The 56,261-nt window shown below is 58.1% G+C and carries 53 protein-coding genes and 1 tRNA gene (1 of these 54 cut by a window edge); 31 read left to right on the top strand and 23 right to left on the bottom strand.

Annotation, left to right across the window (positions count from 1 at the left end):
* The first annotated feature begins 32 nt into the window (after positions 1–32).
* From folE2 to ACRZ9U_RS12940, 4 genes are all read left to right on the top strand, one after another.
* Positions 33–1,136, top strand: a complete 1,104-nt coding sequence (gene folE2 / locus ACRZ9U_RS12955; RefSeq protein ID WP_170404973.1) for a GTP cyclohydrolase FolE2 — start codon at positions 33–35, stop codon at positions 1,134–1,136.
* Between the two features lie 281 nt (positions 1,137–1,417).
* On the top strand, positions 1,418–2,185 hold the full coding sequence (locus ACRZ9U_RS12950; protein WP_170404976.1) for a transcriptional regulator: 768 nt from the start codon (positions 1,418–1,420) through the stop codon (positions 2,183–2,185).
* Positions 2,186–2,236: 51 nt separating this feature from the next.
* On the top strand, positions 2,237–3,685 hold the full coding sequence (locus ACRZ9U_RS12945; protein WP_170393516.1) for a TrkH family potassium uptake protein: 1,449 nt from the start codon (positions 2,237–2,239) through the stop codon (positions 3,683–3,685).
* Positions 3,685–5,259, top strand: coding sequence for a thiamine pyrophosphate-binding protein (locus tag ACRZ9U_RS12940; protein WP_170404979.1), 1,575 nt, complete (start codon positions 3,685–3,687; stop codon positions 5,257–5,259). Before ACRZ9U_RS12945 ends, ACRZ9U_RS12940 begins: the two co-directional genes overlap by 1 nt.
* A gap of 56 nt (positions 5,260–5,315) precedes the next feature.
* On the opposite strand, the gene ACRZ9U_RS12935 is transcribed toward ACRZ9U_RS12940, so the two are convergent.
* A complete protein-coding gene (locus ACRZ9U_RS12935) occupies positions 5,316–7,055 on the bottom strand; it encodes a serine protease (RefSeq protein ID WP_170404982.1) in 1,740 nt (579 codons plus the stop codon).
* 205 nt (positions 7,056–7,260) lie between these two features.
* On the opposite strand from ACRZ9U_RS12935, the gene ACRZ9U_RS12930 reads away from it, so the two are divergent.
* On the top strand, positions 7,261–8,190 hold the full coding sequence (locus ACRZ9U_RS12930) for a glycine--tRNA ligase subunit alpha (RefSeq protein WP_170404985.1): 930 nt from the start codon (positions 7,261–7,263) through the stop codon (positions 8,188–8,190).
* Between the two features lie 8 nt (positions 8,191–8,198).
* On the opposite strand, the gene ACRZ9U_RS12925 is transcribed toward ACRZ9U_RS12930, so the two are convergent.
* Positions 8,199–8,831, bottom strand: a complete 633-nt coding sequence (locus ACRZ9U_RS12925) for a MarC family protein (protein WP_170404988.1) — start codon at positions 8,829–8,831, stop codon at positions 8,199–8,201.
* A gap of 78 nt (positions 8,832–8,909) precedes the next feature.
* Here ACRZ9U_RS12925 and ACRZ9U_RS12920 point away from each other — a divergent pair, with 78 nt between their 5' ends.
* The 9 genes from ACRZ9U_RS12920 to glmM all read left to right on the top strand — a co-directional run bounded on the left by ACRZ9U_RS12920 (position 8,910) and on the right by glmM (position 21,142).
* Positions 8,910–9,431 (top strand): DUF6446 family protein, encoded by a 522-nt coding sequence (locus tag ACRZ9U_RS12920; RefSeq protein WP_170393507.1) that lies wholly within the window; start codon positions 8,910–8,912, stop codon positions 9,429–9,431.
* A gap of 5 nt (positions 9,432–9,436) precedes the next feature.
* Positions 9,437–10,645, top strand: coding sequence for a sodium/glutamate symporter (gltS, locus tag ACRZ9U_RS12915; protein ID WP_170406398.1), 1,209 nt, complete (start codon positions 9,437–9,439; stop codon positions 10,643–10,645).
* 9 nt (positions 10,646–10,654) lie between these two features.
* Entirely contained in the window at positions 10,655–12,874 is a 2,220-nt protein-coding gene (gene glyS, locus ACRZ9U_RS12910; RefSeq protein ID WP_170404991.1) for a glycine--tRNA ligase subunit beta, read from the top strand.
* Between the two features lie 36 nt (positions 12,875–12,910).
* On the top strand, positions 12,911–15,472 hold the full coding sequence (locus ACRZ9U_RS12905) for a pyruvate, phosphate dikinase (protein ID WP_170404994.1): 2,562 nt from the start codon (positions 12,911–12,913) through the stop codon (positions 15,470–15,472).
* A gap of 186 nt (positions 15,473–15,658) precedes the next feature.
* A complete protein-coding gene (locus ACRZ9U_RS12900) occupies positions 15,659–16,297 on the top strand; it encodes a cell wall hydrolase (RefSeq protein WP_170404998.1) in 639 nt (212 codons plus the stop codon).
* A 73-nt stretch (positions 16,298–16,370) separates the two neighbouring features.
* On the top strand, positions 16,371–17,744 hold the full coding sequence (locus tag ACRZ9U_RS12895; RefSeq protein ID WP_170405001.1) for a multicopper oxidase family protein: 1,374 nt from the start codon (positions 16,371–16,373) through the stop codon (positions 17,742–17,744).
* Positions 17,745–17,849: 105 nt separating this feature from the next.
* Positions 17,850–18,770, top strand: a complete 921-nt coding sequence (locus ACRZ9U_RS12890) for a dihydroneopterin aldolase (protein WP_170393501.1) — start codon at positions 17,850–17,852, stop codon at positions 18,768–18,770.
* Positions 18,767–19,765 carry a dihydropteroate synthase gene (gene folP, locus ACRZ9U_RS12885; RefSeq protein ID WP_170405004.1) on the top strand — a complete coding sequence of 333 codons (999 nt, stop codon included), beginning with the start codon at positions 18,767–18,769 and terminating at the stop codon, positions 19,763–19,765. The genes ACRZ9U_RS12890 and folP overlap by 4 nt, the downstream gene beginning before the upstream one ends.
* 33 nt (positions 19,766–19,798) lie before the next feature.
* On the top strand, positions 19,799–21,142 hold the full coding sequence (glmM, locus tag ACRZ9U_RS12880) for a phosphoglucosamine mutase (RefSeq protein ID WP_170393497.1): 1,344 nt from the start codon (positions 19,799–19,801) through the stop codon (positions 21,140–21,142).
* Here the strand turns inward: glmM and ACRZ9U_RS12875 are convergent.
* Positions 21,139–22,041, bottom strand: coding sequence for a DMT family transporter (locus tag ACRZ9U_RS12875; RefSeq protein WP_170405007.1), 903 nt, complete (start codon positions 22,039–22,041; stop codon positions 21,139–21,141). The genes glmM and ACRZ9U_RS12875 overlap by 4 nt on opposite strands.
* A gap of 78 nt (positions 22,042–22,119) precedes the next feature.
* Here ACRZ9U_RS12875 and ACRZ9U_RS12870 point away from each other — a divergent pair, with 78 nt between their 5' ends.
* On the top strand, positions 22,120–22,428 hold the full coding sequence (locus tag ACRZ9U_RS12870; protein WP_170405010.1) for a metalloregulator ArsR/SmtB family transcription factor: 309 nt from the start codon (positions 22,120–22,122) through the stop codon (positions 22,426–22,428).
* Positions 22,425–22,880, top strand: coding sequence for an SRPBCC family protein (locus ACRZ9U_RS12865; RefSeq protein WP_170405013.1), 456 nt, complete (start codon positions 22,425–22,427; stop codon positions 22,878–22,880). Before ACRZ9U_RS12870 ends, ACRZ9U_RS12865 begins: the two co-directional genes overlap by 4 nt.
* A gap of 45 nt (positions 22,881–22,925) precedes the next feature.
* On the opposite strand, the gene ilvC is transcribed toward ACRZ9U_RS12865, so the two are convergent.
* Entirely contained in the window at positions 22,926–23,948 is a 1,023-nt protein-coding gene (gene ilvC / locus ACRZ9U_RS12860; RefSeq protein ID WP_170393489.1) for a ketol-acid reductoisomerase, read from the bottom strand.
* Between the two features lie 131 nt (positions 23,949–24,079).
* Between ilvC and ACRZ9U_RS12855 the strand changes: the two genes are divergently transcribed.
* Positions 24,080–24,535: an Lrp/AsnC family transcriptional regulator gene (locus ACRZ9U_RS12855; RefSeq protein ID WP_170393487.1), complete on the top strand. Its 456-nt coding sequence runs from the start codon at positions 24,080–24,082 to the stop codon at positions 24,533–24,535.
* Entirely contained in the window at positions 24,532–24,990 is a 459-nt protein-coding gene (locus tag ACRZ9U_RS12850; protein WP_170393485.1) for an Lrp/AsnC family transcriptional regulator, read from the top strand. Before ACRZ9U_RS12855 ends, ACRZ9U_RS12850 begins: the two co-directional genes overlap by 4 nt.
* Here the strand turns inward: ACRZ9U_RS12850 and ACRZ9U_RS12845 are convergent.
* The gene (locus ACRZ9U_RS12845; RefSeq protein WP_170393483.1) at positions 24,987–25,688 is read right to left on the bottom strand and encodes a GntR family transcriptional regulator; all 702 of its coding nucleotides are present in this window, start codon (positions 25,686–25,688) and stop codon (positions 24,987–24,989) included. The genes ACRZ9U_RS12850 and ACRZ9U_RS12845 overlap by 4 nt on opposite strands.
* 232 nt (positions 25,689–25,920) lie before the next feature.
* Between ACRZ9U_RS12845 and ACRZ9U_RS12840 the strand changes: the two genes are divergently transcribed.
* A complete protein-coding gene (locus tag ACRZ9U_RS12840) occupies positions 25,921–27,048 on the top strand; it encodes an aminotransferase class V-fold PLP-dependent enzyme (protein WP_170405016.1) in 1,128 nt (375 codons plus the stop codon).
* Between the two features lie 31 nt (positions 27,049–27,079).
* On the opposite strand, the gene ACRZ9U_RS12835 is transcribed toward ACRZ9U_RS12840, so the two are convergent.
* The 3 genes from ACRZ9U_RS12835 to ACRZ9U_RS12825 all read right to left on the bottom strand — a co-directional run bounded on the left by ACRZ9U_RS12835 (position 27,080) and on the right by ACRZ9U_RS12825 (position 29,329).
* Positions 27,080–28,276 carry a UbiH/UbiF family hydroxylase gene (locus tag ACRZ9U_RS12835; protein WP_170405019.1) on the bottom strand — a complete coding sequence of 399 codons (1,197 nt, stop codon included), beginning with the start codon at positions 28,274–28,276 and terminating at the stop codon, positions 27,080–27,082.
* Positions 28,277–28,348: 72 nt separating this feature from the next.
* Positions 28,349–28,597: a hypothetical protein gene (locus ACRZ9U_RS12830; RefSeq protein ID WP_170405023.1), complete on the bottom strand. Its 249-nt coding sequence runs from the start codon at positions 28,595–28,597 to the stop codon at positions 28,349–28,351.
* Positions 28,598–28,684: 87 nt separating this feature from the next.
* Positions 28,685–29,329 (bottom strand): pyrimidine 5'-nucleotidase, encoded by a 645-nt coding sequence (locus tag ACRZ9U_RS12825; protein ID WP_170405027.1) that lies wholly within the window; start codon positions 29,327–29,329, stop codon positions 28,685–28,687.
* A gap of 100 nt (positions 29,330–29,429) precedes the next feature.
* Here ACRZ9U_RS12825 and ACRZ9U_RS12820 point away from each other — a divergent pair, with 100 nt between their 5' ends.
* Positions 29,430–30,077 (top strand): GntR family transcriptional regulator, encoded by a 648-nt coding sequence (locus ACRZ9U_RS12820; RefSeq protein WP_170393473.1) that lies wholly within the window; start codon positions 29,430–29,432, stop codon positions 30,075–30,077.
* Here the strand turns inward: ACRZ9U_RS12820 and ACRZ9U_RS12815 are convergent.
* Positions 30,034–31,962: a glycosyltransferase family 2 protein gene (locus ACRZ9U_RS12815; protein ID WP_480902002.1), complete on the bottom strand. Its 1,929-nt coding sequence runs from the start codon at positions 31,960–31,962 to the stop codon at positions 30,034–30,036. The genes ACRZ9U_RS12820 and ACRZ9U_RS12815 overlap by 44 nt on opposite strands.
* 62 nt (positions 31,963–32,024) lie before the next feature.
* Positions 32,025–33,191: a glutamine-hydrolyzing carbamoyl-phosphate synthase small subunit gene (carA, locus tag ACRZ9U_RS12810; RefSeq protein ID WP_170405030.1), complete on the bottom strand. Its 1,167-nt coding sequence runs from the start codon at positions 33,189–33,191 to the stop codon at positions 32,025–32,027.
* A 182-nt stretch (positions 33,192–33,373) separates the two neighbouring features.
* Between carA and ACRZ9U_RS12805 the strand changes: the two genes are divergently transcribed.
* Entirely contained in the window at positions 33,374–33,856 is a 483-nt protein-coding gene (locus ACRZ9U_RS12805) for a GatB/YqeY domain-containing protein (protein WP_170393469.1), read from the top strand.
* On the opposite strand, the gene ACRZ9U_RS12800 is transcribed toward ACRZ9U_RS12805, so the two are convergent.
* From ACRZ9U_RS12800 to ctaD, 4 genes are all read right to left on the bottom strand, one after another.
* A complete protein-coding gene (locus ACRZ9U_RS12800) occupies positions 33,857–34,342 on the bottom strand; it encodes a DUF2244 domain-containing protein (protein WP_170405034.1) in 486 nt (161 codons plus the stop codon).
* Positions 34,343–34,388: 46 nt separating this feature from the next.
* Positions 34,389–34,988: a 2-hydroxychromene-2-carboxylate isomerase gene (locus tag ACRZ9U_RS12795; RefSeq protein ID WP_170393465.1), complete on the bottom strand. Its 600-nt coding sequence runs from the start codon at positions 34,986–34,988 to the stop codon at positions 34,389–34,391.
* A gap of 83 nt (positions 34,989–35,071) precedes the next feature.
* Complete coding sequence (locus ACRZ9U_RS12790; protein ID WP_480747106.1) at positions 35,072–36,031, bottom strand: bestrophin family protein; 960 nt, start codon at positions 36,029–36,031, stop codon at positions 35,072–35,074.
* A gap of 231 nt (positions 36,032–36,262) precedes the next feature.
* Positions 36,263–37,921 (bottom strand): cytochrome c oxidase subunit I, encoded by a 1,659-nt coding sequence (gene ctaD / locus ACRZ9U_RS12785; RefSeq protein ID WP_170393460.1) that lies wholly within the window; start codon positions 37,919–37,921, stop codon positions 36,263–36,265.
* A 278-nt stretch (positions 37,922–38,199) separates the two neighbouring features.
* Between ctaD and ACRZ9U_RS12780 the strand changes: the two genes are divergently transcribed.
* Positions 38,200–38,619 (top strand): HIT family protein, encoded by a 420-nt coding sequence (locus ACRZ9U_RS12780; protein WP_170393458.1) that lies wholly within the window; start codon positions 38,200–38,202, stop codon positions 38,617–38,619.
* Positions 38,620–39,105: 486 nt separating this feature from the next.
* Positions 39,106–40,041 (top strand): cation diffusion facilitator family transporter, encoded by a 936-nt coding sequence (locus ACRZ9U_RS12775; protein WP_170405039.1) that lies wholly within the window; start codon positions 39,106–39,108, stop codon positions 40,039–40,041.
* 314 nt (positions 40,042–40,355) lie between these two features.
* Here ACRZ9U_RS12775 and lipB read toward each other — a convergent pair whose 3' ends face one another.
* Together lipB and ACRZ9U_RS12765 are read right to left on the bottom strand one after the other, a co-directional pair.
* Positions 40,356–41,012 carry a lipoyl(octanoyl) transferase LipB gene (gene lipB, locus ACRZ9U_RS12770; protein ID WP_170393453.1) on the bottom strand — a complete coding sequence of 219 codons (657 nt, stop codon included), beginning with the start codon at positions 41,010–41,012 and terminating at the stop codon, positions 40,356–40,358.
* A 39-nt stretch (positions 41,013–41,051) separates the two neighbouring features.
* On the bottom strand, positions 41,052–41,711 hold the full coding sequence (locus ACRZ9U_RS12765) for a DsbA family oxidoreductase (RefSeq protein WP_170405042.1): 660 nt from the start codon (positions 41,709–41,711) through the stop codon (positions 41,052–41,054).
* A gap of 129 nt (positions 41,712–41,840) precedes the next feature.
* Here ACRZ9U_RS12765 and ACRZ9U_RS12760 point away from each other — a divergent pair.
* Positions 41,841–41,927: transfer RNA gene (locus ACRZ9U_RS12760), tRNA-Leu, on the top strand.
* A gap of 27 nt (positions 41,928–41,954) precedes the next feature.
* On the opposite strand, the gene ACRZ9U_RS12755 is transcribed toward ACRZ9U_RS12760, so the two are convergent.
* The 6 genes from ACRZ9U_RS12755 to ACRZ9U_RS12730 form a co-directional block, all read right to left on the bottom strand.
* The gene (locus ACRZ9U_RS12755; RefSeq protein WP_170405045.1) at positions 41,955–42,950 is read right to left on the bottom strand and encodes an ABC transporter ATP-binding protein; all 996 of its coding nucleotides are present in this window, start codon (positions 42,948–42,950) and stop codon (positions 41,955–41,957) included.
* Positions 42,947–43,981 carry a Gfo/Idh/MocA family protein gene (locus tag ACRZ9U_RS12750; protein ID WP_170393447.1) on the bottom strand — a complete coding sequence of 345 codons (1,035 nt, stop codon included), beginning with the start codon at positions 43,979–43,981 and terminating at the stop codon, positions 42,947–42,949. The genes ACRZ9U_RS12755 and ACRZ9U_RS12750 overlap by 4 nt, the downstream gene beginning before the upstream one ends.
* Entirely contained in the window at positions 43,978–44,817 is an 840-nt protein-coding gene (locus ACRZ9U_RS12745) for a carbohydrate ABC transporter permease (RefSeq protein WP_170393445.1), read from the bottom strand. Before ACRZ9U_RS12745 ends, ACRZ9U_RS12750 begins: the two co-directional genes overlap by 4 nt.
* A gap of 10 nt (positions 44,818–44,827) precedes the next feature.
* The gene (locus ACRZ9U_RS12740; protein WP_170393443.1) at positions 44,828–45,742 is read right to left on the bottom strand and encodes a carbohydrate ABC transporter permease; all 915 of its coding nucleotides are present in this window, start codon (positions 45,740–45,742) and stop codon (positions 44,828–44,830) included.
* Positions 45,743–45,808: 66 nt separating this feature from the next.
* Entirely contained in the window at positions 45,809–47,059 is a 1,251-nt protein-coding gene (locus ACRZ9U_RS12735; protein ID WP_170405048.1) for an ABC transporter substrate-binding protein, read from the bottom strand.
* A complete protein-coding gene (locus ACRZ9U_RS12730) occupies positions 47,056–47,979 on the bottom strand; it encodes an N-acetylmuramic acid 6-phosphate etherase (protein WP_170405051.1) in 924 nt (307 codons plus the stop codon). The genes ACRZ9U_RS12735 and ACRZ9U_RS12730 overlap by 4 nt, the downstream gene beginning before the upstream one ends.
* A gap of 160 nt (positions 47,980–48,139) precedes the next feature.
* Here ACRZ9U_RS12730 and ACRZ9U_RS12725 point away from each other — a divergent pair, with 160 nt between their 5' ends.
* From ACRZ9U_RS12725 to ACRZ9U_RS12705, 5 genes are all read left to right on the top strand, one after another.
* Complete coding sequence (locus tag ACRZ9U_RS12725) at positions 48,140–49,027, top strand: BadF/BadG/BcrA/BcrD ATPase family protein (RefSeq protein ID WP_170405055.1); 888 nt, start codon at positions 48,140–48,142, stop codon at positions 49,025–49,027.
* The gene (locus tag ACRZ9U_RS12720; protein ID WP_170393434.1) at positions 49,014–49,769 is read left to right on the top strand and encodes a GntR family transcriptional regulator; all 756 of its coding nucleotides are present in this window, start codon (positions 49,014–49,016) and stop codon (positions 49,767–49,769) included. Before ACRZ9U_RS12725 ends, ACRZ9U_RS12720 begins: the two co-directional genes overlap by 14 nt.
* A gap of 12 nt (positions 49,770–49,781) precedes the next feature.
* Complete coding sequence (locus tag ACRZ9U_RS12715) at positions 49,782–50,810, top strand: SIS domain-containing protein (RefSeq protein WP_170405058.1); 1,029 nt, start codon at positions 49,782–49,784, stop codon at positions 50,808–50,810.
* Complete coding sequence (gene nagA, locus ACRZ9U_RS12710) at positions 50,807–51,940, top strand: N-acetylglucosamine-6-phosphate deacetylase (RefSeq protein ID WP_170405061.1); 1,134 nt, start codon at positions 50,807–50,809, stop codon at positions 51,938–51,940. The genes ACRZ9U_RS12715 and nagA overlap by 4 nt, the downstream gene beginning before the upstream one ends.
* 155 nt (positions 51,941–52,095) lie before the next feature.
* Positions 52,096–54,096 (top strand): hypothetical protein, encoded by a 2,001-nt coding sequence (locus tag ACRZ9U_RS12705; protein WP_170405064.1) that lies wholly within the window; start codon positions 52,096–52,098, stop codon positions 54,094–54,096.
* 1 nt (position 54,097) lies between these two features.
* On the opposite strand, the gene ACRZ9U_RS12700 is transcribed toward ACRZ9U_RS12705, so the two are convergent.
* The gene (locus tag ACRZ9U_RS12700; protein WP_170405068.1) at positions 54,098–54,400 is read right to left on the bottom strand and encodes a DUF6476 family protein; all 303 of its coding nucleotides are present in this window, start codon (positions 54,398–54,400) and stop codon (positions 54,098–54,100) included.
* Between ACRZ9U_RS12700 and ACRZ9U_RS12695 the strand changes: the two genes are divergently transcribed.
* Together ACRZ9U_RS12695 and rpoH are read left to right on the top strand one after the other, a co-directional pair.
* Positions 54,399–55,433 (top strand): RluA family pseudouridine synthase, encoded by a 1,035-nt coding sequence (locus ACRZ9U_RS12695; protein ID WP_170405071.1) that lies wholly within the window; start codon positions 54,399–54,401, stop codon positions 55,431–55,433. The genes ACRZ9U_RS12700 and ACRZ9U_RS12695 overlap by 2 nt on opposite strands.
* Before the next feature lie 147 nt (positions 55,434–55,580).
* Positions 55,581–56,261, top strand: the 5' portion of a protein-coding gene (rpoH, locus tag ACRZ9U_RS12690; protein ID WP_170393423.1) for an RNA polymerase sigma factor RpoH. It continues 216 nt past the right edge of the window; only the first 681 of its 897 coding nucleotides appear in the window; it begins with the start codon at positions 55,581–55,583; its stop codon lies off the right edge, out of view.

The following is a 56,261-nucleotide window of genomic DNA, read 5'->3' as shown; positions in this document are numbered from 1 at the left end:
ATAACCGTCGGCCTAGCAAGGGATCCGTGCCAATGAACATTCATCCGCGCGACATCAACGAGACACCCGATCACGATCAGGCCGCAGCAGCGCTCAAGGTGCTGCGCGAATGGGCGAAATCAGCCTCGGCGGCCGAGATCAGTCAACTGGACCCGGCCATTGCGCAGCTTGTCCCGGGGCTGTTGCCGTCAAACTATCCAGCCCTGTCGCGCGAATATCCCCACGAGTTCGAGGCGGATGCAGCCTACAAGGCCACATTGCCGGATCTGCAAAACGGTCCATCCAGCCTGATCCGGGGTTCGAAGCAGCAAATCCAGCATGTCGGCATCTCGAATTTCCGCCTGCCGATCCGGTTCCATCGCAAAAGCGGTGCCGAGCTGACACTTGAGACCTCGGTCACCGGGTCTGTCAGCCTTGAGGCCGAGAAGAAGGGCATCAACATGTCTCGTATCATGCGGTCCTTCTACAAGCACGCCGAGCGCACCTTTAGTTTTGAGGTGATGGAGGCAGCGCTGAACGACTATCTGACTGATCTGGATAGTTTGGATGCGCGCATACAGATGCGGTTTTCCTATCCCGATCGGATTGAGAGCCTGCGTTCGGGCTTGTCCGGATACCAGTATTACGACATCGCGCTGGAACTGGTTGATCAAGGCGGAGAACGTCTGAAGATTATGCATCTGGACTATGTCTATTCGTCCACATGCCCCTGTTCATTGGAACTGAGCGAACACGCGCGCGCAACCCGCGGGCAGTTGGCGACGCCGCATTCCCAGCGCTCGGTGGCGCGGATTTCGGTGGTTATCGATTGCAACGCCGATTGTCTGTGGTTCGAAGATCTGATCGCGCTGTGCCGCCGCGCGGTGCCAACCGAAACTCAGGTGATGGTCAAGCGCGAAGATGAACAGGCCTTTGCCGAACTGAACGCTGCCAATCCCATATTCGTGGAAGATGCCGCGCGTCTTTTCTGCGCCGAGCTGCAGGCCGATCATCATGTCGGCGATTTCCGTGTGATCGCCAGCCATCAGGAAAGCCTGCACAGCCATGATGCGGTCTCGATTCTAACCGAAGGTCCAACCTTCGAAACCGCGAGCCTGGACCCGCGTTTGTTCACGACGCTGTTTCATGTGGGCTGATTGACCCTGCGGAAGCTGCTGGAAAAACAGTCAAAAATCCTGCATGGGCGCTTTTTTGCCGCATTGCAGCAAGAAATGCTGCATCTGCACCCTGAATTGCGCTAGATTGTCCCCGAGTGCAGCTGCTGCGCATCCGTAAAAACCGGGTCGCGCAGCCCGAAAGGAAACCGGGACGTGCAACGCCTTGGACCGCCAACCTGCAAATCCGCCCGGACGATTGGGGCGGGCGGGGTCCTTTACTCATCTACCCGCTGCCTCGGTTTTATCAGGAGAGACATGCAATGAATCCGATTACTCAACCGCTTGAGTTTCAGGCAGCGGCCATCCGGATGGCCGGTTACGCAATGGCCAGTCAGATTGAGATCATGCAGATCATGACCCGCGCGGCGTTTGATCTGCCGATGACACCTCTGCACGGATTGAAGACAGCCGAGGCACCCGCACCGGTTGCCCGCAAAGCGGCGACCCCAGCAACGCGAAAGCCAGCAAGACCGGCTGCAAAAGCCAAGGTTGCAGCAAAGCCTAAAGCCGCGCCGAAACCCAAAGCAGCACCAAAGCCGAAGGCGGCGGCTAAGCCTGTGGCGGCACCAGCGCCGAAAACGGCGGCTCCCAAGGTTGCGGCCGCTGCACCCAAGGCGGCCCCGGCCGCCAAAACGGCTGTGAAAGCAGCACCGGCGAAGGCCAACGTATCTGCGAAACCCACCTCGAAAGCGGCCAAGCCAGTATCAACGGCGGCCAAGCCGGTTGCGGAGTTCAAATCTTCAGCACAAGCCAAGGCGCAACCGGCAGCCGCAGCGCCGAAAGCATCAGCAAACACGGCAAAAGCGGCGCCCAAGGCACCTGCGGTAGCTAAGCCCGCCCCGGCCAAGCCCGCCCCGGCAAAAGCTGCGCCTCAGGCCAAAGCGGCTCCGAAACCTGCCGCTGCAAAACCTGCGACGAAGAAACCCGCAGCTGCGTCGGCTGAGCAGGCCAAACCGGCACCGCGTCGTGCACGCGCCCCGTCGAAGCCACCCGCGATGCCGGGCGTTGAGATAAAATCCGACAGTTAACACGGATCATCTGCTTGACACCGTCGAGCTGGCGCGCCAACGCTGCCCGTCATGATGGATCTTCGCCCGGTCGGATATGTGATTGGCCTGCTGGTCGCCATTCTAGGGGCGACCATGCTGCTGCCCATGCTTGTCGACATGATCGAGGGGCGGGGCGAGTGGCATGTTTTCTTTGAAAGCGCGGTCATCACACTGCTGACCGGCAGTGTTCTTGCGATGAGTTGTTCCAACGGGGTGGGCGAAGGTCTGACCATCCGTCAGACCTTTTTGCTGACCTCGGGTGTCTGGGTGGCGTTGCCGGTTTTTGGCGCAATTCCGTTTCTGTTCGGCGAAACTGAACTGCGTTTCGTCGATGCCTATTTCGAGGCGATGTCGGGGCTGACCACCACAGGTTCAACCGTGATCTCGGGGCTCGACGAATTGCCACAGGGCTTGTTGCTCTGGCGGGGCGTTTTGCAATGGTTGGGGGGCATCGGAATCATCGTCGTGGCGATGGTGTTCCTACCCGAGCTGCGCGTTGGTGGGATGCAGATCTTCCGCTCGGAAGGGTTTGAAACCATGGGGAAAATTCTGCCCCGCGCGCAAGAGATCGCAGGGCAGATTTCCTTGATCTACGTATTTCTGACGGTGGTCTGCGCATTGGTCTATGCCGGTTTCGGCATGAGCTTTTTTGACGCCGTCGTACATGCCATGACCACAATCGCGACGGGCGGGTTTTCAAACTATGACAGTTCTTTCGCCCGGTTTTCGGGACCTCTGGAATATGCCGCTGCCATCTTCATGATCCTCGCGGCGCTGCCATTTGTGCGGTATGTGCAATTGGCCAATGGTCACACAAGCTCGTTGTGGAAAGACAGCCAGATTCGGGCGTTTCTGGCAACCATCGTGGTTCTGGTTGTGATTATGTCGATCTTCCTGACTTCGGTCTTTCCGCACCATTGGGAGCAGGCGTTCCGCGAGTCGCTGTTCAACATCACATCGATCATTTCGGGCACCGGGTACGCGAGTGTCGACTATATGGGCTGGGGCAGTTTTCCGGTCATGTTGTTCTTCCTGATCGGATTGATTGGCGGTTGCGCGGGGTCCACCGCGTGTTCGATCAAGGTGTTCCGCTATCAATTGCTGTTTGCGTCGATTAAAACCCAGCTCAGCCGAATTCGTTCGCCGCATGGTGTGTTCGTGCCGCGCTATGATGGACGACCGATCAGTCGCGACGTGCTGACCTCGGTCATGAGTTTCTTCATGTTCTTTGCACTATCGATGGGGGTTCTGTCGTGGGCGCTGGCCCTGACTGGGTTGGACTTTATCACCTCGGTATCGGGGGCCGCGACGGCACTGGCTAATGTGGGGCCGGGACTGGGGGAACAGATCGGGCCAGCAGGCAACTTTGCGGGGCTGAATGACGGTGCCAAGTGGCTGCTGACGATTGGGATGCTGGTCGGACGCCTTGAACTGCTGGCTGTCTACGCAATCTTTACCGTTCAATTCTGGAGAGGCTAATGAAACGACCCCTTGGGGCGCAGATCTCGCACATGCTTAAGGATCGTGGCGTTGACGTGATCTTTGGCATACCAGGCGTGCATAATCAGGAGATGTATCGCGGTATCGAAGAGGCCGGGATCACGCATGTTCTGGCCCGGCACGAGCAGGGGGCCGGTTTCATGGCCGATGGATATGCCCGCGCGTCTGGCAAGCCGGGGGTGGCCTATGTGATCACCGGACCGGGCCTGTGCAACATCATGACGCCGATGGGGCAGGCTTATTCGGATTCGGTGCCGATGCTGGTGTTGTCTTCTTGCCTCGAAGAGACACAAGCACTGCGTGGCCAATTGCATCAGATGAAGGATCAACGCGCTGCGGCCGAGACAGTTACAGACTGGTCCTGTCAGGCGAACGATGCCAAGGCTGCCTATGGTCTGATCGAGCGCGCCTTCGAAGAGTTTGAGCTGTCGCGCCCGCGACCGAAACACATTCAGGTACCCATCGCGCAATTGGAGGCCGAGGCAGCGCCTGCACCTTTTCCAAACCAGCCTGCCTTGCGCAACCAGACTGTTCCACCGGATGTGGCACCGGTTCTGTCGCTGCTGAATATCGCGCAGCGGCCTTTGTTCATATTAGGCGGCGGGTGCCGGTCTAACCTTTGGCGACAGATCCTGACCCAGTTGGGGGCGGCGTGCTTCACGACCTATGCCGGTCGCGGGCTGGCCGGGTCCGATTATCCGCTGGATTTCGGATCGATGCTGCCACGACCGGGCAGCGCCAAAGTAATTGCCTCGGCTGATCTTGTCGTTGTTGTCGGTGCTGAACTGGGCGAGGTTGATCTGTGGCGCCATGATCTGGGCCACAACGCAACTATGGTGCGTGTTGATCTGGACCCGCAAGTGCTGTCAGACCACCATCGTGCGGCTGTCAAACTGCAGGCAGATGGTGAGAGTTTTGCGCATGCGCTGTGGGCAGTGTCCGATCAGGTAAAACCAGCCGCTGGTTGGTCTGCGGACGAGGTGCGCGAGGCGCGCGCGCGCTGGCGGGCCGAGGTGGACGCCGAGCGCCCGGGCATTGTCCCCGTGGTCGATGCACTCAGGGCGGCCATGCCCTTGGATACGATGATTTATTCGGACATGACTCAATTCGCGTATGTCGCGAAAGAAGTCTGGGACATGGGCTTTCCTTATCATTGGCACCACCCGACTGGATTTGGCACGCTGGGGTACGCCCTGCCAGCCGGGATCGGTGGTGCAGTAGCACGGCGGGGCAAACCCACAGCGGTCATCGCGGGTGACTATGGTTTTCACTACACAATGCAAGAGCTTGGGGTTGCTGTCGAACTCGGCCTGCCGCTACCCATCATTCTGTGGGATAATGGTAAACTCAAAGAGATTGAAGAGAGCATGGTGCGCGGACAGATCGCGCCTAATGCGGTGATCGCGCGAAACCCGGATTTCTGCAAACTGGCCGAGGCGTTCGGGGCGCTGTCAGCTGCACCGAAAACGCTGGATGAGATGCAGGCCGCAGTGCGCGCCGCCTTTCAGGCCGAGGTTCCCACATTGATACGGGTCACACCGGATATCCTGTAAACCAATGAAAAAAGGCGTGCACCTTCGTGCAGCGCCTTTTCCCTGAACCTGATTGTTCAGTCCCAGCAGTGCACCAGAACGGTCATTCCGTTGGCTCTGCGGCTCAGTTCGTTGGGTGAAATCTGGGCTGAGCCTTGCGCGGGCTGACCTGAGATGCCCGCCTTGGTCAGAACTTCGGTCAGACGTGCCACATTCGCCGCAAGGCTGACCGAGTCGGGCAGGGTACGCCCATCGGAAGGGGCAGGTAGCAACATGCCAACAACGCTGCCGCTATCGTCAAAGACAGGTCCTCCCGCGTCGCCGGGCTGGGCGGACAGTGCAAGGCGTTTGACGCCATCTTCTCCATTCAGGCCGCGGATATCAGCGATTTCGCCAAAGGTCAGAGTAGGGGCACCCAATGCGCCTTCGTAAGAAAAGCCCGAAACAGCGACCTGAGACTGAATACGCGGAACGCCCGCGCGGAACTCGGCAACACTGATCGGGGCTAGGGTCTTGCTAGGACGCAGCACAGCGACACCAAGGTCGGCATCCTGCCAAGCCAGCTGAACCTCTTGGTCACCGTCCAGCGTGATGCGGGTGCAGCTTTCAGCGGCCTCGGTGACCGTCAGAACCGTACCATCAGCGTCGGCGAAGAAGCCCGATCGCGATAGCCGCGGTTTGCGGATTTGCAGTCCTGACATCAAATCGATGCGCTGGTCAGCATCCGCTCCAGCACCGGCATCCAGTACGGCATCGGTCGTGGCAAAGCTTGCGCGCATCGCGGCCAGAACTCGGGCGCGGCGAGCCTCATCCCCGGCAGGCCAGACCAGCGTGAAACCTTTGATCTTGCCGTCTTTCAGAGCTGCTTGCGTGAACGAGGTCATGCCATTTCCGCGCCCTTCAATCGTGAAGCTGTTGCCGCGCCGGCTGCGCTCACCGTCCAGAGGAACGATTTCAAGCGACTGCATCACTTGATAGAGCGCCCGCAGGGTTGCGGCAGAGCCTTCCTGCGAGATCAGCAGCGCCTTGGCGTCCAGATCAGAAGTGGGGTTGAAATGGGCAAAGGGTGCCTCGTAACGTTCGAAGCCCAAGACGCCCATTGGCATATCCAGTTCGATCCCGGCTTGCGGGTCGGAATAGCGTGCCATCCCGACGCTGATCAGTGGAGCGTTGTAGTCATCCATCAGGGTTTTGCGCTGCAGCGTGGTCAGAACGCCAGTCGCGTCGAACCCGTTGGAACGTTGCCAATCGCCCATCGAGCGGCGGGTGCCCTGACCAAAGGCTCCGTCAATTGTTGAATTGTAGAACCCGGCTGCCTGCAACGCGGTTTGCAAGTCTCTGCGCTCTTGCGCGGTCAAAAGGCGTTCGCCCTGCAGAGCCTGCGAACGGGTTTCATCTGCGTCCTGCAGGGTAAGACCGGCCAAGGGCTGCTCTGGTTGCGGCTCGGGCTGGATCGGGGCGGTGACGACGCCGCGGTTCAGGATGTTGGCACCGATGGGCCAGAACTGTTGCCCCAGCGCGCTGGAGAATGCGATGAAACTGTCCGATGGGATCTGACGCTCGGCCCGGTAAACGCGCAGCACCTGTTCGGCGTCGTCGCGTAAATAGGGCCCGATAACAATGGCATACCAGCCGGAATTCAGCCGAAACCCGTTCACATCGGGCAGTGCGTTCGCATAGACCTGCGCCCGTTCCTGCGCCTCGCGCAGCGACGGCTGCGCCTCGATCTGAACAAAGACGCCCGCATCTTGCTGGGCAAAAGCGGCGCGCAGGCCGAAGAGGATAAAGAATGTAATAACCGTAAATTCGCGTGTCATTGTCTGCCCGTGTTCTGCAGTGTTTTCACTTTGGCGCAGATTACGCGGAATCGTGGTCCGATTGCCATGCCCGGAATACGGGGAATTCTGTGTGTGGCCGCTCAGCGACAGAGTGGCCGATTGGCCCGTTGACGCCCTTGGATGCCTTGCATAGGAAGGGCCGAACCCACCGGAACCGGGCGCTTGGGCGTCCAAGGGAATTGTCATGACCGAACCCAATAGCGCACCACGTTCATTTCAAGAGATTATCCTAAGGCTTCAGTCCTATTGGGCGTCGAAAGGCTGTGCGATCCTCCAGCCCTATGACATGGAGGTCGGCGCAGGTACGTTCCATCCAGCAACCACGTTGCGCGCTTTGGGGTCCAAGGCTTGGGCAGCGGCCTACGTTCAGCCCTCGCGTCGCCCGACAGACGGACGTTATGGCGAAAACCCGAACCGGTTGCAGCATTACTATCAATACCAGGTGCTGATCAAACCCAGTCCGCCTGATTTGCAGGAACTGTATCTGGGCAGCCTCGAGGCCATCGGCATCGACATGGATCTGCACGACATCCGCTTTGTCGAGGACGACTGGGAAAGCCCCACTCTGGGTGCGTGGGGTCTGGGATGGGAGGTCTGGTGTGACGGCATGGAAGTCAGCCAGTTCACCTATTTCCAACAGGTCGGCGGCCATGACTGTGCGCCGGTTTCGGGTGAGCTGACCTATGGTTTGGAACGTCTGGCCATGTATGTGCTGGGCATCGACCATGTGATGGACATGCCCTTCAACGATCCTCAGTCGCCCAGCCCGCTGACCTATGGCGACATCTTCAAGCAGACCGAAGAGGAATACGCCCGCTGGAACTTCGATATTGCCAATACCGAGGTCCTGCTGCGTCATTTCGAAGAGGCTGAAACCGAATGCGCGACCATTCTGGCGCAGGAACATGACGACCCGAAGACGGGCAAGCGCATCATCATGGCGCATCCCGCATATGATCAGTGCATCAAGGCCAGCCACATCTTCAACTTGCTGGACGCCCGCGGGGTGATTTCGGTTACCGAAAGACAGGCCTATATCGGCCGCGTTCGCGCATTGGCCAAGCAATGCGCCGATGCGTTCGTGCAGACCGAGGCTGCCGGGTTCGAAGTTTGATGCAGCGCCTAGGCCAGTCCGGGCAACAACGCCTTCAGGCCGTCTGCGATCATGCTGATTGCGATAGCCGCAAGAATCATGCCCATGAAGCGGCTCATTATCACGCGAGCATTGTCCGACAGCCGCTTAGCCAACGCCGATGCGTTCCAGAACGTGATCAAAAGCAAGGCCACCACGAACAGAAATACACCTGCATAGACAACGGCTTCGACCGGGGTTTTGATGTGGTGCGCATAAAGGATCAGTGTTGTGATTGTTCCGGGGCCGACCAGAATGGGAAAAGCCAAGGGATAGAACGCAACGGTCTCGGGCGCGGGATAGGATTTCTTTTCTCCGTCGGTTCCGTGATGCGAGCTGCTCTCGTTCCCGTTCAGCATGTTCAGGCCGATCATCAGTACAACGAGGCCACCGGCGACGCGCAGGTCATCGACGCTGATGCCAAAGAGCCCAAGCGCTTGACTGCCGATCGCAGCGAAGGCGCCACCGAGGATCGTGCAATAAAGCGCAGTCTTCACAGCCACTTTGCGTTGATCCGAAATGGGCAGGTCTTGCGTAACACTCAGGAACACAGGCAAGTTGGTAATCGGATTCATGATTGCAAAAAGCGCGCCAAAGAATCCGACGGCAAGAGTGGTTTCCATGCGAGTAGCCTCGTTTCTGACCGTACTGCTTGGGAACCTGTCTTATTTTCTATGAACTTGAAAGAGGTGGCGTAAACGATGACTGGAAAATTGGTTGCGCTAATCCTTTTGACGTCTGGCGTTCTGGCCGGTGCTGGCATGTATTACCTGCAGGTTTATGGGTTCTATTATGAGGTAGAACCGCGCCCGGGCCAGGATGTGGTCCTGCTGGCGCAAGGGGCGGAAGCGCCCGAAGCCATCGCCTATACTGGGTTTAAGGCCATTGACGCCGACAGTTCTCCGATCCGGTATCGGGCCTGTTTCGAAACCGAGTTGAGGCCGGATCAAATGGTGGATTTTACCCCTGTCGAGAACCCCGAGCCATTGACCGCGCCAGGGTGGTTTGACTGCTACGACGCAGTTGCGCTGGCCGACGTATTGAAATCGGGTCAAGCACAGGCTTTCTTGGGCACCAAGAACATCCATTACGGTGTCGACCGGATCGTTGCCATTACACAGGATGGCAAAGGCTACGTCTGGCATGCGCTGAACAATTGCGGTGAAAAAGCCTATGACGGCACGGTTGTGGGCGAGGAGTGCCCACCCAGGCCCGAGGGCTGATGCAGATGGGGATGGTCGTTGAGATACCGGAGTTCCTGACAGCAACGCTGGGCTTTGCGGTCTATCTGCTGGGGGCAGAGATCAACGCCCGTGTCGCACAATTGCGCAGCTTCAACATCCCCGAGCCGGTAACTGGGGGCCTTCTGGCCTCGCTCGTGGTATTGGCGCTGTATCTTGGTTTCGGCATTGAGCTATCCTTTGGCTTGACCGCGCGAGATTTCCTATTGGTTCTGTTCTTTGCCGGAATTGGTCTAAATGCCCGTCTGTCCGATTTGATCGCGGGCGGCAAGCCTTTGCTTTTGCTTCTGATTTTGACGCTTCTGACCATCGTTGCGCAAAACGTGATCGGCGCAGTGGGGGCCGCGATGTTCGGTTATCCGGCGCAAGCCGGGGTGCTGTTCGGGTCTGCTGCGCTGATCGGGGGGCACGGAACTGCGATCGCCTGGGCCCCCGAAGTTGCGGGCGCCACCGGTTTGAGTGGCGCAACCGAGTTGGGGGTGGCCGTGGCCACATTGGGTCTCGTGCTGGCCGCTTTGGTCGGGGGGCCGATTGCGCGGCTGCTGATCGAAGGACGCAAGCTCAGCCCCGAACGACCCGGGGAAGAGCATACGGTGGGTTTGCCCAATGAGGTCGACCAGAAATCCGAGATTGATCATCTGACAATCATGCGGGTGCTGCTGTACCTCAACCTCGCGATCATTTCAGGCGCGATCCTGAGCGAAGCAATCAGCGCCGCAGGGCTGAAACTGCCGTTGTTTGTGCCCTGCCTTATCATGGGGATCGTGATTGCCAATCTCCGCGCCATGTTCGCGCCGAATGCCAAGCCGGTCTCACGCACGCCCTCGCTGGCGCTGATCTCGGAATTCGCGCTTGGTGCATTTCTGGCGATGTCGCTGATGAGCCTGCAACTGTGGACCATTGCCGAACTTGGCCTTGCGATAGCAGTAATCATGACCGCCCAGACCCTCTTTGCCGTGGTGTTCGTGATCTGGGTTCTGTTTCCGTTGATGGGATCGAATTACCGCGCCGCCGTTCTGGCCGCCGGGTTCGGGGGGTTCGCTCTGGGTGCTACCCCCACAGCTATCGCAAATATGACCGCTGTAACCAAGCGATATGGCCCGTCGCCTATTGCCTTTATCGTACTGCCCCTTGTATCCGCATTCTTTGTGGACATCGCCAATGCCATCGTCATCCAGACGATTGTCAATTTCTAAGGACCGAAAATGCCCGACCTGCTGATCGAACTGTTTTCCGAGGAAATCCCCGCGCGCATGCAGACCCGCGCCGGTGAAGACCTGAAAAAGCGGATCACCGATGGTCTGGTCGAAGGCGGTCTGACCTATGCCTCTGCCGCTGCACTGACGACGCCGCGTCGCCTGACGCTGGCGGTTGAAGGCCTGCTGGCGGAAAGCCCGACAATCCGCGAAGAACGCAAAGGCCCAAAGGTCGGCGCGCCTGACAAAGCCATCGAAGGCTTTCTACGCGGCGCGGGACTGACCCGAGACCAGCTGGAAGAGCGCGACACGCCCAAAGGCGCAGTGTATTTCGCCACCATTGAAAAGGCGGGTCGTCCAGCAGCTGAAATCATCGCCGAGGTCTTAGAAGCTACCATTCGAAACTTCCCCTGGCCCAAATCCATGCGCTGGGGGGCTGGATCGATGCGGTGGGTACGGCCCTTGCACTCGATCCTGTGCATCCTGACCGATGAAGCAGGCGCGCAGGTCGTGCCGCTTGCGATCGAAGGGATCACGTCCGGTGATACGACTGAGGGCCATCGTTTCATGGCCCCGAACCGGTTTACGGTGACCTCGTTCGAGGATTATGCCGCCAAGCTGAAACGCGCATTCGTGGTGCTGTCGCCCGAAGAACGTGCCGAACATATCTGGAACGATGCCCAGAACATGGCCTTCGCCGCAGGTCTGGAAGTCGTCGACGACAAGGGGCTGCTGGCCGAGGTTGCCGGTCTGGTTGAATGGCCCGTTGTGCTGATGGGGCAGATCGACGAGGAGTTTCTTGAGCTGCCGCCCGAGGTACTGCAGACCTCGATGAAAGAGCATCAGAAGTTCTTTTCTGTGAAGAACCCCAAGACGGGGCGGATCGAGCGCTTCATTACCGTCGCCAATCGCGAGACCGCCGATAACGGCGCAACCATTCTGGCGGGGAACCAGAAGGTTTTGTCTGCCCGTCTGGCCGATGCGAAATTCTTCTGGGAGAACGACCTGCGCGTTGCCAAGTCGGACATCGCCCAATGGACCCGCGCGTTGGAGAATGTGACTTTCCACAACAAGCTGGGCACTCAGGCGGAACGCATCGACCGCATTGCCGCGCTGGCCCGAGAACTTGCCCCGGTGGTCGGGGCGGATGCGGATCAGGCCGAGAAAGCCGCGCGTTTGGCCAAGGCTGATCTGAACTCCGAAATGGTCTATGAATTCCCTGAACTTCAAGGGCTTATGGGGCGGTATTACATCGAAGCGGCAGGCGAGGATGCCGCAGTGGCCGCCGTTGCGCAGGAACATTACTCGCCGTTGGGGCCGTCGGATGATGTTCCGACCGCACCGTTGTCTGTGACAGTGGCGCTAGCCGACAAGCTGGACACGCTGACCGGGTTCTGGGCGATAGATGAGAAACCCACGGGTTCGAAGGACCCGTTTGCTCTGCGTCGTGCGGCGTTAGGGGTAATTCGACTAATCGTGAATAATGATCTGCGTCTTCGGTTGGACCGTTTTTTCGATAGTCAACTGGTTCGATCAGAACGCGCTATCAATGAGGCTTTACCCGAAGCGAATATCCGCGATCTCCTGGAAGAAATCGCAAAACATGGTGTCTTTGGTGCTTCATTCCAGACTGTCAAAGAAAAGCTTGAAGGATCGCCCGCAGCAGCATTTCTTGAGCTTGAGAAAAAGGTTCCTGACGCGTCTGACGATCTTCTTTCTTTCTTCCACGACCGCCTCAAAGTCTTCCTCCGAGACGAAGGCATCCGCCATGATGTCATCGACGCTTGTATCGCGATGGAGGGGAATGACGACCTCAACCTGCTGGTCAAACGCGCCCGCGCTCTGAATGCGGTGATTGCGACCGAGGATGGAGAGAACCTCGTGCAGGGGTTCAAGCGTGCGAACAACATCCTGTCTCAGGCGGAAGAGAAGGATGGAGTCGAATACTCTTACGGCGCGGATGTGAAGTTTGCTGAAACTGACAGCGAAAAGGCACTGTTTGCAGCGCTTGACGCGGCAGAGGCCAAGATCGATCCTGCGCTGAAGGCCGAGGATTTCCCGACAGCGATGGCGGCAATGGCCGCACTGCGCGGGCCGGTGGATGCGTTCTTTGAGGACGTGCAGGTCAATACCGATAATGACATTCTGCGCCGCAACCGTCTGAACCTGCTGAGCCAGATCCGCAAGGTCTGCTCTAGCGTTGCTGATCTGACCCGTATCGAGGGATAACGCCCTTGCGCCAAGGGCGCAGGGGCTTATGCTGCGGTGAAACCAAAAGGTGCCGCAGTGCAGAATAATCCGCATACCACGCTTATCACTCCAAAAGCGCCCGTTGCCGCCAATACCCATGGTGGCCGGGCAAAGTGCCTGCAACGACTGGTCCGGCTGGACATGCCGGTGCCGCGGACCGTGGCCCTTTCTTTTGACGCGGTGCAGCGAATTGCCAAGGGCGACATTCCCGACATCGCGGCCATTCTGGAACAGTTCGACGCCGAGTCATTGCTGTGTGTACGGCCCAGTTCGGAAGATCCTGACTGGGGTGGACCGGGGGCGGTGCTGAATATCGGCATGAACGATGCCCGGTATCTGGACCGGTCTGCGGAAATGGGGGCGGATGCGGCGGCGGCGCTATATCTGCGGTTTGTGCAGAGCTATGCGCTCCATATTGCGCGTCTGGACCCAGATGTATTCGATACCATCGATGCGGATGGGCGCGAAGGGCTGAGCTTGTCCCTGCGAGCGTATGAAGATGAAACCGACGAGGCCTTCCCGCAAGATCGAGGAGAGCAACTGATTGGTGTTCTGCGCTCGATGGCGCGTGCCTGGGATGGCACGTCGGCCCGGCTGCTGCGGCAGGCCAAGGGCGCACCTGCGGATGCCGGTTTGGGGCTGGTGATTCAAGAGATGATCCCGGGCGTCGGGCAGGGCGAATGTGGCTCGGGCGTATTGCAACTGATTGACCCTGCGACAGGCATGCCCCAGATCACGGGCCGGTATCTGAGCCAAAGCCAGGGGCGCGATGCGCTGGGAGAAGGTGTCGCTGCGTTATATCTGGAAAAGGATGAGCGCGGCCAATCGCTGGAGGATGTGGCGCCCGAGGCGTTCGCCGATCTCAAGACCCACGCCGCGCTGATGCGTGAGAAGTTGCGCGAAGAGATGCAGGTCGAATTCGTGGTGCAGAACGGCAAGGTGCATATTCTGGACGGCGTGCGGGTTCCGCGCGGGTCGCGGGCCGGGATGCGGATCGCGGTGCGCTTGGCCGAAGACGGGATCATTCCGCCGCAAGAGGCCGTGATGCGGATCGACCCGCATTCGCTGAATGAACTTCTGCACCGGCAGGTCCATCCTGAGGCCGAGCGTGATGTGCTGACCACAGCCATCGCGGCCAGCCCCGGTGCAGCGACCGGTCGAATTGTCTTTACGGCTGCCGAAGCGCAGGCCAGCGCAGCGCGGGGGGAGCCCTGTATTCTTGTGCGCCGTGAAACCTCGCCCGAAGATGTGCGCGGAATGCATGCCGCAGTAGCTGTTTTGACCGAAAAGGGCGGGATCACCAGCCATGCGGCGGTGATTGGCCGAGGTCTGGGTCTGCCGTGTATTGTCGGCGCGTCCGAGATGCGGTTTCAGACCAAGAAAAAGCTGCTAAGCGCACCGGATGGGCGTTTGTTCAAGACAGGCGATATTCTGACCATCGATGGGACTTCGGGTCAGGTTCTGGCCGGACACCCTGAGATGCTTGAAGCGGCGCTGGATGATTGCTTTCAGACCCTGATGAGCTGGGCCGATGCCGAGAGGGACATCGCTATCCGCGCCAACGCCGATACACCCGCTGACGCGCAAACTGCGCGAAACTTCAAAGCAGAAGGGATCGGGTTGTGCCGAACGGAACACATGTTCTTCGATCCTGGCCGCCTGACCGTTATGCGCGAAATGATCTTTGCGCAGACCCCGTCTGGACGTGCCGCTGTGCTGGAACGGTTGCTGCCGATGCAACGGCAGGATTTTGTGCAGTTGTTCCGGATTATGGAGGGGCAGCCGGTCTGCATCCGCCTGTTCGATCCGCCCTTGCACGAGTTTCTGCCCACTACGCGCACTGGTCAGCGCGAGCTGGCTGAGGCGCTGGATTTGCCAATCTCGGATGTCGAACGTCGGGTCGAGGCGATGAGCGAATACAACCCGATGCTGGGATTGCGCGGGGTTCGTCTGGGTGTCACCGTGCCGGAAATCTACGACATGCAGGCACGCGCGATCTTCGAGGCGACGGTTGAGGCCAGCAAAGAAGGTGCCCCTGTCGTTCCCGAGGTCATGATCCCGCTGGTCTCGGCCAAGCGCGAGGTTGAACTGGTCAAAACACGCATTGATACTGTAGCGGCCGAGGTTGCCTCGGAGCAGGGGCAGGAGTTCGACTATCGATTGGGAGTGATGGTGGAAACGCCTCGGGCCTGTCTGCGCGCGAATGAGATTGCGCCGCATTCCGCTTTCCTAAGCTTTGGAACAAACGACCTGACCCAGATGACCTACGGATTGTCGCGCGATGACGCGGGGCGCTTCATGTCGGCATATGTCCGCCAAGGCGTGTTTGGCGAAGATCCATTTCACGTTCTGGATGCAGATGGGGTAGGTGAATTGCTGAAGCTGGGGGCCGAGCGCGGGCGCCAAGCCCAACCAGACGTTACGCTTTCTGTCTGTGGCGAACATGGTGGTAACCCCGAATCAATCGCAATCTGCCGGTCACTTGGATTCGACTATGTGTCCTGTTCTCCTTTCCGGGTTCCTGTCGCTCGGCTGTCTGCCGCTCAACTGGCGATTTCGTCCAAACTTGGGGGTTGACTAACTGTCTCCTACCTAGAAATAGTGGCGTAAGAAACGTTCCGCTGTCGATAATAATTGGCGGCGTGAGCGGTTTTTCTCTTGCATTTTTTTCAGAACTGGACGTCTCGCTTCGTCTGGGGTATTAGCCTCGTCGCGCCCGCCGGGGGAGGGTATGGCGCGTTTGTGCCTGTGCGAGGTTATCTGATGAGACGCTACATAGTGGCTGTTGCCGTGGGGGCCGCAGCCTTGCTACCGAGTTTGTCCTTTGCCGATAGGCAAGGCGATACAAAATCTGTTGAGTTGGTCACACGTAACGAGTTGCCAGCACAAAGCTTCCGCGATTACCTGAAACTGTTTAAGCCGCGTAAGGCGCCGGAAAAAGTCGAAATCTCCTACACCAAAGCCTGGCTGGACCGGCAGCCAAAGGCGACCGGAGATGAAAATTTCCGTTGTCTTGCCGAAGCGCTCTATTTCGAGGCCCGCGGTGAAAGCGTGCGTGGCCAGTTTGCTGTGGCCGAAGTTATCCTGAACCGTGTTGAAAGCGGTCGCTTTCCGGATTCACTGTGCGGTGTGATCAAGCAAGGAACGGGCAAGAAATATCAGTGCCAGTTCACCTACACCTGTGACGGGCAGAAAGAGATTATCAACGAAAAACGCGCTTATGATCGCGTTTCGAAAGTCGCCCGTGCCGCAATCGATGGTGTAGCTGAAGAGATGACCGCAGGTGCCACGCACTATCACACCAAGGCAGTGCGCCCGTCCTGGTCCCGCGTCTATAAAGAAACCGCGCGTATTGGCGTGCATATCTTCTACAAGCACAATTATCGCACGGCCAGCAACTGATTGACGCACCAGCGCTGGAAGGGTGCTGGCAACAGGCGTTTTACCAACTATGTTGCGAGCCAGGAGGCTTGCAATGACCATAACACGCCGACAGTTTCTGCAATCGACCCTGGCCTTGTCGATGATACCACGCGTGGCGATGGCATCTGCCACCGAACTGGTGGCACAGACTTCCCTCCAGCAGATCGCGCCCCAGGGATATCCGGAAACTCCGGTCTGGAGTTATGGCGGCGGTGTTCCGGGCGCGGAAATCCGTGTTCCGCAGGGTGCTCGGGTACGCCGCAAGCTTGTAAACATGCTGCCGCGACCAACGACCGTTCACTGGCATGGCATTCGGATCGACAATGCGATGGATGGAGTGCCCGGCCTGACGCAGGAAGTTGTGCAGCCAGATTCCAACTTTGAATATGATTTCGTGGTGCCGGATGCGGGAACTTATTGGTATCATGCGCACAACCAATCGATGGAGCAGGTCGCGCGTGGGCTTTATGGCCCTTTGATCGTCGAAGAAGCCAGCGGACCCGATGTTGATCAGGACCTGACCTTAATGCTGGACGATTGGCGCCTTGACACCGAGAGCGCAAAGATATCCAGCGATTTCGACAATGCTCATGATCTGAGCCATGCGGGTCGGCTGGGCAACATTGTAACGGTGAACGGAGAGTTTGACCCTACTTATCCGGTGCAGGCGTCTGAACGATTGCGATTGCGGGTGATCAATGCCGCGAATGCCCGGGTATTCGACGTAGCGCTCGACGGGCTTGCTGGCTGGATTGTTGCGCTTGACGGTATGCCGCTTGAGGTTCCATTGCGAGTTGAGAGCAGTTTTCCTTTGGCGCCTGCGCAGCGTGTTGACTTGATCGTTGATGTTTCAGCGGAATCCGGCCAGACGGCAAGTATTGTGAGTGTAGAACGGGATGGCGCTTACGGACTCGTCAAATTTGATGTGTTCGGAGTATCATCGCGTATTGCTAATGCAAAAGTTAGACCGTTGCCAGCAAACCGAATGCCCGAAATTGAACTGCAGAATACACCTCTGCATCGTATGACGATGCAGGGGGGTGCAATGCGCTGGCTGGAGAGCGCCAAATTGGGCGATTCCGAGCTGTCGGGGCGCGAGTTGGCTCAGCTTGGACGATTCTGGGCTTTGAACGGATATGCAGAGCGGCCAGATGATCCGTTTCTGGATGCGCGATTGGGATCAGTTCATCGGATTGAATTCGCAAATGAAACGGCGTTTCCACATGCGATGCATCTGCATGGGCACCATTTTCGCATTATCCTGCAGGACGGTACACTGGGGCCGTGGCGCGACACTGTTCTAGTCGAGCGAGGGCAGGTGCGGCAGGTAGCGTTGGTAGCTGACAATCCGGGCAACTGGCTGTCGCATTGTCACATGCTTGGCCATGCGGCATCGGGTATGATGAGCTGGTTCCGGGTCACGTAACGCCGCATTCCGTAGCTGGAAAGGCGTTTGCTGCGATGCTATACGCCCGCGAAACGCCTAAAGTGGGCTGATCATCAGTCCACCGAGCCCGAAAAGGTCCGCCGCATGAGCTCTGAAATCCGTCTTGCCTTTGCGCACCCGTCCGAACGGTCCGAGGCTACCGCCGCGCGCGGTGCGCTGGACCGCATTTCGCTGCGCGATCACATCGTTGAGGTCGAGATCGGGGCGTTTCAGGCCGAACGCGGTACCACGCAACGGATCTGCTTTAACATCGTGGTCGAGGTGCGTCCGCTGACAGACCCCATCGATGATGACGTGGATCGTATTCTGTCTTACGACCGTGTAACCGAAGCGATTGCGTTCGAGCTGGCTGCTGAGCGACTAAATTTGCTCGAGACACTGGCAGATCGCGTGGCGGAGCGCATTCTGCTTGAGCCTCAGGCTGTAAGAGCCTTTGTTCGCATTGAAAAACTGGATCGTGGACCTGGCGCGCTTGGCGTCGAGATCGTGCGCGGGAAGGATGCGGTACATCATGATGTGACCGAAGAAGAGCGGCCACATCCACGGTTGGTCTTTCTGTCGAATGCAGCGATTTCATCAGGTAATCTAACCGGCTGGATCGACCAGCTTGAGAATCGCCAGCGCCCGCTGATCCTGTGTGTTGGGGCGTCTGATCTGGATGTGCCGCAGACGGGTCACGCAATGACCCAACGCCGGATAGATTTGTTGGCAATTGAACAGAACGCCTGGGTTCTGGCTGCGCGCGATCACCGTTGCGTGGTCGTTTCAACGCGGACCGAGTTGGATTGGGCGATGAAAAACGGCCAGATTTGTGTTTGGGCACCCTCCAAAATTGTGCTGGATGCGGTCGATGGCCCCTCAGCCGCGCCGTCTGACGCGGTGGCGCTGGCTGCTTGGTTCGCAGCAACCTTTGAAGCCAGCGAGATGCTGGTTATTGGCGGAGACCTGCCCGAAGCCCCCAAAACGCCATTGCGCGCAGTTCCGGTGGAGCAGGCGCAACTGTGACCGTCTATTACCGCCCATTGGTCCAGCATGGGAGCACGCGCGTCGACGGGGCGGTGCCACTGGCAGGGCAGGTGCTGTGGTTCTCACAGGCCGAGCGGATTGAGCGCGGGCAAAGCACCCAGATCGTCGATGCCGTTGAAATCCCAAAGGAACAGCTGGATCGTCTGACCTGCGCGCGTCCAGCGATTGCCGGGCTTGATATGGCACGAACGCAGATCATGGGCATTCTGAATGCCACGCCGGATAGCTTCTCGGATGGGGGGCTGTATAACTCGGTCGAGGCCGCTCGGACCGCTGCCGCCGACATGGTAGCGTATGGTGCAAGTATTCTGGACATTGGCGGCGAATCCACGCGCCCGGGCGCTGATTTTGTGCCTGAGGACGAAGAGATTGCCCGCACACGCCCTTTGATTGAGGCAATTCGGGGCGAGACGGATGTGTTGATCTCGATCGATACTCGCAAGGCCGGTGTTGCCAAGGCGGCTCATCTGGCAGGTGCGGGACTGATCAACGATGTGTCGGGATTTACCTTCGATCCCAAACTTGCACCATTTTGCGCGCAGATTGAGGCTCCGGTTTGTGTGATGCATATGCAGGGTGATCCGACCACGATGCAGGATGACCCGCACTATGACAATGTTCTGCTGGATGTTTACGATTTCCTTGAGGGGCAAATCGCCCATCTTGAAGGACTGGGGCTCAGCCGCGATTTGATTGTCATCGATCCGGGCATCGGGTTTGGCAAGAATCTGGACCACAACCTGACCCTTCTGCGCAATCTCAGCCTGTTTCACGGGCTGGGCTGTCCAATCCTTCTGGGCGTTTCGCGCAAGGGATTTATTGGTCAGATCGGCAAAGAGCCGCGCAAGGATGCCCGCGCGCCGGGGTCAATCGCGGTTGCTCTGGCGGGAATATCACAGGGCGTGCAGATTGTACGGGTACATGACGTGGCCGAGACGGCTCAGGCCTTGCGTCTATGGGCCGCCGTCCGGTAATCCGGGCAAAAGGAATTTTCAGGAGACCGACTTATGCGCAAGCTGTTTGGAACCGACGGGGTGCGGGGCACCGCCAACACGCACCCTATGACGGCGGAAATGGCTTTGCGGATTGGCGCGGCTGTGGGGCGGTATTTCCGCCGCGATGCCTCAGGCGTACATCGCGTTGTCATTGGCAAGGATACGCGGCTGTCGGGCTATATGCTGGAAAATGCGCTGACGGCAGGTTTGACCTCGACCGGTATGAACGTGCTTCTGCTGGGGCCGGTGCCGACTCCTGCGGTAGGGTTGATGACGCGCTCGATGCGCGCGGATCTGGGCGTGATGATCTCGGCCAGTCACAATCCGGCGATCGACAATGGAATTAAATTCTTTGGGCCGGACGGGTTCAAGCTGTCCGATCAGGCCGAGATTGAGATCGAGCGGTTGATCGAAGAAGGTGTAAGCCCCGCACAGGCGCAGAATATTGGTCGTGCGCGTCGGGTTGACGATGCACGGTTCCGTTATGGCGAGCGTGTGAAATCATCGCTGCCGCGCAATCTGCGCTTGGATGGGCTGAAGGTCGTGATCGACTGCGCCAACGGTGCCGCGCACCGTACTGCGCCGGAAGTTCTTTGGGAGTTGGGAGCAGATGTGATCCCGGTCGGCATCGCGCCGAACGGCAAGAACATCAACCTCGGATGTGGCTCAACCCAGCCTCGTGTTGCGGCCGAAACCGTGGTTTCACATGGCGCCGATGTAGGTATCTGTCTGGATGGGGATGCCGACCGCGTCGTTGTGATCGACGAAACCGGCGCTGTTGCTGATGGGGATCAGTTGATGGCCCTGTTGGCGACCGCCTGGTCCCGCGCGGATCAGCTGAAAGGCGGCGCCTTGGTCGCCACTGTGATGTCGAACCTCGGGTTGGAGCGACACCTGGCCGGGCAGGGGCTGCGTCTGGAGCGGACCGCCGTTGGCGACCGCTATGTGGTTGAACGGATGCGCGAGGGTGGTTTCAATCTTGGTGGCGAACAGTCAGGTCACATCGTGATGAGCGATTATGCCACAACCGGCGACGGTCTGATGGCGGGGCTGCATTTTCTGGCAGAGATGGTGCAATCCGGCAAGAAAGCCTCGGACTTATCGCGCCAGTTTGAGACGGTGCCGCAATTGCTGAAGAATGTGCGCTTTAGCGCGGGGCAGGCCCCGCTGGAAGCGGCCAGCGTCAAAAGCGCGATTTCCGAGGCCGAGGCGCGTCTGAATGGGCAGGGGCGTTTGCTGATCCGCAAATCGGGCACGGAACCTCTGATCCGGGTGATGGCGGAATGCGAGGATGCCGCACTGCTGACCCAAGTGGTCGATGGGATCGTATCCGAGGTTGAGGCGGCGACAGGTTAACGCCCCAGTAGCATTTTCTGCAGAGTGAACCACTGGCTGATTGCCAGCCCGGTTAGGATCATGGCAAGCGCGATATAGAACCGCAGCGGCAGGGCTTCGGATAGAATCCAGGCCCCGAACACCATCGACCAAACGGGCACCTGATAGTTCACCAGCGTCAGAAAGACGGACCCGGCGCTGCGGGTGATGGATACTCGCAGCAGGGTGGCGAAGGCCGTGGGGACAAGGCCTAGAACGATCAGGGCCAGACTGGGGCGCGTTCCCTGCCACGAGGGAAGCCCCTCGGTTAGCAGCATGATAGGTATCAATAGTACTGCGCCAACCAGCAGCGTCAGGGCTGCCAGAGCCATCGGTTCAATCGGCGGGCAGCGGCGGGTCAGGATCGACGAGCTGGCGTAGCACAAGGCTGCCGTGACGCAGGCCATTTGCGCCAGTGGCTGCGTACCCTGACCCAATTGCGCCAGACCGGGCCCGATCAACACAAGCGCGCCAGAGAAGCCAAGGCAAACGCCGACCAGACGCCGTAGGTTCATAGGCTCATCCGAAAAGAAATGTGCCAGCGGCAGAACCATCAGCGGAATCGCCGCCATGGACAGACCCGCAAAGGCCGAAGGGACAAATTGTTGCCCCCAGCTTAACAGCATGAAGGGAACCGCCGTCGACAGAATGCCGATGAAGAAAATCGAACTCAGAAGGGCTGGTGTCAAACTCGGAATACGCCGTCCGGTAAGGCGCATCAGCACCAGCAGCATAACGGCACCCAATGTGGTGCGCGACGTCGCCACGGTGACCGGTCCATAGCCTTCCAGCGCCATGGCAACCACCATGAACGTCCCGCCCCAGATGAGGCCCAGCGTGAAAACACCGCTCCAATCCTGTTTTGTCGGTTGTTGAACCATTCCATCCACTTATCCCGCGAATCTGACGGTGTCACGCGCTGATATTGACATTAGGTAAGTCATTACTTACCGTAAGCTATGACTTACAAAGAAGTGCTTTCGGCTTTAGGGGATTCGACCCGTCGTCAGGTTTTTGAGGCGGTGGCCAAGCACCCCAGGGCGGTTGGTGATCTGGCAGCGGATTTGCCCGTAAGCCGCCCGGCGGTCTCGCAACATTTGAAGGTCTTGTCCGAAGCCGGGCTTGTCGTTTGCCGGGCCGAGGGAACGCGCCGCATCTATGCCGCCCGACCCGAGGGGCTGGCAGACCTGCGCGCCTGGCTCGAGCAATACTGGTCGGACGTGTTGGAGAATTTCGCCGCCGAGGTAAACGAAGGACGAGATGCATGATCGAACCAATCATCAAGACCATTGTTGTGAACGCAACGCCCGAGTGCGCCTTTGACATTTTTGTAAATCGCATCGCCAATTGGTGGCCATTGGATGGGCACGCTGTCTCAGCGGTGCAAGGCAAGCCTGCGCTGGCAGTTGTGATCGAACCTCATGTCGGCGGTGCGGTTTATGAAACCATGTTCGATGGCGCCCGCGCTGATTGGGGCAAGGTGTTGATCTTCGAACAGGAGGCTCGCCTGGCCTTCAGCTGGCACCCCGGCACCAACACCGACCGCCCCACGCGGGTTGAGGTCCGGTTCGCAGCCCACGGAGCCGGGCAGACCATGGTCACTCTGACCCATTCGGGCTGGGAAGTCTGGACATCTGAGGCGTCGGACAAACGCACCGGTTACGACAGTGGCTGGGATTATGTTCTGGGCGAATGCTACGCAAATGCTGTCACCAAATGAAAAGGGCGGCCACCGGGGCCGCCCTTTCGCTGACAATTGTCAGACTTAGTTCTTTTCTTTGTCGACCATTTTGCCAGCCGAGATCCAGGGCATCATGGCGCGCAGTTTTGCACCGGTTTCCTCGATCATGTGCTCATCGTTCGCACGGCGCGACGCTTTGATGGTCGGTTGGCCTACAGCGTTCTCCAGCATGAAGTCACGGACGAATTTACCCTGCTGGATGTCGTTCAGAACCTCTTTCATACGCGCTTTGGTCTCGTCGTATTTCAAAATACGCGGGCCGGTGACGTACTGGCCATATTCAGCCGTGTTCGAGATCGAATAATCCATGTTGGCGATGCCGCCTTCATAGATCAGGTCAACGATCAGCTTCACTTCGTGCAGACACTCGAAATATGCCATCTCGGGCGCGTAGCCGGCCTCAACCAGCGTTTCAAAGCCGCAGCGGATCAGTTCAACCAGACCGCCGCACAGAACAGCCTGCTCACCGAACAGGTCGGTTTCGCATTCCTCGCGGAAGTTGGTTTCGATGATGCCCGAACGGCCGCCACCGATGGCCGAGCAGTAAGACAGGCCGATTTCCAGCGCTTTGCCGGTCGCGTCGTTGTCGACCGCGACGAGGCAAGGAACGCCGCCGCCTTTGGTGTATTCGCCGCGCACGGTGTGACCGGGGCCTTTGGGGGCCATCATGATCACGTCAACGCCTTCTTTCGGCTCGATCAGGCCAAAATGGACGTTCAGGCCGTGGGCGAACGCGATGGCCGCACCTGGCTTGATGTTGTCGTGGACGTATTTCTTGTACGTCTCAGCCTGCAGTTCGTCAGGCATGGTGAACATAATAACGTCGCACCAGGCTGCGGCTTCGGCGATGCCCATCACCTGCAGGCCTTCCGCTTCGGCTTTCTTGGCCGAGGGGGAGCCTTCGCGCAGGGCGATGACCAGGTTCTTGGCGCCCGAGTCGCGCAGGTTCAGAGCGTGGGCGTGGCCTTGCGAGCCGTAGCCCAGAATCGCCACTTTTTTGTCTTTGATCAGGTTGATGTCGCAATCGCGATCGTAATAGACGCGCATTTCGCCGGTCCTTTCAGTTTCGATTGATGTGCTTCTATCTTGCGTGATTGCTATTGGCGATAGGGTTTGGTTTGGGTATTTGACAAATAGATGAAGAATAATTCTTCTATTGAACAAAATGTGAAAAAATCATGCTTGATGATGTTGATCGACGTATACTGCGCCACTTCCAGGCCGAGCCAAGCCTGACAACGGCAGAATTGGCTGAGCGATGCCGCATCACTTCGGGCGTCTGCTGGCGCCGGATCGAAAAGATGCAGGCGGCAGGAGTGATCGAGGGGCAGGAAGCCGTTATCGACTGGGCCGCCTTGGGCTATGCGGTCGAGGTCTCTTTGCGGATCACGCTGGACAAGACGCAGGCACGGGCGTTCGACGAATTCACGGCGGCGGCGCGGAACGTGGCCGAGGTGATCGAGATCCAGACCTTCCTTGGCCGGGTGGATGTGCGCCTATCGGTGTTGGCGCGAGATATGGCGCATTATCAACAGGTCTATCGCGATCGCATTCTGACCCTACCGCACATCGCCGATATCGAAGCCCTTATGCATATCGCCCGAGTCAAACGGGATGAGGTGCTGCCGGTATGATCGAACTGGATGAGATCGACCGCAGAATTCTGCGCGCGCTGGTGCAGGACGCGACCCAAAGCGCGGGGGCTCTGGGGCGCCGCTTTGGCTTATCGCAGCCTGCGACCTGGCGGCGTATTCGTCGACTGGAAGAAGCAGGCGTGATCAAGGGGCGGCGGCTGCGTCTGAATGCCGAGGCCCTGGGTTTTGGAGTGACCGTCTTTCTCGGCGTGAAACTTGCGCGAAAAGGGCAGGTCAGCCTTGAAGATTTCGAGCGCGCCGTCAGCGCCATTCCCGAGGTACAGACGGTTGAGCATGTGCTGGGTCTTTATGATTATCGCTTGCGCGTCGTGGCGCGGGATCTGGCAGACTTCGAACGGGTTCTGCGCCGAAGGGTGATGACCTTACCAGGGGCCGGAGAGGTCGAAGCCAATGTACTGCTGAGCGAAGAACGCCTGCCCGGGCCGATCGGTTAGTATTTAGTGCGGATGCGGAACCCCGGATGATGGGTCATGCGGGCGAAAGTCATCGGTTGCCCGTCCTTCCACGTGGTCCGTTCCAGCTGAATCATCGAAGTGCCAGTGGTCGTGCCCATGAAATCAGCTAGACGATTGTCCGCCGAGATCGCGCAAAAGGCGATTTCAGCTTCGGTGAACGGGGCAGCATTCAACAACCATTCGTGTGGGCCACTTTTGTTGAGGTCGGCTTGCTCGACCTCGGGCACGGCTTCGATATTGATCCAGCGTTCTTCAAGCTGGAAGGGGCGGTTGTCTGCATAGTGCATGCAGATCACGTGCAGAACGCGCGCGTCCGGTTCGACATTCAGTTGCGAGGTCAGCCAGCCGGGGCTGTAGACCACGTTCCGTTCCACCAGAGCATAGCGATAGGCTGAGTTTTGGTTCTCAACCGCTTGTCTCGCAAGTGAAATTTCAAGCTTGGCTTGTTTGCGTGGTTCTTTCTTGACCCGCGTTCCGCTTTTGCGCTTGCGCTCGACAAAGCCCTGTTCAGCGAGCTCCCTCAGCGCCCGGTTCACCGTGGCGCGGGCACAATTGAACTCTTCCGCTAATTGGGTTTCGGTGGGTAAAAGCGAGCCCTGAGGCCATATGCGGGATTCAATCCGCCGCTTTACCTCGTCTCGAACGACTTGAAAACTAATCCGCTTTTGCGCAGTCACGAGTAAAATTATCCGTTCTTGTTCAAAGTGTGTGTATCTGTTCAGAAACACGCTAGGGTGTAAAGGGGACCTGACTCTGGTTGGCGTCATTTCTGCTAATTGTGGCATGTAAAAACTCAAAATGAAATTTTTGGCTGTGGGTTACTTAGGGTCAACTTCAGGCCGCGTTTGACGCTTTACCGAGCGCGCAAGACAAGGCAGAACAAAAAGGACCCAATAGAAAGGATGCGTCATGCCGGCACTACTGAATACTGTTGACCCGGGCGGGCTGGAGGAGTTCTCGGTGGTTTTTACCGACCGTTCTCTGAACCATATGTCTGCAAGTTTTCAGCAAGTCATGCGCGATATTTCGGCAATGCTGCGTGAAGTTTACAATGCTGAAGGCGTTGCGGTCATTCCCGGCGGAGGCACCTACGGGATGGAAGCTGTCGCGCGACAGTTTGCGCGGGGTGCTGATGTGCTTGTCGTACGCAATGGGTGGTTTTCATATCGGTGGAGCCAGATCATCGAGTCAGGTGATCTGACATCGTCGACCACCGTTCTCAAAGCGCGCGAAACCGGCAATTCCAGCCCGTCACCTTTTGCTCCGGCCCCGATTGATGAAGTTGTGGCAACAATCCATGAGAAACGACCGGGTATTGTCTTCGCGCCGCATGTTGAGACCTCGGCCGGAGTGATTCTGCCTGATAATTATGTGACAGCGATGGCCGCTGCTGCGCATGAGGTGGGGGCGTTGATGGTGCTGGACTGCATCGCCTCGGGCTGTGCCTGGGTCGATATGAAGGCCACCGGAGTGGATGTGCTGATCTCGGCTCCGCAGAAGGGGTGGAGCGCAACGCCATGCGCCGGTCTTGTCATGCTATCCGAACGCGCCGAGGCACGACTGGCCGAGACCTCATCCGATAGCTTCGCGATAGATTTGAAGAAGTGGCGCCAGATCATGCAGGCCTACGAGAATGGCGGTCATGCCTATCACGCCACCATGCCGACGGATTCTCTGCTTTCCTTCCGCGACACAATGGCCGAGACGCGCGCGTACGGCTTCGAAAAGCTGCGCGCAGCGCAATGGGCGCTAGGTGATGGCGTCCGGGCCTATCTTAGGGACAAGGGCGTCATGTCGGTTGCTGCCGAAGGGTTCGGCGCGCCCGGTGTGGTGGTCAGCTATACAGCAGACCCCGAAGTGCAGAACGGCAAGAAGTTCGCGGCCCTGGGCATGCAGATCGCAGCCGGCGTACCGCTGCAATGTGACGAACCCGAAGGGTTCAGCACCTTCCGTCTCGGCCTGTTTGGCTTGGACAAGCTGTATGATGTTGACGACACGATTGCGCGCCTGAAACGGGTTCTGGATCAGGTGCTGTAATAGCGTGGCGGGCAGAAGTCCGCCCTGCGGTTCAGCGGACGCCGAGGCCCATTTGCATTAGCGTCTTGCGCACGGGTGGTAGGGAATAGAGCGCATTCAGCCCCATCGCTCGTGCGTCGCGCAGCGGACGCGCTTCGATCATCGAGGCGCGGTTCAGCAGGTCGATGCCTTTGACGCGCAGTTCGATCTCGGTATGGCGGGCCTTGTGATAGGAATCCAGCATCTGCGCATCGCCTAAGCCCTCGGGCCGGGCTTGCGTCAATTCCAGCAAGCAGCGCAGATCGCCCAACGACATGTTCAGCCCCTGCGCACCAATAGGTGGCACCACATGCGCGGCCTCGGCCATCAGCGCGATGCGTTCACCCGACAACCGTTCCGCCGACTGGCTGATGATCGGCCAGATCGTCCGGCGTGAGGCCAATTTCAGCGGTCCAAACAGCCCGCAAGAGCGTTCGGTCATGGCGGCTTCGAACGCGTCGGATTCAAGGTTTAGCAGTTCAACGGCACGTGGCCCACGCTCCATCCAGACAATCGCCGAGGACGGTTGGCCTTGCCAATCGGGCAGGGGGACCAATGTGAACGGCCCGCCCGAGCGGTGAATCTCGGTCGAGACATTGTCGTGCGGGATAGGATGTGTGACGGCGAAGGCGAGGGCCTTTTGGCCGTAGCGCGTGGTTTGAACATTGATCCCGGCAGCTTCGCGCATTGGTGAACTGCGCCCGTCAGCGGCGATTACCAGTTTGCAGCGGATGCGGGTGCCGTCGCTCAGGCCGACTCGTGCCTCATTGGTGCGGGTGAACAGGCTGACCGTACCGGTGCCGGGGCGGAAATCGACATTCGGCAGTTCGGCTAGTCGCGCCACCATCTCGCGGCGCAGCAGCCAGTTGGGCAGGTTCCATCCGAATGGCTGGTCCGAGATATCGGCGGCGTTGAAATCACGCACGACGCGCGGTTCGGGCACATCGCCACCCGCATCCACGATGCGCATGATCTGCAGGGGCGCGGCGTGGGCATCCAGCTTGGCCCAAAGCCCGCATTGTTCCAACAGACCGTGGGCAGGCTGCAAAAAAGCGGTGGTACGCAGATCCGATCCGTCCACGTCCCGCTCGGTGATCGGAGGGGTGGGATCGACGCAGACTACGTCGAACCCGGCAGCGCCAAAGGCGGCGGCGGCGGTCAATCCGGCGATTCCGCCGCCGGAAATCAGGATGTCACAGCTGTCAGTCATGAGTATGTCTCCGTTGCCGCAGACACTAGTGCTGTTGCGCGGTGGGCGCCAAGTGACATCCTGTCTCGTGCTTTATCCCCGAGAGATCAAAATCAGGACAAGGAACATCGTCGGCACCAGCATCAGGGCAGGAATATAAAGACCCGGCAGGCCGAACAGAAGGATGGAGCAGCCCCACATGCTGACCAGCGCCGCGGCTGTATAATAAAGGTCTTCAGCTTCGGCATTGGCCGCGTCCCGGGCCATCCAGCCAAACACGGGAATTGCAAACAAAAGGCGCTGCCAAAGAGGCAGGCGCTGAGGCATCTCAAGCGCGGTCATTGGGGTCTCCGATTCTGTTCGTCGCTGAGCTGCATATGGGGTCAATTCTGCACCTGCGAAACGAACAGATCGTCGCAGTGTGACAGCCTATCGCAGGCGACCCAGAAACCCGGTCAGATCATCGGTGTGATGGTGAATATGGTCAGCCTCGTGCGGGTCAGGCGCGACGTGTACGGTGCGCATTCCCATCTCGTGCGGGGCGGCCAGATTGCGTGGATCATCTTCGAACATGGCGGCTTTCGCGGTATCGATTCCATCCTGCGCAAAGATCGCCTCGAACGCGGCTTTTTGCGGCTTGGGGCGATAGCCTGCGTGTTCTACGCCATAGATCGCGTCGAACAGCCCAATCAGACCGCGTGCCGCCAGAACGCGCTCGGCATAAGGTGCAGATCCATTGGTATAGACGATGCGTCGCCCGGGCAAAGCGCGGATATGTTCCGCCAGCGCAACATCGGGTTCCATATGGCTCATGTCCACCTGATGCACGGCGTGCAGATAGGGATCGGGGTCCAGATCGTGCTCTGCCATCAGGCCCGCGAGTGTCGTGCCGTATTCGCGCCAGTAATGCGAACGCAGCCGGTCGGCCTCGGGGCGGTCGACGCCGATAGCTTGCACGACGTAATCCGTCATCAGCACTTCGATCTGATCGAACAGGCGCATATGCGGCGGGTAAAGCGTGTTGTCTAGATCGAACACCCATTGGGTGACATGGGAAAAGGCAGGTTTGACCATGCTTTGGGTTTAGGGCGATGGGCTGCGGTTTTCAATGCCGCACTTGATCGGGGGGGCGTGTGGCGGCTAGACAGGTCCGAACGAGGAGACAATTCAGCCGATGCCCCAATCCAAACAGTCCAATACGGACGCCTATAGCCTTATTCTCGAAGCGATAGACGTCGGTGTCTACAAGCCTGGTGATCGGCTGGTGGAAAGCGAACTGGCCGAGCGGTTTGGCGTTTCGCGCACTCCGATCCGCGAGGCGCTGCAGCGGCTGGAAACGCAGTCGTTGCTGGAACGGGACGGGCGGTCGTTGATCGTGGCCTCATTGGACCACAACCAGATGGCCGAGCTTTATGTTGTCCGGCGTGAATTGGAAGGGCTGGCCGCACGTCTGGCCGCAAAACACGCAACCGAAGAGGAAATTCGGGTCCTTCGGGACATGGTGGTGGCTGACAATGAGTTGATCGGAGATCCTGTTGCGCTGTCGCGGGCCAACCGGAGATTTCACGAACAGATTCACCTGGCTTCGCATAACCGCTATCTGGTGCAGCAGCTTGATCTTGTGCATCGGACCATGGCCTTGATGGCGACCACATCGCTGGCCGCAGAAGGGCGTGGCGAGATTGCGCAGAGCGAGCACAAAGGCATCGTGGACGCGATTGCGGCGCGAGACGAGGACGCGGCGGCCAAGGCGTTGCAGGATCACATTTCGGTCGCTTTCATGACGCGGCTGAAACAGGATGCGATCCGGCGCGAGAAATAGCGGGCTCACGTTCCTCGACCGCATGCCCGTGCTGGGTCTTGTCCCAGAAGAACGGATTGACCGCCAGTTCCCACAGGCCTTTGTAGGCCGCCAACACGCCCAGCGGATAGTAAAGCACCATGCTCGGCACCCAGGGTAGCAGGAACCTGCGTTTGCCTGCGATGACACCGCAGATACCCACCAATAGGTTGGCGGCTTCGGCGACGAGAAACAGAACCACGCAGGCAGTCAATAAACCGGGTGCCAGGATTGGTTGATACAGGTGGGGCAGCCCGAAAAAGATGGGCCAGAACGCCCACAGAAGCGGGGCCAGAAGGAATTGACCCAGTGTTCCCAGAAAAAAGGCCTGTAAGCCCAAAAAGCGCAGCAACCCCAGATCGCGCAGCAATTGGCGTGGTGCGCGCATATGCACCAGATAGGTTACCATGAACCCCTTCAGCCAACGCGAACGCTGCTTGACCCATGGCCAGGCGCGAAAGTTCGCCTCTTCATAGGTCGTGGTGCTGACGATCTCGGTCCGATATCCGGCACGGCTTAGGCGGACACCCAGATCGGCATCTTCGGTGACATTATGGGCATCCCAACCGCCCAGTTCGACCAGCTTGTCACGGCGAAAAAAGAAGGTTGTGCCGCCCAGCGGAACGACCAGACCAATTCGCGCGATGCCTTTCAGGACGACGCGAAACCAGCCGCTGTATTCGATGCTAAAACAGCGCGACCGCCAATTGGTGCGCGGATTGTAGTAGTCTAGAATACCTTGCAGGCACACCACTTCCTTTGGGGCGTTCGCGAAATGGCGGACAACGGTTTCAATCTGATCGGGTTGCGGCGCGTCTTCGGCATCCCAAACGCCCAAAATCTCTCCACGGCAGAAATCCAGCGCATAGTTCATCGCACGGGGCTTGGTGGTCAGGTCACCCCGAGCCGGCACAACAATGGCGCGCATCCAGGTTGGCAGTTCTATTTGCCTGAGCGCCTCATTGGTTACGTCATCCCGCTCTTCCAGCACCAGAATGACATCCAGCAACGCTTTGGGATAGGTCAGGCGGCGCAGCCGGGCGATCAGGTCATCGGCAATCTCGCGTTCCTTATATAGCGGCACCAGGATCGAGACGCGGGGTAGGCGAAGTGACTCAGAGGTCTTTGTTGTTGGCTCAGATTTTTCTCGCCATAGATAAGCAATGAGCCCCGAGAGCCTGAGAGACAAGAACAGCCCCAGAGTCAGCAGTGCAAAGCCCAAAAGAAGGCCGAGGCCAACTATCGGGAAACAAACACAGAGTGCCGCGAGCAGGATAAATCCAATGATCGGCCCACGGCGCGTCTGGGCCGACCAATTCCTGCAGCTTTGCCGCGCCTCAACGCGAGTTTCTGCAGCTTGTGCTAGCGGTTGAGCATATTGACGAGCGATGGCAGCATCGATCTGCTCGGGTCCTGCCAGAACCGGGATGATCGTGTAACCGTGGCCTTTCAATGCGTCTGCCACTGCGTCAAATGTATCTGGCCTGGCTGTAGCGATCAGCAGGATTGGCCCCACACGCATCCAGGGCAGTACATTGTGGTCCAACCAAAACTCGACCGGTTCGAGCAAGCAGAGGTCTGCGGCAGGTGGTACCTGCGCAAGATCGGCGATCTGAAGGCCGGTTTGGTCAGACAGCGCAGAGAGAACCTGCGCACGGCTGGCCCATCCTTCACTGACCAGTATTTCCCCCAATGGCGCGTTCTGGAATACTTGCATCCGCAGGGCGCGCGCCAACTGGTCGGATGTGATGATGCCTTGTTCGACGAGACATGTGCCGAGCGGTTTGCGCGAATGCGGCCCGGGCACAGGCTGCGCCAGTGTCTGACGCTGGAGATTCAATTCGACCATAACGAAACCCTGCCGCATGTAACATCCGGCAGGGTTGCTTAGTCAGGGTTAACACACGGTTAACGCTGTTGAATTCGCCTTTAAGCTTGTGCTTTTTGATCCGCCATCGCCGCGGCAAAGCGTTCGAACAGGTAGAAACTGTCCTGCGGGCCGGGTGACGCTTCTGGATGATGCTGCACCGAATAAACCGGGCGACCCGTCATGCGGATACCGCAGTTCGAGCCGTCAAACAGAGAGCGATGCGTTTCGACTACGCCATCGGGCAGTGTTTCCGCGTCCACGGCGAAGCCGTGGTTCATCGAGGTGATCTCGACCTTACCGGTTTCCATATCCTTGACCGGATGATTGGCACCATGGTGGCCGTGGTTCATCTTGATCGTCTGTCCGCCAAGCGCCAGTGCCAGCATCTGATGGCCTAGGCAGATACCAAAGACAGGCAGATCTGTCGTGTCCAGCACTTCCTTGATCATTGGAACTGCATATTCGCCGGTAGCCGCGGGATCGCCGGGTCCGTTTGACAGGAACACTCCGTCCGGCTTGTGTGCCAGCACCTCCGCAGCCGTTGCGGTGGCGGGCAATACGGTTACGTCGCAACCCGCCGAGGCGAGGCAGCGCAAGATGTTGCGCTTGGCACCATAGTCGATCGCGACCACCTTGTGCATCGGAGCTTCCTGACGCTGGTAGCCATCGGGCCAAGCCCAACGCATCTCATCCCAGCGATAGCTTTGGGCGCAGGTGACTTCTTTGGCCAGATCCATCCCTTCGAGACCCGCAAAACTACGCGCTGCAGCAATCAGGACTTCGATTTCGAAGTTTCCCTCGGGATCATGAGCCAGCGCCACGTGCGGTGCGCCTTGCTGACGGATCGCCCGGGTCAGGCGGCGGGTATCGACGCCGCCGATTGCGATGCGACCACGGCGGGCCAGCCAGCTTTTTAGCTCTTCTGTCGCGCGCCAATTCGACGGCTCGGTCGGGTCCCATTTGACCACCATCCCGGCTGCCACCGGGTCGCCGGTTTCGTCATCTTCGGGATTCACTCCGACATTGCCGATATGCGGGAAAGTGAAGGTCACGATCTGGCCCGCATAAGAAGGATCGGTCATGATCTCTTGATAGCCTGTCATGGCGGTGTTGAAACACAACTCGGCCTCGGTTTGACCGGTTGCGCCGAAGCCCACACCGTAAAACAGGGTACCATCGGCCAACGCCAGACATGCGGTGGGCTTGGACGGGGCGTTCTGGGCCATGGCGCGACTCTCCTGCAAGGTAAACGGGCGCATAACTAAGTGGGATATACGCTAGGGTCAAGTCTGTTCAAATTTTGGGCTATTGTTAAAAATCAATGAGTTACAATTAATGTCCACTGTTGTACCAACCTTTTTGTTTCGATATGGTCAGGGTTCCTTTGCCATGGGGATGGACAGACCATATGGATATGCGATCACGGGTGAACTCTGCCCTGAAGCAAGCTATGAAAGACAAAGCCGCCGAGCGTCTTTCGACACTGCGCCTGATCAATGCGGCGATCAAGGATCGTGATATTGCTTCGCGCGCCTCTGACAATGAAGAGACCAAAGGCTGCGGCGATGCCGAAGTGCTTGAAATTCTGGGTAAAATGACCAAGCAGCGCAAGGAAAGCGCACGCGCCTACGAAGAGGGTGGACGCCTTGATTTGGCCGAGCGGGAACTGCGCGAGGTTGAGGTGATTGAGGAATTCCTGCCCAAACAGCTGGACGACGACGAAGTTAGCAAGGCCATTCAGACCGCCATCACGTCTACTGGGGCGGGCTCAATCCGCGATATGGGCAAGGTGATGGGCGAGTTGAAGTCGCGCTATACCGGTCAGATGGATTTCGGCAAAGTAGGACCGATGGTCAAAGATCATCTTTGCGCTAACTCCAACGGCGCTTAATCACGTCGATTTACGCAGTTTCTGACGCAGATCATCAAACAGCGCGATCCTCTCGTCTTCGGACAGGAACGCGCCGATCTCAACTTCGCGCCCATCGCCGATCAGCGTTACGTAGTGGGGTACCGGACCACCGCTGGTGTGCATTTCGGGACGGGCCCAATAGCGGTTGCAGGTCCATTCCTGATCGCCCTTGTCTGGGTGGTGGTGCACAAGGTGGGCTTGCGTCTGGCCTAAGGTCAGAACCTCGAACACGCTGCGCGCGCGATAGTTTGTCTGGATTGCCAACCAGAGGCCCAGAACCGTCAGCAGCAGGAACGGCAGCAGACCCCACAGGACGATCGAACCCAACATCGCCAGCAGCGGGATCAGTCCGAACAGGAACACCGACAAGATGACGGTAATTGCACCACGTGGTGGCAAGGAGTTGTGCGGCCAAAGCCGCAGTTCCTGTTCAGCGTCCGAGTTTTTTGTCCATTGATAAGGCATGGCGAGAACCTAGCTCAGACCGGCGCAATGTCGAAGCAAAAATCAGTCAGACAACGTGGCCGACGCGGACCCACGACAGGGCATCGTCAAGCCGGTCATCACCCCAGAACACTTCGTCGCGGACAACAAAGCTGGGTGCGCCGAAAACCCCCAGTTTGATGGCCTTGTTTGTCTCGTCCTCCAAGGCTGCAACAGCGTCCGGGCTGCGGGCACGGGCAAGCATCAGGCGTGGATCTTGTTGGCACCGAAGCAGGGCTTCGGAAATGGCGCTTTCGCTACCGGCCTCAATACCATCCTCGAACCAGATCCGATAAAGATTTTGCGTGAACCCCGCGCCCCAGCCGTCCTGCATGCCCAGCAAAGCCACCTGATTTGCCAGCGCCAGGTCAGAAATTGGATAGGGGGCGGGAAGTTTGGCGTGGATGTGATATTTCGCGGCGCGCCGCTCAATATCGCGCCACATATAGGCCGACTTCACCGGTTTGCCCGCGAAGGGTATATTTTGCTGTTCCGACATCACCGTGCGCACGTTGAAGGGGCGCCAGGTTACCGTCGCATCGTTTTCTTCGCACCAGCCATCCAGGCGCGTGATGGTCAGAAAACTGTAAGTGCTGCCGATTGAATACCAAAAGTCGATCTCGGGCATTGCAAGGCTCCTGTCAAAAGGGGCTTTGCCAACCAGAATACCGCAAAACGGAGGTTTTTTCGATCTTTGCCCAATTTAAATGGTCAAAGTAACGCTTTATCGATGGGTTCTGTCGGCTGAGGGGCAGTGCCGCAGGAAGTCATCTGGCGCAGGTCGATTTCGATCATGCGGCAGATGGACGAGATCGGAACATCGGTTACGTCGCCTTCGAACGGGTCCTCCATCGAGGCGCTGACCCGTTCAGTCACGAAGAAAATCCAGCAAACCAACGCTCCGATCGGAGCAAAGACTGCCCAGTCAAGCAGAACGGATTTTGTTACCGAGTAGCCCATGCCAGCGGTGATCGAGCGTTGGTCATTCAACGCCAGCGGTAACATGAAGATAAAAATATAGCTGAAGATGCGTCCGACCTCGGCGACCTGCCGTGGGAAGGGGGTATTCTTGATACGTTCGCTTTGGCCTTGCGCGTCTGCAAACCGTGCTAGCCGGTTCATCAGCGCCACATGCCAATAGGGGTCGATCTTGCCGGATTGCGCCAGTGATGAAAGCCGCTCACCCTGAAGAAACAACAGGTACGCGGCACGGTTGGATTTCCCTTCGAGCAGAGGCAAATCAGCCGCCAGTTGGGTATCGCGCCAGCATTCGGGTTCCTGATGCAGCGCGATTTTGTCCACGACCGGTTTGTGTCCGAACATCCACGGGCGGCGGGCACGTCCATGCGTAGCGGGCTGGCGCAGCTGAAATGCCAGCATGTTGAGCCAAGCGATATGACGTTCCAGCAATTCACGCCGTATCTCGGGCGCAAGCGGCGTGCCGTCAGCCTGAACCAGATTGCTGATCGTGTTGCCCCAATCGCGACTGGCGTTGACGATGTCCCCCCAGATCTTGCGGGCCTCAACCCAGCGGCCATAGGCCGAGGTGTTCTTGAAACCCAGAAAAAATGCCACTGCCAAACCCAGCATCGTGACCGGTGGGCTGGAGTTCGAGATCAACTCAAGCGGAGTAACTTCATCCACTAGTTCAAGCAGGAGTATCCAGGCCATGACGATGCAAATGAACCCGGCAGAGCCTTTGACCAGTTGCCGAAGTGTGATGCCGTGATGGAGAATCATGTGGCGCGCACCCGTCTTAGATTATGCTGTTTTCGCAAATACTAGCGGCCTGATCTTTGGTGCGTCTACGTGTTGGGTGCAGCAAGTTGCGGACTGGGGGCATAAAAAACACAAAGCCCCGCACGGGGCGGGGCTTTGCTGAGTTTGGTTTGGATGGCGGGATTAGTGCGCGTGGCCCTTGTCCCAGTCTTCCTGCTTGGGCAGCTGCTCGAACGTGTGTTCAGGCGGCGGCGTGGGCAGGGTCCATTCCAACGTATCCGCGTATTCGTTCCACGGGTTCGGACGTGTCTCTTTCGCACCACGCAGCAGGGCGTAGATCACGATGCCGAAGAACAGCAGGAACGAGGCGAACGAGATGAACGCACCAATCGACGAAACGAAGTTCCACTGAGCAAACGCTTCAGGGTAGTCGATATAGCGGCGTGGCATGCCCTGACGGCCCAGGAAGTGCTGCGGGAAGAAGGTCAGGTTGGCGCCGATGAAGAACAGCCAGAAGTGAACCTTGCCCCAGAACTCGGAATACTGACGGCCCGTCATCTTCGAGAAGTAGAAGTACACGCCAGCGAAGATCGCGAAGACGGCACCCAAGCTCATCACGTAGTGGAAGTGCGCAACGACGTAATAGGTGTCGTGATAGGCACGGTCCACGCCGGCCTGCGACAGCACAACGCCGGTCACACCACCAACGGTGAACAGGAACAGGAAGCCGAAGGCGAACAGCATCGGGGTTTTGAACTCGATCGAGCCGCCCCACATGGTCGCGATCCACGAGAAGACCTTAACGCCGGTCGGAACCGCGATGACCATCGTGGCCAGCATGAAGTAGGCCTGCTGGCGCAGCGACATGCCAACTGTGTACATGTGATGCGCCCATACGACGAAGCCCAGCACACCGATCGCGATGATCGCCCAGACCATCGGCAGGTAGCCGAAGATTGGTTTACGCGCGAAGGTCGCGATCACGTGGCTGATGATGCCAAAGCCGGGCAGGATCACAATGTACACTTCCGGGTGGCCAAAGAACCAAAGGATGTGCTGATACAGGATCGGATCGCCGCCACCGGCCGGATCAAAGAAGGTGAAGCCGAAGTTGCGGTCCATCAGCAGCATGGTGATCGCGCCTGCCAGAACCGGCAGCGACAGCAGAATCAGCCACGAAGTGACGAAGATCGACCAGCTGAACAGAGGCACCTTGAACAGTGTCATTCCCGGGGCACGCATATTGAGGAAGGTGGTAATCATGTTGATCGCGCCGAGGATCGAGGAGGCGCCCGATACGTGCACGGCGAAGATCGCAAGGTCCATGGACATGCCGCCTTCGGTCGTCGACAGCGGTGGATACAGAACCCAGCCTACACCTGAACCAAGCTGGTCATTACCACCGGGGCTGAGCAGCGAGGCGACGCCCAGCGAGGTGCCAGCGACATACAGCCAGAAGGACAGGTTGTTCATCCGCGGGAACGCCATGTCCGGCGCGCCGATCTGCAACGGCATGAAATAGTTGCCAAATCCGCCGAACAGGGCGGGGATGACCACGAAGAACATCATCAGAACACCGTGATAGGTGATCATCACGTTCCAGAGGTGACCGTTGGGGGTACATGGATCGGCCATGAAACCTTCGAGGCACATATACTGAACACCGGGGTGCATCAGTTCGAGCCGCATATAGACAGTCATCAGAACCGAGATCAGACCGGCAAGGGCCGAAAAGACCAGGTAGAGAATCCCGATGTCCTTGTGGTTGGTCGACATGAACCAGCGGGTGAAAAAGCCGCGCTGATCTTCATGCTCGTGACCATGAATGGCTGCGTCTGCCATTAGGTGCCTCCTGTTGCAACTGTACCGCGCAGTCGGACCTCTCCAACGCGCGGGATTCCTGCTGGTTTTAGATTGCGAAGGGGCGACCTTCAATGGTCGAGTTTGATCTGGATCAAGATTAATTGTCGCGGGCAGACTGTGCTGCGCGATAATCTGACCTCGGATGCGAGGGATTTGGGGATTCAGTCCGCGATTACAAGTGGTGACGGGGAAACCCGCTTGACCCGCATCAAGCGGCGGCTCAGAACAACGGGTAAGTCCAACACCGGAGGCCTGTAATGACCGCTTATGATCCCGAAAATGTCTTTGCCAAGATCCTGCGCGGAGAAATCCCGTCAAACCGTGTGTATGAAGACGACGACACCGTCGCGCTGATGGATATCATGCCCCGGGCGGACGGGCACTTGTTGGTGATCCCCAAAACCCCCTGTCGCAACATGCTGGATGCAACGCCCGAGCAACTGGCAGCGGTGATGGCGACGGTACAGAAGATGGCTCACGCTGTGAAAGAAGCGTTTGACGCTGATGGCGTCACCGTTCAGCAATTCAATGAGGCCGCAGGCGGGCAAGAGGTATTTCACCTGCATGTGCATGTATTGCCGCGCCACGAGGGCGTCTCGATACGCCCGCCCGGTAAAATGGGCGATTTTGACCTGATTGCTCAACACGCCGACAAGATCCGCGCGGCACTGACCTGATCCACCTTCGAAGCGAGCTGTCGCAGGCGTCGTGATCACCAAACGCATGGAACACGACACTTGCGTAATCGCGCTGCCCGTCGCAGGCCTGAGGAATACGGATCAGTCTTGTTCCATTCTTTTCAGGCGTGCGATCCGGACTCGTAAATCATCAGGCTGCTGTTCGGCGATTTCATTAGCCCGGTTCAAGTTTTTCCATTTGCACCTTCGAGCGTGAGCAAAGCCTCTAATTAGGCCAGCGGCTGGCCAGATCTTGGCCATGGCGTACGCATTGCAACCGCCGCAGCGCGGTTTCGTCATAGCGGCGCTGATTACCCGCAGTAGGTTTGAACGGCGGTAGAAGTCCAGAACCGGATCGTAGGTGCTTTGATTCCAGTGCGAAATGAGGGAGCCCCGATTGCATTCATTTTCGAAAACACCCCCTTGAACCTCTAGTCACTAGAGGAATTATGTAGCATGGTGATTCAGAAAATAGGACTCACTAAAATGGCTCATCAGCATTCCCACAAAGGGCACAGCCACGCGCATGTTGATCCGCAGGCCGGAGATGCGCGCGTTGCCTGGGCCATCGCGGTCAATATGTTCTTGACGCTGGCACAGGTTGTGGGCGGGGTTATTTCAGGTTCGCTCGCCTTGATTGCGGACGCCTTGCACAACCTGTCAGATGCGATTGCGCTGGTCATCGCATTCTTTGCCCGCAAGATCGCTCGTCGACCCGCAAACGCGCGTATGAGTTTCGGGTATGGCCGGGCCGAGGTTGTAGCGGCGCTGGTTAACTACACAACACTGATCGTTCTGTCGGTCTATCTGCTGTACGAAGGCGTAATGCGGTTTGTCGAGCCCGAGCCGGTTAATGGCTGGATCGTTGTCTGGATCGCTGGGATCGCATTGGTCGTCGACCTTGTCACCGCTATGCTGACCTATTCCATGTCCAAGGACAGCATGAATATTCGTGCGGCATTCCTGCACAATGTGGCCGATGCATTGGGGTCCGTCGCCGTGATTGTCGCAGGTACCGCTGTAATTGTCTTCAACTGGACTTGGGTCGACCCAGCGGTCACCATCATGATCTCACTTTACATCCTTTGGCACGTCAAATCCGAGATCGGTGAAACCATACGCGTTCTGATGTTGGGCGCGCCAACAGAATTGGATCCGGAAGAGGTCGCCACAGCCATTGAAGGCGTATCGGGCGTGGCAGGAGTTCACCACATCCATCTGTGGAGCATGCAGGAGCGTGAGCCCGCGCTGTCGGCGCATCTGGTCATCAAACCCGACGCACAAGATAGTGCCGAGGATATCCGGGTGATGGTCAAGCAGGTTCTGCAGAACAAGTTTGGGCTTGGTCATGTTACGCTTGAAATCGAAGCCAGCGGGCACGCTTGCGTCGGATCAACCCGATTTGGGCATCAACAGATTTAGGGGCCTAAAACGAGAATTGCCGTTCCGATATGGGGTCGGAACGGCAGACTCGTAACCAAACACTTTCACGGATTTCGCAGGGCAGCCCTGAGATCACCGGTTAACACACCACTCACTCATGAACGGTCATTACATACTATGTGGTCAGATGGCGTTTGTAAGGAGAGGATGTGAAGAATCCCTGAATTTGAGGCGAATTGAGGCCATTCAAAGGAATTTTCTGAATGATTTTCGAAACAGAGTGCCCCAAATACTAGCATTGTCTTTTGCGTATTCTGGCCAGATCTATCCGAATACGTGGAATCACCTATAAACTAGGCGCCCTCGGTGGCGAAGACCTCATCAAAGGTCTTTTTTAGCGCAACATCGACGTCATCCATGGTCACCGGCAACCCAAGATCGACCAGTGAGGTCACCCCGTGTTCCTGAATTCCGCAGGGCACGATTCCGGTGAAATGTGACAGGTCCGGCTCGACATTGATTGAGATGCCGTGAAAGCTGATCCATTTCCGCAGGCGAATGCCGATGGCCGCGATCTTGTCCTCGGCTGGCTGGCCGGTGATCGTCAGCGGCTTGTCTTGCCGTTGCACCCAGACGCCCACGCGGCCGTCGCGGATCTCACCGGTGACATTGAACTCGGCCAGAGCCGCAATCACCCATGCCTCAAGCTGCTGCACAAAGCGGCGCACATCATGACCGCGTTTGCCCACATCAAGCATGACGTAAACAACGCGCTGACCGGGGCCGTGATAGGTGTACTGTCCACCGCGCTTGCTTTCATAGACCGGAAAGCGATCCGGATCGGTCAGATCTTCTCGCTTGGCAGAAGTCCCAGCGGTATAAAGCGGAGGGTGTTCCAACAGCCAAATGCATTCGTCCGCCTCACCCGCTGCAATCGCGGCAACGCGCGCCTCCATGAAGGCAGTGGCCTCGTCGTAGTCGATTAGCCCGTCGGTAGTCTTCCATTCCATGCTCGTTCCTTAGACCGTCTGCGGGGCAGGGGGAAGGGGTCAGGCGGCCTCGGCCAGGCAGCGTTGCAGGACTTGCGCATAAGTGTCCGTGCCCTGTGCGCCGGTCAGCAGATATTTCCCTCCAAACACCATCGAAGGCACGCCCGAGATGCCTCGGCTGGTCCAGAAATCTTGTTTTTCACGCACCGGTTGGGCATGCGCACCTGATTCAAGTGCGGTTCGCGCCGCCTCCGGGTCGAGCCCGGCCGTCTCGACCGCGCCCATCAACACTTCGACGTCAGAGACATCCTGTTGCTTGGTGAAATAGGTTTCGAACAGGGTCAGTTTCAGCGGATGCTGACGCCCCTGTGTTTCCGCCCAGTCAAGCAGTTGATGCGCGGCAAAGGTGTTCACGATTCTGCTGTCATCAGTGAAATTGAAGGTGAACCCAAGTTCAGTGCCCAACGCAGTCAACCGCTCGCGCGCCTGCTGGCTTTGTTCGGGCGTCGAGCCATATTTCTCGGCAATATGCTCACTCAGATTCTGTCCCTCTGGCCCCATGTTGGGGTTCAGTTCGAACGGATGCCAGCGCAATCGGGCCAGCACATTCTCTTGCTTCAGTGCGGCATCGAGTTGACGAAAGCCGACAATACACCACGGACAGACCACATCCGAGACGACATCAATCTGCACTGTAGGGCGGGGATCGGGCGAGGGCATGGCTGCTCCAGATTGCATTGTATCGCGGTTAGATATGGCTAAAGCACGTGATTTCAATCGGCTGTGTTTTTGCCTCTTCACATCGCGCGGCTCAGCGTCTATACGCCCCTCTACCAAGTCATTGGCAGTGCGGTCGTGGCGGAATTGGTAGACGCGCAGCGTTGAGGTCGCTGTGGGGTAACACCCGTGGAAGTTCGAGTCTTCTCGACCGCACCAACATCCTGAGATCTTTACCCGAAATTGTCAGGTGAGACGGGCGCCCTGTTGGTTGAAGCGATAGGTTCGATCATGGGCGTAGCCGAAATGGACGGATTCACCAGCGTTGACCTGATGCTGGCCGAACAGGCGCGCGGTTATCTGGTGGTCTTGCATCATCGCGATCACGTTTGTGTCTCCACCCAGATGCTCAACATGGGTCACGTTTGCGGTCAGGGGGCCTTCGTCGGATAAGTACAAGTCCTCTGGGCGGATGCCCAATGTTGTGTCCGCGCTGTCGCCGATTACGCTGGCGGGGAAGAAATTCATCGACGGAGCGCCAAGGAAACCCGCGACGAACTGGTTGGCGGGGTTATTATATAGCTCCATCGGGCTGCCAACCTGTTCAACGCGCCCGTCGCGCAGGACGACGATCTTGTCGGCGAGTGTCATCGCCTCGGTCTGGTCGTGGGTGACGTAGATCATCGATGCATCGAGCTGCTGATGCAGGTTGGCGATTTCCAGTCGCGTATTCATACGCAGGGCGGCGTCCAGATTGGATAAAGGTTCGTCAAACAGAAACAGTTTGGGTTCACGCACGATGGCACGCCCGATGGCGACACGTTGGCGCTGGCCGCCTGACAGTTCTGAGGGGTAACGGTCGATATAGGGCTCAAGGTTCAGCATCTTGCTGGCCTTGGCGACGCGTTCTTCGATGACCTGCTTGCTCTGGCCTTCCTGTTTCAGTGCCAGCGACATGTTCTTGCGCACATTCAGGTGGGGATAGAGTGCATAGCTTTGGAACACCATCGCGATGCCGCGTTTCGAGGGGGGCGTAAGGTTCATCACCTCTCCGCCAATGCGCACTTCGCCCGAGGTCACGTCCTCCAGCCCCGCGATCACGCGTAGCAGGGTGGACTTGCCGCAACCCGAGGGGCCGACGAAAACGACGAACTCGCCATCTTCCACTTCGATGTTGATATCCTTAAGGACTTCGACTGTTCCGAAGGACTTGTTCACGTTTGTCAGCGTCAGGGCGGTCATGTGCGTGCCTCTTTCAGCGAAATGGGTTGGCCAGTGCGGATGCTTTCATCGGCAGCTAGACAGATGGCCAGCGATTGCACGGCGTCGTTCATATGGCGGGTCAGGTCGATGTCTTCAGTGATCGCACGCAACATATAGGCTTGCTCGGCGTCACAGAGTTCCTGATGGCCGGGTTCATCGGGCATGTCGATTGTCTGATCGCCTTCAGGGCGGTGAACCAGAAGGCCGCCGACCTTGGTGTGTCCGTCGATATCGGCGGATGCGCCCTTGTTTCCATCGGTGATCGAGACCGAGCCGTTGGGCGACACGATATCTTTCACGAAGAACGCAGTTTCGGACATCATGGGGCCCCAACCAGCCTCATACCAGCCGACCGAGCCGTCCTCGAAGACCACCTGAAACTGGCCGTAGTTGTACATGTCTTCGGCGATCTCATCGCTTAGGCGCAGGCCCATGCCGTGGACTCGCACGGGGTCGGAGTCAGTGATCTGACACATCACGTCGACATAATGCACACCGCAATCGACGATGGGCGAGGTGGTCTGCATCAGAGCTTTGTGTGTTTCCCACTCGGCCCCGCTGCTTTGTTGGTTGAGATTCAGTCGGAAGACGTAAGGCCCGCCAAGGTCGCGCGCCTCGGCGATCAGGCGCATCCACGAAGGATGGTGGCGCAGGATGTAACCGATCACCAGTTTGCGGTCGGTTTCAATGGCCTTTTCGACAACGCGCTTGGCATCTGCCACAGTGGTCGCTAGCGGCTTTTCGACAAATACATGCGCCCCGGCCTCCATCGCCGCGCAGGCGAAATCGGCGTGGCTGTCGGAGTAGGTCGCCACGACCACCAGATCGGGCTTGGTCTCTGCCAGAGCGGTGTGAAAATCCGAATAGGCCGGATAGATCGACAGATCTGGATGATCCACGCGACCGGATCGGTTCACCAACCCAACAATCTGCGCGTCCGGGTGATGATGGTGGGCCAAAGCGTGGCTCAGCCCCATATTGCCGAGGCCAGCGATCAGAACTTTGGTCATTTGACTGCTCCTGAAGTAATGCCGCGGATCAGCTGGCGCGAGAAGATGACGTAGAGCACTAGTACCGGCAGGATTGCCATGCTGAGTGCCGACAGAACCGCGTTCCAGTCAGTGACGAACTGGCCGATGAAGACCTGGCTGCCCAGTGTCAGGGTTTTAGTCTCCTCAGCGGGCGCGAGGATCAGCGGGAACCAGAGGTCGTTCCAGATGGGGATCATGTTGAAAACGGCGACCGTTGCCATGGCGGGGCGGACCAGCGGCAGAACCAACCGGAAGAAGATGGTGTATTCGGACAGCCCATCGACGCGGCCTGCGTTCTTCAGGTCGTCTGAGACCTGTCGCATGAATTCGGACAGTATGAACACGGCTAGCGGCAGCCCTTGTGCAGTATAGACAAGGATCAGCGCCCAGAGGGTGTTCACCAACCCGGTGGCAACCATCATCTCAAGTATCGCAACAGTGCCGATGCGGATCGGGATCATGATCCCAAGGGCCAGATAGAGGCCCATCAGGGTGTTGCCTTTGAACTTGTACTCGCTCAGGGCAAAGGCAGCCATGGCGCCAAATAGCAGAACGAAGGCCAGCGACACCACGGTCACGATCAGCGAGTTCTGGAAATAAAGGAAGAAATCCCCTTGTTTCATCACCGTCTGGTAACCGATCAGCGAGAAGCTTTCGGCATCGGGCAGGGCGAGTGGCTCGCGGAAAATCGAGCGTCGGGTTTTGAAGCTGTTGATGATGATCACGAAGACCGGGAAGAGGGCAATCAACGTGTAGAGGATCAGCGCCCCGTGCATGGCGGCCGTGTTCAGCGGGTTATGGCGTGCTTTGTTCATGCGTTCACCCTCACAGCTGATACCGGCGCATCCGGGTCTGGATGCCGAAGAGGTAGATGCAGACACCCACAAGGATGATCGCGAACATGGCGCCAGCGATGGCGGAGCCCATATGCGGGTCGCCCAGTTGCAGTTGGAAGCCAAAGAAGGTGCGGTACATGAAGGTGCCTAGGATATCGGTTGAGAAATCCGGCCCTGCCAGCGCACCTTGCGAGACGTAGATCAGGTCGAACGCGTTGAAATTGCCGACGAATGTCAGGATCGAGATGATGCCAATCGAGGGAATGATCAACGGCAGCTTGATCTTCCAGAACGCCGAAGCGCCAGTGATGCCGTCTATTTCTCCAGCTTCAAGGATCTCTTCGGGGATCGACAGCAGGGCGGCGTAGATCAACATCATCGGGATGCCGACGAATTGCCAGACCGAGACAAGTGCCAGTGTCGTCAGCGCGTATTCTTCCTTGCCCAGCCATGGTGCAAACAGCGACTTCAGACCAATGGCGTCCAGCATTGAAGGTGCGATGCCCCAAAGCGGGGACAATATCAGCTTCCACGCGAAACCGACGATCACAAAGCTCAGAATGGTCGGAATGAAGATCGCGGACCGATAGAGCGCGGCAAACCGCAAGCGTGGATGCGACAAAAGCGCGGCCAAAGCGATGCCGATGGGGTTCTGAACCAGCATGTGGATCAGGAAGAACCAGAAGTTGTTGCCCAAAGCGTTCCAGAACTGCTCGGACCAGATCGGATCGAAGAACAGGGTGCGGAAATTCTGCAAGCCCACGTAGATACGTGTCTGATCAACCTCGGAGAACAGTGCGAGGCGCAGTGTGTTGAACAAGGGGAAGATCATCACTGCCGTGTAGACCAGCACCGCAGGGGCGAGGAAAACGGCAATGTGCCAGCGTATGCGGCGGGTCTGCATGGGAATCTCCGGGGGAAAGGTCCGGACGCGACGCGGTGGCCGCGTCCGGTGTGAGTGGCCTAGGTGTTACTGATGTGGCGCGTACCAGCTGGCCAGACCGTCTTGCAGTTGCTGACCCAGTGCCTCGGGTGTCTCGGCACCCTTGATGGCTGCAACGGATGCACCCCAAGTCTCGTTTTCGAGGTTCGGCGTGCCGCGCGACAGGATTTGGTAGGTCGAGCGGATTGTGCTTTCGCACTCATCCCGCCAACCGACGATTTCCTTGGCCAGTGGATCTTCCAGCTCGACCGGAGTGCTGGACAGCGGGAAGAAACCAGGTAGGGCGTTACCGAAGATGCTGGCGAATTCCGGGCTTGCGACCCAAGCCAGGAAGGTGCGCGCAGCTTCCTGGTTCTCGCTCGCGGCGTTCATACCAATGCCGATATCGGTGTGGTCCGAAATATAGCAGGTATCGCCCGCGTTCTGGACCGGTGGCTTAAAGGCGCCCATTTCGAAATCGGCCTGCGTGTTGAAGCCCGAGATTTCCCAGCTGCCTGCTGGATAGACCGCTGCACGACCCAGCGTGAACAGGTTCTGGCTGTCGGGATAGGTTTGCGCTTCATACCCGTCGCCGAGATAGTCGGCCCACTTGGCCAGTGTCGCATACGGGGCGACCCACTGGGGGTCGGTCAGCTTCTGCTCGCCTTTGATCAGCGCCTGACGACCTTCTTCACCTTTCCAGTAGTTTGGGCCGATATTGTTATAGCCCATCGTTGCGGCTTCCCACTGGTCATTGGTGCCCATCGCCATCGGGATATAGGTACCGTCTTCCTTGATCTTATCGAGGGCGGCAAAGAACTCAGCTTCGGTAGTTGGAACTTCGATGCCCAACTCATTGAACGCATCTTTGTTGTAGATGAAGCCGTGAATCACAGACGCCATCGGGACGCAGAAACTGGCAGAACCGTCATCGGTTTGCCACGCAGATTTGGCCACGTCCGAGAAGTTTCCCATGGCCTCAAGATCAGACAGATCGGTCAGGTGCCCCGACTCGTATAGCGCAAGCGAGGCATCAAACGGACGGCAGGTAATCAGATCGCCAGCCGATCCGGCCTCGAGCTTTGAGTTTAAGACAGCGTTGTATTCTGCCGGTGCAGAGGGCGAGAATATTACTTTGATGCCGGGATTCTCGGCCTCGAACGCCGGAATGATCTTTTCCTGCCACAACGCCAGATCGTCGTTTCGCCAACTTTCGATGGTCAAAGTGGCCTCTTGCGCATAGGCGCTTGTGACCAGCGCCGTGCTCATCATGGCAAGGCTCAGAACTTTGCGTGTCATTTGATATCTCCCAGGTTGATGGTTTCTTGGTTTTGTTTCATCCGCTCCAGCGCAGGGCGGAGGTGATCGTCGGTGTTGCTTAGCATTGCATGCGCCGCGTCCAGGGACCCTGCGCCTACAGCCAAAAGGGCCGCGCATTTGAGGTTGCCCTCTGCCGCAGTCAACGCCTTTGTAGCCTGCGCGGAGGAAACACCGGTCAACTGACAGACGATCCCGTTGGCTCGGGCGCGTAGCTTGTCATTGTCAGCGCGCAAATTGATCATCATGCCGTCCTGAATATGCCCCAGTTCCATCGCCATCAGCGTCGAAAGCATGTTCAGTGCGATTTTCTGCGCTGTACCAGCGCCCATGCGGGTAGAGCCCGAGATCAGTTCAGGTGGTGTGGAAAGCAGGATTGGATGGTCAGAAAGCTGCAACAGTTCGGTGCCCCCGTTATTGGCAATGCCGATAACTGTGGCGCCTCTGTCCCGCGCGATCCGCGCTGCTGCGGTTGTGTACGGTGTGGTTCCGCTGGCCGAGACGGTGATCAAGGTGTCTTTGGCAGAAAGATCGGCCAGGTCTCGGGCAAGGCTGTCGGTGGCATCTTCGACATCTCCCGGCATCTCTACCCCTGAGGGCAATCCACCTGCCATGTGGATGCGAATCTGGCGGGCTGGTATCGAAAAAGTTCCCCCCAGTTCCAGCGCATCCGAGGCGGCCATCAAGCCGGAAGAGCCTGCCGCCAAATAGCGCAAAACCCCGCCCGATCGGATGGATTGCGCCATAGCTTTTGCGCCTGCGCAGAGGGTGGGCAGCGAGGAAAGCGGGGCAGCGGCAGCGTCGGCTTGCGAGCGGGCCAGCAGCTCGGCCACCTCAGTCAGCGGTCGGGCGTCAAGTCCGATCGCGTCTTGATGTAGCTGTTCGGTAACTGGCTTGGTCACGTGATTCTCCCCCGAGATTTTGAATATCATACCTTTTAGATACCATTAGTCTACCATTTTATTTTTTACGCCCTCTATTTTCAAGATCTAGACAATTATTACTGCATTATTGTGTAATTTGGTCTTCAAAATTAGAAATAGGTATTATAAAGGTATCTCCATGAGTCGCCCTTCTGATACCATTGTGCTGGCCGCTGATGGCGGTGGAACACGCTGCCGTCTTGCTGTTTCAGATGGCTCTGCGGTTCAGTGTGTCGAGGTTGGTGCGGCAAATGTATCAACCGATTTTGACGCAACCTGCGCTGAGTTGATGCACGGAATTGCTGCTTTGGCCCGACGTGCCGGATTAGAGGCAACTCAAATCGCTCGTGCGCCAGCCTACTTGGGGCTGGCCGGTATCACGGGGCGCGCGCTGGCTGATCGGCTGGCAGAAAAGCTGCCATTTGACCATGTTCTGATTGAAGATGACAGGCCCGCCGCATTACGTGGTGCGTTGGGTTCGAAAGACGGTTTCGTAGCGCATTGCGGAACGGGTTCTTTTCTGGCGGTCCAGAATGGGGATCGCAGGTCATTTGCCGGGGGCTGGGGACCTGTTCTCGGGGATCAGGCCTCGGCGCAATGGGTTGGGCGGCGGGCTTTGGCCTTTACGCTTGACTGTGTGGACGCTCTGAAGCCTGCGTCTGATTTGGCGGACAGCCTGTTGTCGCGTTTTGATGGCGCTGCTGGGATTGTCAGGACCGCCTCCAAGATGTCGCCTACTGAGTTCGGAGCGCTGGCGCCTGTTGTCACGCAACACGCAAAGCAAGGAGATGCGCTTGCGCTGTCGATCATGGAGGATAGTGCACAGTATCTGGCGGATCAGATGTTGGCGATGGGCTGGATGCCCGGCCTTTCGATCTGCCTGACCGGCGGCATCGGCCCGCAATACGCGGAATTTCTTCCCGCACAGATGCAACAGGAATTGGCCGATCCGCTGGGCGATCCGTTGACCGGTGCCATCGCGTTGGCCCACGCCTTTCAAAAGGAGACCCGACATGAGCGTTGCTGACTTCTTGCGGCCCGAGGGTTGGCTGGGTCAGACCGCCGGTCCCCGATACGTACAGCTGCGGCAGCGGCTGGAGCAGGGGATTGAAGAGGGTATTCTGGCCCCGAACAGTTCACTCCCGCCCGAGCGCGAGATTGCCGAGCTGACGGACTTGTCGCGGGTGACGGTCCGCAAGGCGATTCAGGAACTTGTGCGCAAAGGCGCGATTGAACAGCGGCAAGGCTCGGGGTCATTCGTGCGTCAAGCGGTTGCACGGGTTGAGCAGTCGCTGTCGCACCTGACCTCGTTCACCGAAGACATGGAGAGGCGCGGTTTTGAAACGACTTCAACCTGGTTGGAGCGCGGAATATTCCTGCCGTCACCTGATGAAATGCTGGCGCTGGGCCTATCGGCGAGTGATCAGGTCGCCCGCATTCATCGTCTGCGCGCGGCTGGCGGGCGACCGATGGCGCTGGAACGCGCGGCGTTGCCGCTGGATATATTACCTAACCCGACTGAGGTTACCGGATCGCTCTACGCTTTTCTCGAACACTCGGGCAATCGCCCGGTGCGTGCGATCCAGAAAATCTCGGCCATCAATCTCGAAGCAACCGAGGCTGGATTGCTGGACGTTGCTGAAGGTACGGCGGGGCTGCGCATTCAGCGGACCTCGTATCTAGAAAGCGGGCGCGTTGCTGAACTGACCCGATCCATCTATCACGGCGATGCTTACGATTTCGTGGCAGAGCTGCGTCTGTCAACCTGAAAGGTGGGGCTCATGTCCAGCGATACAACTCAAATGCGGCGGGAAATCAATGAGATACCTTTTGCCGTTGATCGGCTTCTCACTGATGGTGCCACGGCGATTACAAAGACCGCAAGCGCGATCCGCGCGCACGATCCCGGCTTCCTGATTTCGGTTGCGCGAGGTTCGTCGGACCATGCCTGCAGCTATCTGAAATACGCTTCAGAACTGCTGCTGGGCCTGCCCATGGCCTCGGTTGGGCCGAGCGTGAAATCGATCTACGGGGTCGATATGCGATGCCCCGGGGCGCTGTGTATTTCGGTATCCCAATCGGGTCAAAGCCCCGACATCGTACAGCTGACGAAGTCCCTGACAGAAGGCGGCGCGTATTCGGTGGCGATCACGAACGATACCACGTCTGCACTGGCCCAGAACGCCACCTCGGCTCTGCCCATCCTTGCAGGCCCCGAGCTTAGCGTGGCTGCCACCAAGACTTTCGTCACCTCTCTGGTCGCCGGGCTTTGGTTGCTGGCCGAGGTAAAGGGTGATGACACTTTGCTGGCTGCAATTCACAAATTGCCGGAAGATTTATCGCGGGCGATCACCTGCGATTGGAGTGCGGTGGTCGAGGCAGTCGATGGCCAATCCCTGTTCACTTTGGGACGTGGGATGTCCTGGGCAATTTCGAATGAGGCGGCGCTGAAATTCAAGGAAACCTGCCAGATTCATGCGGAAAGCTATTCCTCGGCCGAAGTTCTGCATGGCCCGGTTTCGATCGTGGATCAGGGCTTTCCGGTGATTGCGTTCTCGTCCGGAGACGCGGCTGAGGCCAACATCGCCGAAGTCGCCGATGCGCTCGCAGCTAAGGGCGCAAAAGTCTTCGCAACGACCAATCAGGTGTCTGATGCCGTGAGGCTACCACATGTCCGCACCACGCACTGGATGACAGATCCGGTAGCCTCGATCGCTTCGTTCTACGGTATGGTCGAAACTGTGGCCACGCGCCGGGGCATCAATCCCGATGCACCGCGTCACCTCCGGAAAGTGACGGAGACGGTATGACCGATGCGACGATCACCTTCACGGGCGGGCCTATCTTTGATGGTAAAACCCTGAAGGACGGCCACGCCGCCCGTTTCGTCGGCGGGCTGCTCGACAGTATTTTGCCCGAAGCCGAGTTGCCTTCGGATGAGATGGTTCAGGATCTGTCGGGCGATATTTTAAGCCCCGGCTTTGTAGATTTGCAGGTGAATGGCGGCGGAGGCGTCATGTTCAACGACGATCCATCGGTCGAGACATTACAGCGTATTGCGGCGGCTCATCGCAAGCTTGGCGCGACGTCGATCCTTCCGACGCTGATCACGGACACGCCCGAAAAGACAACGGCTGCCATTTCTGCTGCTTCTCAGGCAATTCAGCGCGGAGTTCAGGGGATTGTCGGCTTGCATCTTGAGGGGCCGCATCTCTCGGTGCGACGCAAGGGCGCGCATGACGGCGGGCTGATCCGCCGGATGCAGGACGCTGATCTTGCACAGCTGATAGAAGCGGCAGGGGCGTTGCCTGCATTGATGGTCACGCTTGCGCCTGAAAGTGTCACGATTGCTCAGGTCGAAACGCTCAGCAAGGCGGGGGTCATCGTGTCGTTGGGGCACAGTGATGCCGAGTTTCAAACCTGCGTGGCTTACGCACAGGCGGGCGCGCACTGCGCCACCCATTTGTTTAACGCGATGAGTCAGTTGGGCAACCGCGAACCGGGGCTGGTTGGCGCAGTCTTGTCCAGCGGTGCGATGTCTGCCGGGTTGATAGCGGATGCAGTCCATGTTCACCCGCAGACGATGCGCGCCGCCTTTGCAGCTAAACAGGGGCCGGGGCATCTGTTTCTGGTGAGCGACGCGATGGCCGTTGCCGGAACGGATCTGCAGGAATTCAAGCTGGAAGGGCGTGTCATCCAACGTGAAAACAGCAGGCTGACCTTACCGGATGGAACCCTGGCCGGGGCCGATCTGAACCTGACCACCGCGCTGCGCGTGTTGACAACGGATGTCGGCGTTTCACTGACGGACGCCTTGGCAGCGGCCACACGCATTCCGGCGGATATCATTTCCCAGCGCTCAATCGCGCGCCTGAACTTGATCTCGCAGGCCATTCGCATTTCTCCGGACTTGTCGCAGGCCCGTCCGGCGGTTGCTTAACCTCGCGTTGCAACAAATTGCGAAACACCGCGTTTTTCGCATCTCGCCTCAACTGTAGCGGTTGTGTAAGACCTTAGGCGAACGTGGTTTGGGAATGTCTGTATGTATCAGATAATTGGAATAATTGGCAGGGCATTGACCACCCGGATCGCGCAATGATCCAAACGCGTGGCGTTTTCATTGGTCAGCGTACGGATTGTTTGGGCGCGCGCCTGCTGATGATCCTGACCTGTTTCCGTCTGGCCGAAGACTTTGGGACAGACTACCGGGTGAACTGGTTCCCGCAAGGCGCCGATGCGCCGGAGTTGGATCATCCCGAGGAGTTATTCACCAAAGACTGGATGGATGCGCATTTCCTTGATCAGGCAGAGTTCGACACGATAAGCGCGACCGCTCTGCCAATTTGGGCCTTCCAACACGATCCATCGCCCGAGCGGCTGATCGACCATTTGGCGTCTGGCCGTTCGGTTCTGGTCGAAGAAGCGAGCGAGATATTGGTCTTCCCGTGGGAAGATATCGAAACCATCCGTCCCCGCTATCGCGATTTCATACATAGCGTTGGATTTGTGGATGAGGTTCGTCAGATCATGGATCGCGCGGATCGGAAGCTCTCGGGGCAGGGGGTTTCGGCTTACCACATTCGGCGCGGAGAAATCCTGAACGGATTACCATGGAAGCATTCGATCTGGCCCGCCAAGATCGAACCTGACGAGTTTTACGAGGCCCATCTGGAGAAATCCAAAGGCCAGACGGTGATCATGTTTTCGGATCAGCCAGAGGTGATAGACCGTTTCAAGCAACGGTTTCCGGAGCTCATGCAGATGTCGGATATCGCTGATCTGTCGGCTCTGACCCGGGCGCAGCGGGACTTTCTTGAGCTTTTTGCGATGTCACGGGCGGATCAGGTGATCGCGCCACACATATCTGGCTTTTCGATGGCTGCAGCCCGGATTTCGGGGCAGCAGCGTAAAGTGTTCCGCGATGTATTGTCCAAGGATGAGATGCAGGCGGCCAATGCGCGGTTCATCGAACGGGTTGCGAAGGGGCCATCGGCCTTTCTGAATCCCTCAGAGGCGGCGCATATCTATTCAAAGGCGGTGCAATATCTGTCAGCGCAGGATCGCTGCGAAGAGGCGTATGATAATGCGAAACCTATTCTGGACGCCGGGGCCGACAACGCCTTTATGCCACTTCTGCAATCCCTGAACTGTTTTTACCTGTCGAAGTGGCAGGAAAGCGAGGCACTTGCCAAAGAGGGATTGCAGAACCCGCGTCTCTGGCCCGAAGACTATTCTGTTTTGTGCGCCTTGCGTGGCGCTGTTCTCGGCATGCAAGGCAAGCGTGATGCGGCGACACACCATTTTGCAAAAGCGTTCTGGTCCAAGTCGTTACGACCGGATATTGTGGTTCTGGGGTCCAGAATGCTCTACCGTGCTCAACTCGCGCTTAGGCTGATGCCGCCTGTGGACTGGTCATTGCAAAAGGTCGTTCGGCAACGCCGGTTTGCACCGTTCAATAACCTGTATCTGGTTCAGCGTAAGGTTGTCGTCAGGCGTCCTTGCAACTTCGATTTCATACTCTTGGATTGGGCCGAGTTGGCGCTGGATCAACGCGCAAGTCGTATCTTTGATCACCAACAAAGATTGGAAGCGCTTTCTACCTCACTCGATGAGATTCACGACGTACCAGCAGACGACCCGCGATTGTTGGGCGCGAGGGTGATACTACAGAGGCATCTGGGGGAATTGTCGGGGGCCCACGCCATTGATAAAACCCGCCAGATCGTAGCTGAAGTGCCGGAAAGTGCCTTGTACCAAAAGCGGCTGTCCGAACTTTTCGAAGCAGAAGGCGATACCGTAGCTGCCCATCGAGCGATGTCAGAGGCGCTGGCTTGTGACCCGGAAAGCCCGTTTCTCATGTTCGCCATGGGTCGCTTGCTTGAGCGGACGGGCAAGATCGGGCAGGGCGAGAAGCTTATTCTGAAAGCTGCCGATCTTGATGACGTGACCGTCGTTATTCAGGGCATGGCGGGCCAGATACACATGCGGCGCGGGAACAAGAACAAGGCAAGCCCCTATCTTGAGAAAGCGCGCGACCTGTATCCGCCCCACAAGCGGTTTACCAATCAACTGAATCGACTTTCGGGTCAGGCGTAAACTAGTTCAGCGTAACCTCTTGGCGCAGTTTTCCGGTCGTCCTGTCGAAGATCAGAATGCGATTATCGTCGGTCACGATCGCATACCAGTTGTTGCCTATAGTCACGGCCTGGGCCTTTGCACCATCCGGCAGGTCTATCTGATCCGGCAGAGTCGGAGTTCGGTCCGATAGGCGGATGACAATCAAGGCGAATGTCACTAGAACCCCGCCAATCATTACCGCGGTCAACAGCATGACCATGCGCCGCAGCAGTCGAAGCTGCGGTGTTTCCTGCGGTTCCTGAGGTTCGGAAGGGACAGTCATGGGCACCCGCCTGATAGAGTTTCATATCGCGGCCGCTCCGCCGCCCCGCCTTGATAAGGCGCTTGCGCGGGATGTGCCAGCGGAAGAGAACCTGTCGCGCACCCGGCTGGCCCGACTGATCAATGAGGGTGCCGTCACCGTTGATGGCGTCGCCGTAGAAGACCCCAAAGCTAAGATAACCGAAGGCGCGCAGATTGGGATCACCGTGGCCGAAGCCGAAGGTAGTCATATCGGCGCTGAGGATATCCCACTTGAAGTCGTCTATGAGGACGACGATCTGATCGTGATCAACAAACCAGCAGGGATGGTCGTGCATCCGGCGCCGGGCTCGCCGAACGGTACGCTAGTCAATGCGCTGCTGCATCATTGCGGGGATGATCTCTCGGGTGTTGGGGGCGTCAAGCGCCCGGGCATCGTGCACCGGATCGACAAGGAAACCAGCGGGTTGCTGGTTGTGGCGAAATCGGATGCGGCGCATCACGGGCTGGCTGCCCAGTTCGAGGCGCATAGCGTCGAGCGCTACTATCGCGCGATCTGCTATGGTGTGCCGGATGCCAATGACCCTCGGTTGCGTGGGATCAAGGGTGTTAGCTTTGAGCCGGGCAACATCATGCGTCTGACGACACAGCTGGCACGGCACAAGACCGATCGACAAAAGCAGGCTGTGTTGTTTCACGGTGGGCGCCATGCGGTAACGCGCGCACGGATTGTCGAGGTTTTTGGAACGCCGGGCAGCCTCTCTCTGATCGAATGCTGGCTTGAGACGGGCCGAACGCATCAAATCCGTGTCCATATGGCCCATGCCGGCCACGGGCTTGTCGGAGACCCGGTTTACGGCGGAAAGCGCAAACTGGCCGCGCGGGCATTCACGCCCGAAACCGCCGAGGCGGTGCAGGCTTTCCCCCGCCAAGCTCTGCACGCAGCAGTGTTAGGCTTCGAACACCCGGTTTCGGGCCAGGCATTACGTTTTGAAGCCCCGCTGCCGCAGGATATGGCGGACCTGCTGGAAAATCTCAGAAAACCACTGAAATAAACTGCAAAGGCTTGTGAAAAAGGCCTTTTCAGCTTTCCTTTACATAGGGTTAATCTCAGACTGTTAACAGATCCTCTTGAATGTATCGGGTCTGGTACCCATATCCCATGTTAAGGGCTTAAACATTTGTCCAAGGGGCAGAAATAAATGGCAAATTACTCAAATCTTCCAGCGCCGACACCCGAGGGTGGGCTGAACCGCTATATGCAGGAGATTCGCAAGTTTCCTCTGCTGGAGCCGGAGGAAGAATATATGCTGGCCAAGCGCTGGGTCGAGGAACAGGATACCGAGGCCGCGCATAAAATGGTCACGTCTCATCTGCGCTTGGCGGCCAAGATCGCCATGGGATATCGCGGCTATGGCTTGCCGCAGGCCGAGGTGATTTCCGAAGCCAATGTGGGCCTGATGCAGGCGGTCAAGAAATTTGACCCCGAAAAAGGCTTCCGGCTGGCGACCTATGCCATGTGGTGGATCCGCGCCTCGATCCAGGAATACGTCCTTCGGTCGTGGTCGATGGTGAAACTGGGTACAACATCGGCGCAGAAAAAGCTGTTCTTCAATCTGCGTAAAGCAAAGGCACGCATTGGCGCGCTGGAAGAGGGTGATCTGCGTCCTGAAAATGTGGCCAAGATTGCAGAAGACCTCGGAGTGACCGAGGAAGAAGTGATCAGCATGAACCGTCGGATGTCCGGTGGCGATGCTTCGCTGAACGCGACCGTGGGGTCCGAAGGCGAAGGCACCATGCAGTGGCAGGATTGGCTGGAAGATGAAGATGCCGATCAGGCTGGCGACTACGAAGCGCGCGATGAATTGGAAGCCCGGCGCGAA

This window comes from Ruegeria sp. D7, from assembly GCF_056534355.1.
This window is presented reverse-complemented; position numbering and strand designations above follow the sequence as displayed.

What these genes read in the sequence shown, in the direction of transcription:
- folE2 (WP_170404973.1), top strand. Translation starts at nt 33, where the DNA reads ATGAACATTCATCCGCGCGACATCAACGAGACACCCGATCACGATCAG.
- ACRZ9U_RS12950 (WP_170404976.1), top strand. Translation starts at nt 1,418, where the DNA reads ATGAATCCGATTACTCAACCGCTTGAGTTTCAGGCAGCGGCCATCCGG.
- ACRZ9U_RS12945 (WP_170393516.1), top strand. Translation starts at nt 2,237, where the DNA reads ATGATGGATCTTCGCCCGGTCGGATATGTGATTGGCCTGCTGGTCGCC.
- ACRZ9U_RS12940 (WP_170404979.1), top strand. Translation starts at nt 3,685, where the DNA reads ATGAAACGACCCCTTGGGGCGCAGATCTCGCACATGCTTAAGGATCGT.
- ACRZ9U_RS12935 (WP_170404982.1), bottom strand. Translation starts at nt 7,055, where the DNA reads ATGACACGCGAATTTACGGTTATTACATTCTTTATCCTCTTCGGCCTG.
- ACRZ9U_RS12930 (WP_170404985.1), top strand. Translation starts at nt 7,261, where the DNA reads ATGACCGAACCCAATAGCGCACCACGTTCATTTCAAGAGATTATCCTA.
- ACRZ9U_RS12925 (WP_170404988.1), bottom strand. Translation starts at nt 8,831, where the DNA reads ATGGAAACCACTCTTGCCGTCGGATTCTTTGGCGCGCTTTTTGCAATC.
- ACRZ9U_RS12920 (WP_170393507.1), top strand. Translation starts at nt 8,910, where the DNA reads ATGACTGGAAAATTGGTTGCGCTAATCCTTTTGACGTCTGGCGTTCTG.
- gltS (WP_170406398.1), top strand. Translation starts at nt 9,437, where the DNA reads ATGGGGATGGTCGTTGAGATACCGGAGTTCCTGACAGCAACGCTGGGC.
- glyS (WP_170404991.1), top strand. Translation starts at nt 10,655, where the DNA reads ATGCCCGACCTGCTGATCGAACTGTTTTCCGAGGAAATCCCCGCGCGC.
- ACRZ9U_RS12900 (WP_170404998.1), top strand. Translation starts at nt 15,659, where the DNA reads ATGAGACGCTACATAGTGGCTGTTGCCGTGGGGGCCGCAGCCTTGCTA.
- ACRZ9U_RS12895 (WP_170405001.1), top strand. Translation starts at nt 16,371, where the DNA reads ATGACCATAACACGCCGACAGTTTCTGCAATCGACCCTGGCCTTGTCG.
- ACRZ9U_RS12890 (WP_170393501.1), top strand. Translation starts at nt 17,850, where the DNA reads ATGAGCTCTGAAATCCGTCTTGCCTTTGCGCACCCGTCCGAACGGTCC.
- glmM (WP_170393497.1), top strand. Translation starts at nt 19,799, where the DNA reads ATGCGCAAGCTGTTTGGAACCGACGGGGTGCGGGGCACCGCCAACACG.
- ACRZ9U_RS12875 (WP_170405007.1), bottom strand. Translation starts at nt 22,041, where the DNA reads ATGGTTCAACAACCGACAAAACAGGATTGGAGCGGTGTTTTCACGCTG.
- ACRZ9U_RS12870 (WP_170405010.1), top strand. Translation starts at nt 22,120, where the DNA reads ATGACTTACAAAGAAGTGCTTTCGGCTTTAGGGGATTCGACCCGTCGT.
- ACRZ9U_RS12865 (WP_170405013.1), top strand. Translation starts at nt 22,425, where the DNA reads ATGATCGAACCAATCATCAAGACCATTGTTGTGAACGCAACGCCCGAG.
- ilvC (WP_170393489.1), bottom strand. Translation starts at nt 23,948, where the DNA reads ATGCGCGTCTATTACGATCGCGATTGCGACATCAACCTGATCAAAGAC.
- ACRZ9U_RS12855 (WP_170393487.1), top strand. Translation starts at nt 24,080, where the DNA reads ATGCTTGATGATGTTGATCGACGTATACTGCGCCACTTCCAGGCCGAG.
- ACRZ9U_RS12850 (WP_170393485.1), top strand. Translation starts at nt 24,532, where the DNA reads ATGATCGAACTGGATGAGATCGACCGCAGAATTCTGCGCGCGCTGGTG.
- ACRZ9U_RS12840 (WP_170405016.1), top strand. Translation starts at nt 25,921, where the DNA reads ATGCCGGCACTACTGAATACTGTTGACCCGGGCGGGCTGGAGGAGTTC.
- ACRZ9U_RS12835 (WP_170405019.1), bottom strand. Translation starts at nt 28,276, where the DNA reads ATGACTGACAGCTGTGACATCCTGATTTCCGGCGGCGGAATCGCCGGA.
- ACRZ9U_RS12830 (WP_170405023.1), bottom strand. Translation starts at nt 28,597, where the DNA reads ATGACCGCGCTTGAGATGCCTCAGCGCCTGCCTCTTTGGCAGCGCCTT.
- ACRZ9U_RS12825 (WP_170405027.1), bottom strand. Translation starts at nt 29,329, where the DNA reads ATGGTCAAACCTGCCTTTTCCCATGTCACCCAATGGGTGTTCGATCTA.
- ACRZ9U_RS12820 (WP_170393473.1), top strand. Translation starts at nt 29,430, where the DNA reads ATGCCCCAATCCAAACAGTCCAATACGGACGCCTATAGCCTTATTCTC.
- ACRZ9U_RS12815 (WP_480902002.1), bottom strand. Translation starts at nt 31,962, where the DNA reads ATGCGGCAGGGTTTCGTTATGGTCGAATTGAATCTCCAGCGTCAGACA.
- carA (WP_170405030.1), bottom strand. Translation starts at nt 33,191, where the DNA reads ATGGCCCAGAACGCCCCGTCCAAGCCCACCGCATGTCTGGCGTTGGCC.
- ACRZ9U_RS12805 (WP_170393469.1), top strand. Translation starts at nt 33,374, where the DNA reads ATGGATATGCGATCACGGGTGAACTCTGCCCTGAAGCAAGCTATGAAA.
- ACRZ9U_RS12800 (WP_170405034.1), bottom strand. Translation starts at nt 34,342, where the DNA reads ATGCCTTATCAATGGACAAAAAACTCGGACGCTGAACAGGAACTGCGG.
- ACRZ9U_RS12795 (WP_170393465.1), bottom strand. Translation starts at nt 34,988, where the DNA reads ATGCCCGAGATCGACTTTTGGTATTCAATCGGCAGCACTTACAGTTTT.
- ACRZ9U_RS12790 (WP_480747106.1), bottom strand. Translation starts at nt 36,031, where the DNA reads ATGGCCTGGATACTCCTGCTTGAACTAGTGGATGAAGTTACTCCGCTT.
- ctaD (WP_170393460.1), bottom strand. Translation starts at nt 37,921, where the DNA reads ATGGCAGACGCAGCCATTCATGGTCACGAGCATGAAGATCAGCGCGGC.
- ACRZ9U_RS12780 (WP_170393458.1), top strand. Translation starts at nt 38,200, where the DNA reads ATGACCGCTTATGATCCCGAAAATGTCTTTGCCAAGATCCTGCGCGGA.
- ACRZ9U_RS12775 (WP_170405039.1), top strand. Translation starts at nt 39,106, where the DNA reads ATGGCTCATCAGCATTCCCACAAAGGGCACAGCCACGCGCATGTTGAT.
- lipB (WP_170393453.1), bottom strand. Translation starts at nt 41,012, where the DNA reads ATGGAATGGAAGACTACCGACGGGCTAATCGACTACGACGAGGCCACT.
- ACRZ9U_RS12765 (WP_170405042.1), bottom strand. Translation starts at nt 41,711, where the DNA reads ATGCCCTCGCCCGATCCCCGCCCTACAGTGCAGATTGATGTCGTCTCG.
- ACRZ9U_RS12755 (WP_170405045.1), bottom strand. Translation starts at nt 42,950, where the DNA reads ATGACCGCCCTGACGCTGACAAACGTGAACAAGTCCTTCGGAACAGTC.
- ACRZ9U_RS12750 (WP_170393447.1), bottom strand. Translation starts at nt 43,981, where the DNA reads ATGACCAAAGTTCTGATCGCTGGCCTCGGCAATATGGGGCTGAGCCAC.
- ACRZ9U_RS12745 (WP_170393445.1), bottom strand. Translation starts at nt 44,817, where the DNA reads ATGAACAAAGCACGCCATAACCCGCTGAACACGGCCGCCATGCACGGG.
- ACRZ9U_RS12740 (WP_170393443.1), bottom strand. Translation starts at nt 45,742, where the DNA reads ATGCAGACCCGCCGCATACGCTGGCACATTGCCGTTTTCCTCGCCCCT.
- ACRZ9U_RS12735 (WP_170405048.1), bottom strand. Translation starts at nt 47,059, where the DNA reads ATGACACGCAAAGTTCTGAGCCTTGCCATGATGAGCACGGCGCTGGTC.
- ACRZ9U_RS12725 (WP_170405055.1), top strand. Translation starts at nt 48,140, where the DNA reads ATGAGTCGCCCTTCTGATACCATTGTGCTGGCCGCTGATGGCGGTGGA.
- ACRZ9U_RS12720 (WP_170393434.1), top strand. Translation starts at nt 49,014, where the DNA reads ATGAGCGTTGCTGACTTCTTGCGGCCCGAGGGTTGGCTGGGTCAGACC.
- ACRZ9U_RS12715 (WP_170405058.1), top strand. Translation starts at nt 49,782, where the DNA reads ATGTCCAGCGATACAACTCAAATGCGGCGGGAAATCAATGAGATACCT.
- nagA (WP_170405061.1), top strand. Translation starts at nt 50,807, where the DNA reads ATGACCGATGCGACGATCACCTTCACGGGCGGGCCTATCTTTGATGGT.
- ACRZ9U_RS12705 (WP_170405064.1), top strand. Translation starts at nt 52,096, where the DNA reads ATGATCCAAACGCGTGGCGTTTTCATTGGTCAGCGTACGGATTGTTTG.
- ACRZ9U_RS12695 (WP_170405071.1), top strand. Translation starts at nt 54,399, where the DNA reads ATGGGCACCCGCCTGATAGAGTTTCATATCGCGGCCGCTCCGCCGCCC.
- ACRZ9U_RS12700 (WP_170405068.1), bottom strand. Translation starts at nt 54,400, where the DNA reads ATGACTGTCCCTTCCGAACCTCAGGAACCGCAGGAAACACCGCAGCTT.